Source organism: Asanoa iriomotensis, assembly GCF_016862515.1.
GTDB classification, from domain to species: Bacteria; Actinomycetota; Actinomycetes; order Mycobacteriales; family Micromonosporaceae; genus Asanoa; species Asanoa iriomotensis.
Genome location: NZ_BONC01000003.1, coordinates 54959 through 112629, shown reverse-complemented (window position 1 = coordinate 112629; position 57671 = coordinate 54959). Strand labels below are relative to the sequence as shown.

The following is a 57671-nucleotide window of genomic DNA, read 5'->3' as shown; positions in this document are numbered from 1 at the left end:
TCGATCGCGGGCTGGCCCGCGTCGGGCAGGAACCCGTCGACGATGACGAGGCGGCGCAGCCGTTGCGGTATCGCGGCGGCGACACCGCTGACCACCATGCCCGCGTAGCTGTGTCCGACCAGGACGACGTCGCGGAGATCGTCGAACTCCACCGCCGCCGAGACGTCCCGCACGTGCGTGGACAGGTCGACGCCGGCGGTGAGGTGGGCGCGCTCGGCCAGGCCGGTCAGCGTCGGTGTCACCACCTCGTGGCCGGCGGCCCGCAACCGGTCGGCCACCGGGCGCCAGCACCAGGCACCATGCCAGGCACCGTGCACCAGCACGTAAGTCGTCATCGCGAGGTCGCTTTCTCTCACTGATCGGTTACGGTAAATCTATGACGTGACCGCCCAGCGCGCGGCCCAGGCGGTCGAGCACGAGGTCGCGGATCACGAGGTTGGCACCCGCGTCGACCGGCGTCGTGGTGTTCCAGTGATGGGTCTCCTCCGGCACCGGCACCGTGCGCACGTCGGCGGCGCGTCCCCGCAACACGCCGGCGAACGCCTCGGACTGGGTCGGCGGCACGACCGGGTCCCGCTCGCCGTAGACCAACGTCCAGGCCACGCCAGCCGCCCGGTCGGTCGCGGGGGCCAGCGCCACAGGTGACGCGGCGGCATAGCTCGCCGGTGCCTCCTGCGGTGACGCGCCGATCAGGCCGCCGACGGAGTTCGGTCCGCCCCGCGCCGCCGAGGCGTCGTGCTGGGCGCGCAGGTCGTAGACGCCGTTGACGAGCACCGCCGCCGCGACGCCGGTGTCGGCGCTGAGCACGGCCGTGGCGCTCAGGTGAGCACCGGCCGAGGTCGCCAGCACGCCGAGCCGGTCGCGGTCGACGCCGAGCGCGCGGCCGTGGGCGCGGACGAACGCGAACGCACCGACCACGTCGTCGAGCGCCGCCGGCCAGGACGGCGCGCCCGGCGTCGCGAGGGTGTAGTCGATCGATAGGGTGGCGAGGCCGTGGTCGACCAGCGTGCTGGCCCAGCCGGCGTAGTCGGTGCGCGACCCTACCCGCCACCCTCCACCGTGGACCAACACGACCAGCGGCGGTGCGGTGGCACCGGTCGGCACCACCAGGTCCGCGGGCACGGCGCGGCCGCCGGCTCCCGGAAAGGTGAGGCTCACCCGTCCACCCCGCGCCGCCACGGGATCAGCACCCGTTCGAGCAGGTCGATGACGAGGAAGCTCAGCCAGCCGAGCAGAGCGGTGACGACCAGGCCGGCGTACATCGAGTCGATGTCGAAGACCTGCCAGGAGTTGAGGATCATCCGGCCGAGGCCGGTGTCGGAGCTGGTGAACTCGGCGGCGACGTCGATGACCAGCGCGATGCCCCACGAGGTGCGCAGGGACGCGAAGATCACCGGCAGGGCACCCGGGATCGCGATGGTCCGCAGGTAGCGGTAGCCCTTCACGTCCAGCGTCCGCGCCACGTCCTGGAAGATCACCGGGATGTTGCTGACCCCGGCCACCGTGTTCATCAGCACGACGTAGAACACCGAGATGGCGACCACGAGGTAGATGCTCGTGTCGCCGGTGCCGAAGATGAGCAGGAGCACGGGCAACAGGGCGATCTTCGGCACCGGGTACGTGGCCGCGACGATCGGGTTGACCACGGCCCGCACGATCCACGACCGGGCCGCCGCGACGCCGATGAGCGCGCCGGCGACAGCGCCGATCACGAAGCCGATCAGCGCCCGCTGCCCGGTCGCGCCGATCGCCGTCCACAGCGCGCCGTCGCCGGCCATCGTCCACAGTGTGCGGACGATCGTCGTCGGCGCGGAGAAGAAGCGCGGGTCGAGCGCGCCGGCCTCCGCGAGCACCTGCCAGAGGGCGAGGAGCACGAACGGCATGGCCAGGTTGACGTACTGCGTGCGCCGGTAGCGGCGCGCGACCTCCCGCAGGTCCAGCGGCTTGGCCGGGTAGGCGACCTCGCGCGCCTCGGCGCCCAACGGTGGGGCCGGTGCCTTCACCCGGCTCATGCGTCGCTCCCCTGTTTGGCGTTGTCATGCCCGCCGCCGACCAGCGCATCGTGCAGGTCGGCGGCGAGCTCCGCGAAGGCCGGGTCCCGGCCCAGGTCGAAGGCGTTTCGCGGGCGCCCGAACGGCACCTCGCGGGAGAGCACGATCCGCCCGGGTCGCGAGCTCATCACCAGCACCCGGTCGGCGAGCACGATCGCCTCCTGGATCGAGTGCGTGACGAACACGATCGTCTTGCGGGTCTGCTCCCAGATGCGGATCAGGTCCTGCTGGAGGGCGAGCCGGGTCTGCTCGTCGAGCAGGCCGAACGGCTCGTCCATGAACAGGATCTCGGAACCGACGGCAAGCGCGCGGGCCACGGCGACGCGCTGTTTCATGCCGCCGGAGAGCTCGTGCGGGTACGCGTCCGCGAAGGCGGTCAGTCCCACCATCTCGAGGAGCCGATCCACCTCCCGGCGCTGCTCCGCCCGGCTGACCCCGACGGCCCACATGCCGTACGCGATGTTCCTGCGCACGGACATCCACGGAAACGCGGACGGTTCCTGGAAGACCGTCGCGGACGGCGGCCGTCCCGAACCGCTGTTCGTGGCCCGCACGACGAGCTGGCCCTCGGTGTGCTCCTCGAGCCGGGCCAGGACCCGCAGCAGCGTCGTCTTGCCGCCGCCGGAGGCGCCCAGGATCGCGAGGAACTCGCCATGCCCGACCCGCAGGTCGATGCCCGCGAACGCCTTCACCTCGCGCCGGCCGACGGCGAACGACTTGCCGAGTCCCGTGCCCTCGATCGCGTACCCGCTCATCGTGCGTTCCACAGGTCGTCAGCCTCCGCTGGCCGAGCCGGCGGTCGCGCCGAGCGCCCGCTGGGCCGCCTCGCCGAACGAGGCGTCGATGTACTTCTTGAAGTCGACGTTCGGCGCGGTGACGAGGCCCAGCTCCTTGAAGGCGTCGAGGAACATCTGGATCGAGGCGGTGTCGACGTCGGCGGCGCCGCCGGTGACGTAGTAGCCCTTGAGCGCGTCGGCGCTCTTGACCGTCTGCACGTGCGCCATCAGGCCCTTGGCGACGTCCTGCAGCGCGGTCGGGTCCTTGTCGCCGAAGGCCTTGTTGACCAGGTCCGAGGCCTTCAGGTACGCCATCATGAACCGGCTGGCGGTCTCGGTCTTGCCCGAGAACTGCGGCGAGTAGAGCACGCCGGCGATCTGGTGCTCGGTGCCGCCGGCCATCTCGTAGTTCGTGGCGAACTTCTTGCCCGTGCCCTGCCCGACGACCGCGCCGGTGAGCGGGTCGACGAGGAACGCGCCGTCGATGGACCCGCTGGCGAGCGCGGCGACCTGGTTCGGCAGCGAGAGGATCTCGACCTTGACGGCCTTGTCGTCGACGCCGTTCTTCTTGAGCATCATGTGCAGGTACGCCTGCGCGCCGAGCCCTTGGCCGTTGACGGCCAGCTTCTTGCCGGCCAACCCGGCCACGTCACCGGGCTGGAGGCCGGAGCGGGTGCTCACGTACAGGCCGCTGGTGGTGTTGGTGTCGACGCTGCCGGCGCTGGCGACGAGCTTGACGTCGATGCCGCGGCCGAAGGCGTTGAACAGGCCGGCGGTGTACTGGCCCCAGCCGACGTCGAGCTGTCCGCTCGCGATGGCCGGAATCATGTCGGCGCCGGATTGGAAGGTCTGGAAGTCGACGGTGATGCCCTGGTCCTTGAAGTAGCCGAGGGTGTCGGCGACGAAGAAGGGCGCATCGGCGACCAGGCCCAGCACGCCGACCTTGACGGTGGTGGTGGAGGTCGGCGGTTTGGTCAGGTCGAGCCCGGCGGTGTCGGCGGAGCCGCCACCGGAGTCGTCTCCACTGCCGCACGCGGCCGCGAGCAGGATCGTCGCCACCGCCACGGCACATGTCTTCAGTGCGTTCTTCGCTCTCATCGAACGACCTTTGGTGAGGGGGATGGTGGGGGGTGGAGCTAGTCGTTGTGTGGGACCTCGTTGCGGCCGGTCAGCGGGCGGGACTGGCCGGCGGCGAGGTCGGGAACACCGGCACCGCGGGGTTCGAGCGACTCGATCTTGCGGGTCCAGATGTGGCGTAGCTTGATCACGACGCGGTCGGACCGGCCCAGCCGCTCGTTGGTGCGGTCGGCCACGCGGCCCTGCCCGACCATCGCGGTGTAGTCCTCTTCGGTCACGCTCTCCGGGCCGCGTTCCGCGTTCATCAGCTCGTGGTGGGAGTTCTCCGACCAACCGCGGCCGGCGCCCTTGATGAAGCCCGGCACCTGTGGGACGAGGTGCTTGGGGATCACCGTGTTGCTGATCATGAGGGTGTTCTCGTCGTCGATCGGCACGAACCAGATGTAGTGGTTGAACTGGTGGTCCTCACCGGAGACCAGGTAGATGGTGATCCGGGAGAGGTTGGGGAAGAAGTAGTGCGTCACGCGCACGTCCTTGACCCCGTCGTGGTTCACCCGGGTGGCGGTGATCTCGAGGCCCTCGTCGGTCTCGATGCCGTCGACCTCGGGCACGCCGTTCCAGTGCGGCTCGCTCTTGCTGTGCACGAACGCGGTGTGCACCGGGTCGACACCGTTCTCCAGGGCCTGGAAGTAGTTCATCGGCCACACGCCCGGCGGGCGGATGCTGGAGACCAGGTGGTTGTCGGGGTCGTCGAACTGCGGGAAGCTCCACATCGGCGGTGGGACGTCCTCGTCGCCGAAGTAGCCGAAGATCAGGCCGGCGTAGTCGACCGCCCGGTAGCGGGGAATCCTGATCTTCTTGGCGAAGGCCTCGGTCTCGGCGGGCATCTCGACGCACTGGCCCGTGCCGTCGTACTTCCAGCCGTGGTAGAAGCAGCGGATGCTGTCTTCCTCGACCCAGCCGGTGTGCAGCCAGGTGTAGCGGTGGGCGCATCGGGAGCCGACGATGAACGGCTTGCCGCTGTGTCCACGATAGAGGGTGAACTCCTCACCCAGGATGCGCAGCGGTCGGGCCTTGCCCGGCACGAGATCCGCGGACACGCCGATCGGGTGCCACGACTGCCGGAGCACCTGGCCGGCCGGGGTGCCGGGACCCACGCTCGTCACTGGAACCGAATAGACCATCGCTTATCTCCTTGACCGATGTCGCCGCTGTTCCACCTGTGGCTTGGTTGCTCACGCTAGGGAGCCACTCGGCGATCGGTCAAGAGATTGTCAACATTCCAGTTGACGTTCAGGTTGCCTAAATCGTTCGCTATTGATGTCCTAGCTCAGGGTCATACCTCCTCCTGGCGAAGGCGCCGGATGATCTCGCTCCGGGCGGCGAAAATCAGGGGCGCGAACTCGTCGCCGGCCTCCTGTGTGGGCATCCGGGTCGTCGGCACCGCGACCGCGATGGCCGCCAGCGGCGCCCCGATCAGGTCCGGCACCGCCATCCCGACCGCGCTGATGCCCGACTCGCCCTCGCCGACGTTGACCGCGTGCCCGTCGGCGCGCACCCGCTCCAGCTCGGCCAGCAACGCGTCCCAGTTGCCGATGCTGTTGGCGGTGCGGACCTCCAGGCGCCGGTCGGGGTAGCGACGCTCGAGCTCCGCCTCGGACAGCGCCGCCAGGATGGCCTTGCCCGCCGCCGTGCAGTGGGCCGGGAGCACGACCCCGGTGCGGCTGCCGACGCGGACCGACCGCGGGCTCTCGACGCAGTCGATGAACCGCACCTGGTTGCCCTCCAGGAACACCAGGCTGGCGGTCTCCCGCGTCGACAGGCTCAGCTCCTGCAGCGCGGGCAGCACGATCCGGCGGATGTCGGTGCGCCCGATCGCCGCGAGCGCGATCTCGTAGAGCGCCGGCCCCGGCCGGTAGGTGCCGTTGGGCCGGTCCTGGGTCACGAAGCCCCGGCTCTTGAGCGTCGAGAGCAGCCGGTGTGCGGTCGAGCGGGCCACGCCCAGCTCGTCCGCGGCGCCCGCGACGCGGATCGCGTTGCGCTGGCCGACGAGCTGCAGCAGCAGCAGGGCGTTGTCGACCGAGGACATGACCGGGTCGACTCCGAGACGACTGTTCGACATGAAGGAATTGTTTACCACAACTCTTCTCATCAGCGGAATAGCGCGCTTACATTCGGCGCCATGCAGTCATCCGCGGTCACCAAGTCGACGCCCGTCGTGATCGTGGGCGGGGGACCGGTCGGGATGACCGCGGCCGCCGCCCTCGCGGACGCCGGCCTGCCCGTCGTCCTGGTCGAGGCCACGCCGACGGTGCAGACCGACTGGCGGGCCTCGACGTTCCACCCGCCGACGCTGGAGTTGCTCGCCCAACTCGGCGTCGCCGACCAGATGCGGGCCGAGGGCCTGGCGGTTCCCCGCTACCAGTTCCGCGACCGGGCCGACGGGCTGGTCGCCGAGTTCGACTACGGCCTGCTCGCCGGCGAGACGCCGTTCCCGTTCCGGCTGCAGCTCAACCAGCAGCGCCTGGTGCGGATCCTCGCCGACCGCCTGGCCGCTCGCCCCGACGTGGTCGTCCGGTTCGGGGCGCGCGCGGTCGCCCTCCGGCAGGACGGCGACGGCGTGACCGTCGGCATCGAGACCGACCAGGGCCTGGACGAGGTCCGCGGCTCCTTCGTCATCGGCGCCGACGGAGCGCGCAGCACGGTCCGGAGCCTGCTCGGCGTGCCGTTCGAAGGCTTCACCTACGAGCAGCGCTTCGTCATCGCGAGCACGTCGGCGGACCTGCGGGCGCTGCTGCCCGGGATCGCCGACGTCAACTACGTCGCCGACCCCGAGGAATGGATCTTCCTGCTGCGTACGCCGGAGTCGTGGCGGGCCGTCTATCCGGTGCCGGCCGGCCAGAGCGTGCAGGACGCCACCGACCCGGTCTCGATCCAGGCTCACCTGCAGGGCATCGCCGCCAACCCGGCGGGATACCCGATCGACGACTTCCAGATCTACAACGTGCACCAGCGGGTCGCGGCCACCTTCCGGGCCGGCCGGGTCGTGCTGATCGGCGACGCCGCGCACGTCAACAGCCCGCTCGGCGGGGTCGGCCTCAACAGCGGCATCCACGACGCGATCGACGTCGTCCGCCGGATCGCCCGCCTCCGTCGCGGCCCGGACGGCGTCGACGCCGAACTCGACGAGTTCGACCGCGTCCGCCGCCAGGTCGCCATCGAGTACGTCCAGGCGGACACCAAACGCAACACCGCGCGAATGATGGAACGCGACCCGGCCCGGCGCGCCGCCAACTACGCCGAACTGCGCGCCACCGCGGCCGACCCCGAACTGGCCCGCGCGTGGTGCCGCCGGGCATCGCTGCTGGAGAGCGTCAACCGCTTCGGCATCGGCCGCGCCCCGGCCCTGGCCCAGTGAGGAAGAAACGACATGACGCACGACGCCGCCCCGACCGAGGAAGAGCTGGACGAGTTCTACGCCGACCTCCGCTGGGCCGACCTCTACCCGCTCTGGACGATCACCGACGAGCTGCTCACACCCACCCCGCGGCCGAAGGCCCAGCCGTGGCTGTGGTCCAACAAGGCCCTGCGCGAGCTGGCCGACCGGGCGCTGCGCCTGATCCCGGTGGAGCGCGGCGGCGAGCGGCGGGTGCTGAGCCTGGGCAACCCGGGGCTCGGCGGCACCCCGTACGCCGCCGGCACCCTCTGGGGCGCCGTCCAGTGCCTGCGGCCCGGGGAGCTGGCGCCGGCACACCGCCACTCCCCCGGCGCGATCCGGTTCGTGCTCGAGGGCGACGGGGTCTGGACCACCGTCAACGGCGACGCCTGCGACATGAGCGCCGGTGACCTGGTGCTGACCCCGTCGTGGAACTGGCACGAGCACACCGGTGGCGCCGAGTCGGGCATGCTCTGGTTCGACGGCCTCGACCTGCCGATCGTCGAGGCGCTCGACGCGATCTTCTTCGAGCCCTACCCCGAGCTGCGCCAGCCGGCGCCCGACGCCCACAACGTCTCGCTGGCCACCTACGGCGACCGCGAGCGGTTCGTCACGGGCGCGGTCACCGACGCCCTCCACCCGGACCACTCGCCGTTGCTGGTCTACCCGTGGACCGACACGGATGCCCGCCTCACGCAGCTTGCCGCCGCCGGCGACGAACCGATGGTCAGCCTGGAGTACGTCAACCCGCTCAACGGCGCCAGCGTGCTGCCCACGCTGGCCTGCGCCATGCACCGGATCCGGGCCGCCGGCGAGACTCGTGCGGTGCGCCGTACCGGCAACACGATCTTCGTGGTCTTCTCCGGCAGCGGCGCCAGCGTCATCGACGGCGTCCGGTTCGACTGGTCGGCCGGCGACATCTTCGTCGTGCCGTCGTGGTCGGCCGTCGAGCATCGAGCCGACGACGGTGCCGACCTGTTCACGCTGTCGGACACCCCGGTGCTGCGCGCCCTGGGCCTCTACCGCGAACAGCAATCGCCGGAGCCGCAGCCCATCTCGGGCACCTTCACCCCACGAGGAGTCTGAGATGCGGCTCGCGATCTTCGACGATTACCGCCTCGGCGCGGTCACGGACGCCGGCGTCGTCGACGTCACCGGCGCGCTCCCCTGGGCGGCCGATCCCGACCCGCTGACCGCGGGCTGGTGGCGGCGGCTCTGCCGGGACTTCGACGCCGTACACGACGACCTGCGCCAAGCCGCCGCCGAGGGCGAACCGCGCGACGTCACGCTGCGCGCCCCGGTGCTCAACCCGTCGAAGATCGTCGCCTGCGCGAGCAACTACGCCGCGCACGTCCAGGAGATGCACGACGTGCAGCAGCGCACCCTCGGGCGGGTGGAGAGCTGGATGATGGACTTCGACGTCTTCCTCAAGGCGCCGTCATCGGTGATCGGCCCGAGCGACGACATCCGCCTCCCGCCGGAGGTCGTCGCCGCCGGTCACGAGATCCACCACGAGTCCGAGTTGGTGATCGTCGTCGGCGCCGGTGGCAGCGACATCCCGGAGGACCGGGCGATGGCGCACATCCGCGGCTACACGATCGGGCTCGACATCACCGTCCGCAGCCCCGCCGACCGGTCGCGGCGCAAGAGCCACGACACGTTCAGCCCGCTCGGTCCGTGGCTGACCACCGCCGACGAGATCGCCGACCCGGGCGCTCTGGACATCCGGCTCGCGTGCGACGGCGAGGTCCGTCAAGAGGTCAACACGTCCGCGCTGCTCACCTCGATACCCCGGGTCGTCTCGTACGCGTCGCGGATGATGACCCTGCTCCCCGGTGACGTGATCTTCACCGGCGCGCCGCCCGGCGTCGGCCCGATCAAGTCCGGCGACGTCCTCGACACCTCGATCACCGGCCTCGGCGCGATGCGCCACCAGGTGCGCTGATGACCGCGACCCTGCTGCCGAGCGCGCAGCCCGCCGCGGCCGCCGCGACGACCATGCGCCTGCTGGTGGACCGGATCACCTGGGAGGCGCAGGACGTGGTGTCCGTGCGGCTCCGCGCCGCCGACGGCGCCGACCTGCCGCCCTGGGAGCCGGGCGCCCACCTGGACCTGGTGCTGCCCAGCGGGCTCATCCGGCAGTACTCACTGTGCGGCGACCCCACCGATCGCACCTCTTATCTGGTAGCTGTCCTGCGCGAGCGGAGCGGGCGCGGCGGTTCGGCCGAGGTCCACGACACCGCGCTGGTCGGCCGCGAGGTGGAGGTGCGCGGCCCGCGCAACCATTTCGCGCTCGAACCGGCCCCGGCGTACGTCTTCCTCGCCGGCGGCATCGGCGTCACCCCGCTGGTGGCGATGGCCCGGGCCGCCGCCCGTTCCGGCACACCGTGGCGGCTGCACTACGGCGGCCGCAGCCGGGAGAGCATGGCGTTCGTCGACGAGCTGTCCGGCCTGGGCGGCCAGCTTCTTCTCGCGCCACAGGACGAGGTGGGCCTGCTCGACCTCGAGGCGATCGTCGCCGGCGCGCCACCGGAGGCCGCCATCTACGTATGCGGCCCCGAAGGCATGCTCCGCGCGGCCCAGTCGGCCGGCGACAAGGCCGGGCGTGCGGTCCGCATCGAGCGCTTCGCCGCCGCGAGCAACCCGGGCCTGGCGCAGCGGCCGGCGTCCGCCGGGTTCGAGGTCGACCTCTGCCGCAGCGGCCTGCGCCTGGCGGTGCCGCCGGACCGCAGCATGCTGGAGGTGATCCGGGACGTCCTGCCCGACGTGCCCTACTCCTGCGAGGAGGGCTACTGCGGCACCTGCGAGGTCCGGGTCGTCGACGGCGTGCCGGACCACCGCGACGACATCCTCAGCCCCGCCCAACGCGCCGCCGGCGACCTGGTGATGATCTGCGTCAGCCGCTCCGCGACCAGCGTGCTGTCCCTGGACCTATAGACAGGTCAGCTGTCCATCGCCGCGATCAGGTCTCGGCACGCCTGCTCGGTGGTGCGGCAGGCGTCGGCGCAGATGCCGCAGTGCTCGTGCATCTCGGCGTGCAGCCCGCACTCGGCCGCGCAGGCGGCGCACGCGGTGACGCAGGCGACCAGCATCGCGCGGCTGATCGTGGCGTCGTAACCCGTGTGCCGGGACAGCACGCGCGTGGTGGTAGCGCACACGTCGGCACAGTCGAGGTTCGTCCGGATGCACTTGGTCAGCTCGGCCACGTCGGGCTCGCTGAGGCAGGCGTCGGCGCAGGCCGTACAGGCTTCCGCGCAGTCGTCGATGATGTCGATGGTCGATGCGAGCTGGACGCGGTCCAGGCTGATCGGCTGCGGATAGGTCTCCAACATCGGGAGCGTGCTTGTCGTCATGCCGCCCGCATTCCCCCAAACTGGGGCAATATTCCGCTCACCGGGTGGCGGCGGCCGCCCGCTCCATCAGCAGCGTGCGCTCCTGGCGGGTGGGTGCCAGGGCCGCCGCGCGCTCCAACTCCTCGGCCGCCTCCGCGTGCCGGCCCAGGCGCAGCAGCAGGTCGCCGCGGACCGCGCCGAACAGGTGGTAGCGGTGCAGGCGCGGGTCGGCGGCCAACTCCTCCACCGCGTCCAGGGCCGCCTGCGGACCGTCCACATGCAACAGTGCGACCGCCCGGTTGAGCCGGACCACCGGCGACGGTGCGAGTTGGGACAGCGCGTCGTAGAGCGCCAGGATCGCGGCCCAGTCGGTGTCCGCGAAGCGGGGCGCACGGGCGTGGCAGGCGGCGATCGCGGCCTGCACCGTGTAGGGACCGAGCGGCTTGCGCAACTTGCGCGCCCGGCCCAGCGCACCGAAGCCGTGTGCGATCAGCGTGCGGTCCCAGCGTGACCGGTCCTGGTCCTCCAGCAGCACCTGCTGACCGTCGGGACCGGTGCGGGCGCCGAACCGCGATGCCTGCAACTCCATCAGCGCGACCAGCCCGTACACCTCGGGCTCGGCCGGCATCAGCGCGGCCAGGATCCGGCCGAGCCGCATCGCTTGCTCCGCCAGGTCGCGGCGGATCCACCGGTCGCCGGAGGTGGCCGCGTAGCCCTCGGTGAAGATCAGGTAGACGACCTCCAGCACCGCGTTGAGGCGGGCCGGCAGTTCGTCGGGGTCCGGCAGGCCGAACGGGACCTCCGCCTCGGCCAGCGTGCGCTTGGCCCGGGAGATCCGCTGCCCGATCGTGGCCGACGGCACCAGGAACGCGCGGGCGATCTCGTCCGTGCTCAGACCGCCGACCATCCGAAGCGTCAGCGCCGCCCGGGACTCCTGCGCCAGCACCGGGTGGCAGGCGACGAACACCAGCGACAGCAGATCCTGGTCGGTCGCCGGAGCGGACTCCTCGCCCAGCAGGGCGTACTTCGTCTCGCGTACCCCCTCGCGGCGAATCATGTCGATCGCCCGGCGGCGGGCCGTGGTGAGCAACCACCCCGCGGGCTCGTCCGGAATGCCTTCGCGCGGCCATTGTTCGAGCGCCGCGAGATAGGCGTCCTGTGCGAAGTCCTCGGCGAGCCCCACGTCGTTGACCAGCCGGGTGAGGGAGGCGACCAGCCGCCCGGAATTCATCCGCCAAACCGCCTCGACGGTACGCCGCGCGTCCATGGTCGCCCCTCCCCTCCAGCTAAAGCGTCAGGCCAGGTTCTCGAAGTCGGCCTCGTCGTAGTAAGGCCGGATCTCCAGCACCTCGCGCAGACCCAGCTTCGGGTCGCTCGGGACCTGCTTGACCCACTCGACGGCCTCCTCGATCGAGCTGACCTGCCACACCCAGTAGCCGGCGATGATCTCCTTGGACTCGGTGAACGGCCCGTCGACGACGGACGTGGTGCCGCCCTCGAAGACCACCTGCTTGCCCTCCGCGCTGGGGCGCAGCCCGCCGCCGTCCAGCATGATCCCGGCCTTGACGAGCTTGTCGTTGTACTCGCCCATCGCGGCCAGCATCTCCGCGGTCGGGGCGATCTTGTCCTCGTCCGCGCCGGTCCCCTTGATCATGACCATGACCTTCACGATGTCTCTCCTCTTGTGTGTTGTCGACCTGCTTCTACCCAGGGGTCGAACGGGGCGGCGCGGATTTCGACATCCCACCGGAGAAATTTCTTCTCGCTCCTGGGAGGGAGGCGCCGGCACCGTGCCGGAGCGGATACTGCCAGCGTGCGGGAGCTGGCCGAGCAGGTGCGCCGGGCCGTGCGCCGGGTGACCGACGCGGCCCAGGACCTGCCGCCCCTGGTCGTCGACTCGATCATCGCGCTGCTCTGCTACCTCGCCACGATCGCCTCGCCGGTGGTCGACCGCGAGGACACGACGATGATGTACGTCCTCGCCGCGCTCAGCTCGCTCCCCCTGGCCTGGCGTCGCCGCTGGCCGGTGCCGGTCACCTTCGTCACCGGCGTCTCCACCGCCTTCCTCGCCGTCAACGACCTGATCAAAGAGGTGCCGTTCGGCCAGCTCGTGGCCACCTACACGTTCGCCTCGCTGGCCAGCCCCGGCTGGCGGGCGGTCGGCATCATCGGCACCGTGGCCGGGCTCGCCGTCTCGCTGTCGCCGAAGAACAGCATCCTGCCGGTGAGCGCCTCGGTCATCCTGTTCGGCGGCGCGTACGCCCTGGGCGCCATCGCCCGCTCCCGGCGCGCCCTGATCGCCAACCTGGAGGCCCGCGCCGAGCAGCTCGCCGCCGACTACACCCAGGCGGCCTCGCGCGAGCGGCAGCGGATCGCCCGCGACATGCACGACACCCTTGCCCACTCGGTCAGCCTGATCGTCGTGCAGGCCGAGGCCGGCCCGGTCGTCGTGCGCCGCGACCCCGCCCGCGCGGAGCAGGCGTTCGACGCGATCGCCGACGCCGGGCGGGACGCGCTCACCCAGCTGCGGCGCACCCTCGGCGTGCTGCGCACCGAGCCCGCCTCCCGCGCGCCGCAACCCGACCTCGACTCCATCCCGGCGCTGGTCGAACAGGCCCGGCTGGCCGGCCTGGCGGCCACCCTGCGCGAGACGGGCGAGCGCCGCCCGCTGCCCGCCGACACCGCGGTCGCCGCCTACCGGGTGGTGCAGGAGGCACTGACCAATGTGGTCCGACACGCCAGGGCCGGCCGGGTCGACGTGACGCTCCGCTGGGACGACGAGGACCTGGACCTGGAGGTACGCGACGACGGCCGCGGCCCGAGCCGGCGGGTCGGGCCGACCGCCGGCCACGGCCTGATCGGCATGCGGGAGCGGGTCGCGGCCTGCGGCGGCACGCTGCGCACCGGCGCCGCTAGCGATGGCCCCGGTTTCCGCGTGCACGCTAGGCTGCCGGTCGTGGCGTCGGTGGTTCCCGTGCGGCCCCATGGCTGACCAGATCCGCGTGCTCGTCGCCGACGACCAGGAGCTCGTCCGCGGCGGGTTCGCGCTCATCCTCGACGCCCAGCCCGACATCGCCGTGGTCGGCGAGGCCGCGGACGGCGCGGAGGCGATCGTCGCGGCCGCGCGGCTGCGCCCCGACGTCGTGCTGATGGACGTGCGGATGCCCAACGTCGACGGCATCCAGGCCACCGCCCGCATCTGCGCCGACTCCGACACCCGCGTGCTCGTGCTGACCACGTTCGACCTCGACGAGTACGTCTACGACGCGCTGCGCGCGGGCGCGAGCGGCTTCCTGCTCAAGGACATGCGCCGCGACGACCTGGTCAACGCGGTCCGCGTGGTGGCCGGCGGCGAGGCGCTGCTGGCGCCGACGGTGACCCGGCGCCTGATCGCCGACGTGGTGTCCCGGGCGGCGCCACGACGGGTCGACCACCGATTGGCAGCGCTCACGGGCCGGGAGACCGAGACCCTCAAGGCGGTCGCCCGCGGGCTGTCCAACGCGGAGATCGCCGGCGAGCTGTTCGTCACCGAGCACACGGTCAAGACCCACGTCAGCAACCTGCTCACCAAGCTCGGCCTGCGCGACCGGGTGCAGGCGGTAGTCCTCGCGTACGAGACGGGACTGGTGGTTCCTCGCTCCGGCGAGTGAGCCGGAGTCCACTCCGGACGGCGATCCGGTCAAGGCGCCGCGCGCGTTGGATCGACGCCATGACTACGTCACTGTCTCGCTTCTCCGTGCGCCGCCCGGTCATCGTCGTGGTGATCTGGCTGGCCGTCGTCGGTGCCGGCTTCACGTTCGGCATCGGCGTCTTCGAACGCCTGGTCGGCGACGTCGGCGTCGTGCCCGGCAGCGAGTCCACGCGGGCCGCCGACCTCCGGGACTCGTTGGCGCCCGCCCCCGAGGAGATCACCGCGATCGTGAGCGGCGTCGACGCGAGCGATCCGGCCGTGACCGCCGCGGTCGACCGGATCAGCGCCGACGTCCGGTCGATACCGGGTGTGGCCGAGGTGAGCCCGCCGCTGCCGTCGCCGGCAACCGGGCAGGCGGTGCTGTTCACGGTGACGATGGCGGTCGCGGACGACGCCGACGAGGTCGCGGCGCAGGCCGCCGAGCGGATCCGCGCCGGCGACCTGGGCGGCGGCACGGTCACGGTCACCGGGGGAACGCTGAGCGAGGACGAGTTCAGCGAGCAGGCCGCCAGCGACGTGGCCCGCGCGGAGATCTTCAGCACGCCGGTCATGCTGCTGCTCCTGCTGATCGTCTTCGGCGGCCTGCTCGCGGCCGGGCTGCCGCTGCTGATCGCGGTGGTCGGCGTCGGCGGCACGTTCGGGGTGCTGTTCGCGTTCAGCCAGGTCACGGACGTGTCCGTCTACTCCATCCAGATCGTCACGATGCTCGCGGTCGGCCTGGCCGTCGACTACGCGCTGCTGGTCGTCTACCGGTTCCGCGAGGAGCGGGCGGTCGACCCCGAGGTCGGGCCGGCGGTCCTGCGCACCGCGCGCACCGCCGGGCGCACCGTGCTGTTCTCCGGACTGACGGTGGCGGTCGCGCTGGCCGGGCTGACCGTCTTCCCGGACCCGTTCCTGCGCTCGATGGGCATCGCCGGCACCGCCGTCGTCGTGCTCGACCTGCTGGCCGCGCTGACCCTGCTGCCGGCCCTGCTCGCCCTCTTCGGCAAGCGGATCAAGGGCAAGGCGCCGCGGCCCGCCGGCGTCGGGGTGTTCGCCCGGCTGGCGCGGATCGTCCAGCGCCGGCCCGCGGTGACCGCGCTGACCGTGCTCGCGGCCATGCTGTTCATCGCGCTGCCGGTGCTCGACATGCGGCTCGCGACGGGCGACCCGCGCCTGCTGCCCGCGAGCACGGACACCCGCACCCTCTACGACGAGATGGTCGTCCACTACCCCGACGAGATCCGGCCCGACGAGGTCTCCGCGGTGGTCGCGGCCGCGCCCGACAGCCCGGCGGTCACCGCGCTGCGGGATCGGATCCAGACCATGCCGGGTGTACGCGAGGTCGCGGTGCGCCCGATCGGCGACCACTCGCTGGTCCAGGCGGACGTCGACGAGGACTACCAGAACACCGTCGCCGCCGCGGTGCGTGACCTGCCGACCCCGGTCGAGACCCTGGTCGGCGGCGACGCGGCCCGGCTGATCGACTACCGGGGCATGCTGGCCGACCGGCTCCCGTGGGCGGTCGCGCTGGTCGGGCTCGCCACACTGATCCTGCTGTTCCTGTTCACCGGCTCGATCCTGCTGCCGATCAAGGCGGTGCTGACCAACCTGCTCAGCATCGGCGCCGCCCTGGGCGCGGTGGTCTGGGTGTTCCAATGGGGCAACCTCGGCATGGGGGAACTGGACGGCACCAACCTGACCGTGCCGGTGCTGGTCGCGGCGATCGCGTTCGGCCTCTCGGTCGACTACGAGGTGTTCCTGCTGTCCCGGATGCGGGAACGCTGGCTGGCCGGGGCCCGGCCCGAGGTCGCGGTGGCCGAGGGCCTGCAACTCACCGGCCGGATCGTGACCGCGGCTGCGCTGCTGCTGGCGATCGTCTTCGCCGGGTTCGTGGCCGGCGGGTTCGTGCCGATCCGGTCGATCGGGCTGGGCCTGGTGCTGGCGGTGGTGCTCGACGCGACGATCGTCCGGATGCTGCTGGTGCCGGCGACGATGACACTGCTGGGCCGCTACAACTGGTGGGCGCCCGCCTGGCTCGCCCGCGTCCACGCCCGGTTCGGCGTCACCGAGACCGCACCGGAGCCCGCGGCGGCGCAACCGCTCGCGCTGGTCCGCTAGGGGTGTCTCGCGGATCAGGGTGCCCGCGCACGGGGGCGGGCACCCAGATCCGTGTTTCCCGGGTGTCCCGGGACCGGTGACTCTGCCGCCCGGGTCACGGGGCGGCGGACGCTGCTGTCCACACCGAAACGCCTCCCCGGGAAGGGAAACCATCGTGGACACTCGCAGACTCGCCCGTCTCACCGGCGCCGCCGTGCTCGTGCTCGCGCCGCTGGGCCTGGTCGCCGGCACGCTGACCGAGCCGCACTTCGACCAGGACGCGCCCGCCACCGAGCAGCTCGCCGAGGTCGCCGGCACGGCCGTTCCGGCTGCCGCCGCACGTACCCTCGTCGCGCTGTTGATCCTGCTCATGCCCCTCGCCGTGCTGTTCGCCGCGCGGCTGGCCCGCCGCGGCGCTCCCCGGCTCGCCGCGATCGGCGGCGCCCTGTCGTTCCTGGCCTGGTCGGCGGGCATCGCCAGCATCGGCAGCGTCGAAGCGGCCTACTGGCACGGCTCGCGCCTGGAGGACCGGGCCACCGTGGCCGCGCTGCTCGACGCGGTCAGCGCCGACGGCGTCTACAGCACCATGCTGCTGATGTTCGTGCTCGGCCACCTGCTCGGCATGCTGCTGCTCGGCATCGCGCTGTGGCGGTCCCGGGCGGTGCCGGTGTGGGTGGGCATCCTGTTCGGACTGAGCCCGTTCCTGCACGCGGTCGCGATGGGCATGGGTCCGGCGGTCGACGCGGTCGCCTACGGGTTGCTGCTGGTCGCGACGACCGGCTGCGCCGTGGTGCTGGCCCGCACGCCGGACGCGGAGTGGGACCTGCCCGCGACGGCGCACGTGGCGCCGGTGCCCGAACGGGTGACGGCCTGAGATGCTCGACGATTCCGCTGCGTCGGCGCGCACCGCACAATCGGTGTCGATGGGCCGAGCGTGGATCAGCCGGGCGGCGGTCGCGGTGGCGGTGGCCACCGCGATCGCCGGCGTGCTGCTCGCGGTCCGCGGCCCCGTCTCCGCGCTGGACGCCTGGCTCACGGCGAGCGCCACGCTCTATCTGCCGGTCGCGCTCGTCGGCGCGGCCATGGCCCGGCGCGCACCGGCCAACCCGGTCGGCTGGGTCTTCCTGGCCTCGGCGGTCGCGCTGCCGCTGGGCAACCTGCTGCACCTGATCGGCGGCCTGGCGTTCGAGTTGGTGTACTCGGCGCTGTTCGTGTTCGGCGTCCCGCTCGCGGCCATGTTCGGCGTCCTGCTGTTCCCGGACGGTCGGCTGGGTTCGCGCCGGCGGCGGGTGCTCGCGTGGGCGTACGCGCTGGCTCTGGTCCTGCTCCTCGTCTATGCCGTCGCGTCGCCCACGGTGATCGACACGGATGTGCCCAACCCGCTGTCGCTGGGTTCCTGGGTGTCGGGGCTGCTGATCGTGGTGCTGCTGCTGGGTCCGCTGATCGCGCTGGCCGCCTGGGCGTTGCTGCGCAAGGCCCGCGCCACCGGCGGCGACCAGGGCGCGGCGATGCGGCTGGCGGCCTATGCGGGTTTCGGTTGCTCGGCGACGTTCTTCGCATGCCTGGCCGTCGGGCTGACCACGGGCGACACGCAGCAGATCTCGGTGCTGGAGAACTGCGGCCCGGTCGTGCTCGGCGTGGCGGCGTGGGTAGGCATCGTGCGGTACGGCCTGTTCGACACCCGGGTCGTGGTGAGCCGGACGCTGGTCTACGGGCTGCTGACCGCGGTCGTGCTGCTGGTCTACACGGCGGCGGCGCTGCTGGCCGGGCACGTGCTGGGCGGTGCGGTCGCGACCGCCGTCGCGGTGCTGGCCGCGCTCCCGCTGCGCGACGCGTTGCAGCGCCGGATCAACCATCTGGTGTACGGCCTGCGCGACGAACCGGCCTCGGCGCTGGCCCGGCTGGGCGAACGGCTCGACGCGGCGGGCGCGCCCGCGGACGCGCTCACGGCAGCGGCCGGCACCGTGGCCGACGCCCTGCGTCTGTCCTATGTGGCGGTCCTCGTCGGCGGTTCCGCGGTAGTGGCGCACGGCCGGCGCGGTCCGGAGCCGGTCCGTGAGCTGCCGCTGCCGTTCGCGGGCGAGACCATCGGCACGCTGGTGCTGCAGAGCCGGCACGCCGACTTCACCGGGGCCGACGAGGCGCTGCTGGCCAACCTGGCGCGGCAGGTGGCGGTGGTCGCGCACGCGGTGACGCTGGACGCGGCGCTGCGGGCCTCCCGGGAGCGGCTGGTCACGCTCCGCGAGGAGGAACGCCGCCGCCTGCGCCGGGACCTGCACGACGGCCTGGGCCCGACCCTGGCGGGCATCGCGCTCGGCATCGACACGGTCCGCCGGGCCCTGCCGGCCGGCGCCGACGCGGACCGTCTGGACCTGCTCCGCGGCGAGGCCCAGCGGGCGGTCACGGACATCCGCCGGATCGTGTACGACCTGCGCCCACCGGTCCTCGACGAGCTCGGCCTGGCCGGCGCACTCCGGGAGCAGGCGCTGCGCCTGGGTTGCGCGTCGATCACGGTCCCGGACCTGCCGCCACTGCCGGCCGCGGTGGAGGTGGCGGCGTACCGGATCGCCCTGGAGGCCCTCGCCAACGCGAGCCGGCACGCACCGGGCGCACCGGTCACGGTGACGATGACGTCCGCGGACCGCCTGGTGCTGCGGGTGGCGGACGGTGGCGGCGGCATCCCCGCCGGCTACCGCGCGGGCGTGGGCATCACGTCGATGCGCGAACGGGCGGCCGAGGTGGGTGGCTCACTAGCGCTGGACCGGGCCCCCGGCGGGGGCACGCTGGTGATCGCGGACCTTCCGCTGACGGCAACATGACCCCGATCCGGGTCGTGGTGGCCGACGACCACCCGCTGTTCCGCGAGGGCTTGCGCGCACTGATCGAGGACGCGCCGGGCGTATCGCTGGTCGGTGTGGCAGGCGACGGCGACGAGGCGGTCGCGGTGACGCTCGCGCAGCGCCCGGACGTGGTCGTGATGGACCTGCGGATGCCGGGCTTGAGCGGGGTGGACGCGACCCGGGCGATCCTCCGCACGGCACCGTCGGTGGCGATCCTGGTGGTGACGATGGTCGACGAGGACGACTCAGTCTTCACGGCGATGCGCGCGGGCGCCCGAGGCTACGTCCTGAAGGGCGCGGACCCGTCGGACATCCTGCGCGCGATCCACTCGGTAGCCGCCGGCGAAGCCATCTTCGGCCCAGCCATCGCGGCCCGCCTGACCCGCTTCTTCACGGCACCGGCCCCGGCCACGACCCCGTTCCCGGACCTGACGACCCGAGAACGAGAAATCCTCACCCTGATGGCCACGGGCGCGGCGAACACGACGATCGCCGCCCGTCTGGGCTTAACGGAAAAAACGGTCCGCAACAACGTCTCGAACGTCTTCGCGAAGCTGCGGGTAGCCGACCGCGCGGCCGCGGTGGCCCGCGCCCGCGACGCGGGCCTCGGCCAGCCCTAACGGGCAAGCGGTGAGTCTGGCGCAGCGCGCATACCGGATTGCTTACCGGCGGGGGTTTCCTCCTGGTTGGCGGCTCTATAAGGTCGGTCGGCGTGGAGTTTCGCCTGCTCGGTCCGGTCGAGGTCAGCAACGACGGCGGCCGGGTGGGTGTTGGGCGGCGGCATGAACGTGCCGTTCTGGCGATCTTGCTCCTCGAAGCCGGGCAGAGCGTGTCCGTCGCGCGGCTCGTCGAGCTGATCTGGTCCGGTGAGCCGCCGCGCGAGGCCCGTGCCGTGCTGCAGACCTACATCTCCCGGCTGCGGGGGCTGCTCGGCGAGGGGGCGCCGATCGTGCTGCGCAACGGTGCCTACCGGATCGACGTCGACCCGCAGGCCGTCGACGCGCACCGGTTCACCGCGCTCGTGGGCGAGGCGCGCGAGACCGACGATCCGGACACCCGCGGCAAGCTGCTGCGGGACGCCCTCGCGCTCTGGCGCGGGCCCGCGCTCGCCGACGTCGGTCCCGGCCGGGAGCGGCTCGGCGCCCGGCTGGAAGAAGCCCGCAAGACCGCACTTGACCTGCGGATTCTCGCCGACCTCGAGGCCGGTCGGCACGGCGAGCTGGTCGGTGAGCTGACCGAGTTGGCCGCTGGCGCGCCGCTCGACGAGCGGCTGGCCGCCCACCTGATGACTGCGCTGTTCCGCGACGGGCGCCGCGCCGACGCCCTCGCCGTCTACGGCAGAATCCGCGATCGGGTACGCGACCAGCTCGGCCTCGACCCCGGCGACGAGCTCCGGCAGCTGCACACCGCCGTGCTGCGGGACGATCCCGGGCTGCGGCCCGCACCGCCCGGGAAGGGGCCGGCCCAGCTCCCGGCGGCCGTGCCGGACTTCGTCGGGCGGGCGGCCCTGCTCGACCAGCTCGACGGGTTCGTCGCCGACGGCCGCACCACCGCCGCGATCGACGGCGCCGGCGGGGTCGGCAAGACCGCGCTCGCCGTCCGCTGGGCGCACCGCGTCGCCGACCGCTTCCCCGACGGCCAGCTCTTCGTCAACCTCCGCGGCTACGAGGCCGCCCCGCCCGTGCGGGCCGGCGACGCGCTGGCCCGGTTCCTGCGCGCCCTCGGCGTACCCGGTGATCGCATCCCCGTCGACCCCGACGAGGCCGGCGCCCTGTTCCGCAGTGAGGTCGCCGGGCGCCGGGTGTTGATCCTGCTCGACAACGCGGCGACCGCCGAGCAGGTGCGGCCGCTGCTGCCGGGCTCGGCCACCTGCGTCGTCGTGGTCACCAGCCGGGCGCCGCTGAGCGACCTCACCGCCGGCCACGGCGCCCGCCGGCTCACCGTCGACCTGCTCACCGAGCCCGAGGCCGTGCTGCTGCTGCGCACGATCATCGGCGCCCGGCGGGTCGACGCGGAGCCCGATGCCGCCCGCGAGCTGGTGCGCTCGTGCGGACACCTGCCGCTCGCGGTGCGGATCGCCGCCGCGCGCCTCGACGCGGAACCGTCCACAATGCTCCGTGACTATGTCGGCGCGATCGAGGACGACGAGCTTTCCGGTGTACGGGCGACCTTCCGCGCCTCGTACGACCACCTCAGCCCGCCCGAGCAACGCCTGTTCCGCCTGCTCGGCGCGGTCCCGGGCACGGACGTCGACGCACACGCGGCGGCCGCGCTCGCGGGCGAGGAGGCGCCGCTGGACGCCCTGGTCGCGGCCCACCTCGTCACCGAGCCGAGGGCGGGCCGGTTCGGGCTGCACGACCTGCTCCGCGCGTACGCCCGCGAGCTGACCGACCCCGACGAAGCCGCCGCGGCGGTCACCCGCCTGCACACCCACTACCTGGCCACGGCGGACGCCGCCGGCCGCCGTCTCTACCCGCACATGGTCCGCCTGCCGCTCGACGGCCTGCCACCCGCTGCCGGGTTCGCCACCGACCCCGCCGCGCTGGCCTGGCTGGACGCCGAGCACCGCAACCTGCTCGCCGCGATCGGCCACGCGGCCACCACCGGGCCCCGCCGCGCTGCGTGGCAGCTCACCGACGCGTTGCGCGGCTACTTCTGGCAGACCAGCCACACCGTCGACTGGCTCGCCGCGGTCAACGCGAGCCTCGCCGCCGCCGAGGCGGAGGGTGACCCGCGGGCCCAGGCGGCGATGCACACGAGCATCGCGCTGGCCCGGCAGACCCAGGGCGACCTCGCCGGTGCCGCCGCCGCGTTCGCTACGGCTGCCGACCTGTGCGCCGCGGCCGGGTGGTCGCAGGGGCAGGCCGCGGCGGCCGGCAACCTCGGCGTGGTGCTCAAGAACATGGGCGACTTCGCGGGGTCCGCCCGCAGCAGCGAGCGGGCGCTGGAGCTGCACCGGGCCGACAACTCCGCGGCCGGCGAGGCCAGCACGCTGATCACGCTCGGCGGCCTCTACCACGACCTGGGCGAGCTGCGCCGGGCGGCGGAGTGCTCCGTGATCGCGCTGGCGATGCACGAGGAGATCGGTTCGCCGGTCGGGCAGATGATCGCGTTGAACAACCTCGGCGCCGTCGAGCACCTGCTCGGTGAGGCGACCGCGGCCGACCGGTTCGGCGCCGCGATGTCACTGCAGTCGGAGGTGCACTCGGAAGCCCACCTGCTCGGCGGTCTCGCCACCGTGCAGCGTGACCGGGGCGAGCTGACCGAGGCGCTGGCCAACGCCGAGGCGGCGCTGGTCAAGGCCCGCGAGGCGGCCGACCCGATGGTCGAGGGCGACATCCTCTCGCTGCTCGGCACCGTGCACCACCGGCTGGGCGCCCCGGAGCGGGCGATTGCCGAGCACCGCCGCGGGTTGGCGCTGCTCGGTGCGGGCAGCGAGTATGTGCGCACCCGCACCAACGTCGGCCTGGCCGCCGCGCTCCGCGACATCGGCGACCTGACAGAGGCGGCCGCGATCGCCACCGCCGCGCTGACGGACGCCCGGCGCGCCGGACACCGGATCCTCGCCGGAAACGCGCACCTGGTGCTCGGCAGCGTCGCCCTGCGCGTCAACGACGTCGACCGCGCCGTCGAATGTGGACAGCGGGCGCTCACCACCCACCGCGGCACCGGCCACCGCCTCGGCGAGGCCCGCGCCCTGCGCCTGCTCGGCGACATCGCCCGCGCGAACGGCCTGGGCACGATCGCCCGCGAACAATGGCACGCGTCGCTGTCGATCCTGTCGGAGGTCGGCAGCGGCGAGGTGGACGATGTGCTCAGCCGGTCGCGCTAGACCCCTAGGAGCGTGGCGTCCTCAAGCACCAGCGGCGACCACGTCGCGGCTCCCGTCACGCCGTGCTTCGGGTCGATGCCGATGAACCGGGCGCCGGCGAGTCGGGTGACGGTGTGGCGGGCGACCCAGCGCCGCCCACGTCGCCCACCAACGCAACCTTTGCCATAGCCCCCGCCCGATCGCTTGCCAAAAGCGTAGCCAGGTGGCCGAGTTTGCCCCAGCCCTGATCGGCACGAGGTCAGGACGTCGCCGACGCGGCCTGGCGCACCTCTTCCGCGAAGTGGCAGGCGACCGTGCGTTCGCCCAGTGGTCGCAGTGACGGTGTCTGTTCCGCGCAGCGGGACTGCTGGAACCGGCACCGCGTGTGGAAGCGGCAGCCGCTCGGCGGGTCGCTCGGGCTCGGTGGGTCGCCGGCCAGCATGATGCGGCTCGCCAGGCGGCGCCGGTTCCGGTCGACGACCGGAGAGGCAGACAAGAGCGCCTGGGTGTACGGGTGGGCCGGCTCGTCGTACACCGTGTCGGTGTCGCCGACCTCGGCCAGCCGGCCCAGGTACATCACGGCCGTCCGGTCCGCCACGTGCCGCACCACCGACAGGTCGTGTGCGATGAACAGCAGCGCGATGCCCATCCGCTGCTGCAGGTCGCGCAGCAGGTTGACGACCTGCGCCTGCACCGACATGTCGAGGGCCGACACCGGCTCGTCGCAGACCAGCACCCGCGGTTCGAGGGCGAGCGCGCGGGCGATGCCGATGCGCTGGCGCTGCCCGCCGGAGAACTGGTGCGGGTAGCGGTGCATCAGCTCGGGCGCGAGGTTGACCAGGCCCAACAGCTCGGCGACGCGGTCGCGGCGGGCGGCGGCCCCGGTGACCCGGTTGTGCACGACGAGCGGCTCGCCGATCAGCTCCAGCACGGTCATCCGCGGGTCGAGCGACGTGTACGGGTCCTGGAAGACCATCTGCACGTCGGCCCGGAGCAGCCGGCGGTCCCGGCCCCGGACCTTGGTGACGTCCCGGCCGTTGACGACGATGCTGCCCGAGTCCGGTCGTTCGAGGCCGACGAGCATGCGGGCCAGCGTCGACTTGCCGCAGCCGGATTCGCCGACGATCCCGAGCGACTCGCCCGCGCGCAGTTGCACGCTCACGCCGTCGACGGCGCTCACCCGGGCCCGGCGCAGCCCGCCGCGGCCGGTGTGGAACGTCTTGTGCAGGTCCTGGGCGTCGAGCACCAGGTCACCCGGCGACGGCGACATGGCGAACCTCCTCGGAACGGTGGCAGGCGGCCAGCCGGGTGTCGTTGTCGGAGAGCACGGTCAACGGCGGGCGCGTCGTGCGGCACTCGTCGACGACGTACTCGCAGCGGGGGTGGAACGGGCAGCCGGCCGGCTGGTTGGCCGGGCTGGGCGGGCTGCCGGAGATCGCGTGGAGCCGGCCTTCGCGGCGGTCGGCCCGGGGCACGGACCGCAACAGCGCTTCCGTGTACGGATGGGCGGGCCGGCTCAGCAGGTCGTCGGCGCTGCCGGCCTCGACCACCCGGCCCGCGTACATGACCATGACCCGGTCCGCGACCTCGCTGACCACGCCGAGGTCGTGGGTGATCAGCAGGACGGCCATGTCGAGGTCGCGGCGCAGCGAGTCGAGCAGTTCGAGGATCTGGGCCTGCACGGTGACGTCCAGGGCCGTCGTGGGCTCGTCGGCGATGATCAGCTCCGGGCGCAGCGCGATCGCCATCGCGATGAGGATGCGCTGCCGCATGCCGCCCGAGAACTGGTGCGGGTAGTCGGAGATCCGGCGGGCGGGTGCCGGTATCCCGACCTGGGCGAGCAGGTCGATCGCGGCCGCGCGGGCCTGGCGGCGCGACAGGTCACGGTGTTCGCGGAACAGCTCGCCCAACTGGTCGCCGATGGAGAGCACCGGGTTGAGCGCGGAGAGCGCGTCCTGGAAGACCATGGCCATCCGCGTGCCGCGCAGCTTGCGCCGCTGCTGCTCGGACAGGGCGCGCAGGTCGGTGTCGCCGAGCTTGAGGGTCTCGGCCGAGACGGTCGCGTTGGGTGCCGAGAGCCCCATCATCGCGCGGGCGGCCGCCGACTTGCCGGAACCGGACTCGCCGAGGAGCGCGACGAGCTCGCCGCGGGCGACGTCGAGGTCGACGTCGACGACCGCCGGGACGGTGCCGCGCCGGGTCGCGAACGTGACCGACAGGCCCCGCACCTCCAGCGCTCGTGACGTGGAGTCAGCCGATGCATGCATTGCGTGTTCTCCCCAGCAACGAAACGGACGTTCATGCCCGTACTTCGCCGTACTGGCGTCAATGACGCCCGTTCTTCTTTGGCATCTTGACTTCGACGCCGGATTTTTGCAACCCTCCCATGCATCGCCACGCATGATCGCTCCCACCGGAGCGCCGGGCGACGAAATCTGCGAAACAAGAAGGAGGGCTTCGATGCTGGAAAGCGCGAAGCGTTACACCGGCTACACGGCGTACGACTATCTCGAGCCGGGCAAGGACTTCAAGATCTTCGAGTACGCCGAGCAGATCAGCCGGGTGCCGGCTTACCAGGGCCTCGAGCTCTCCGACAGCCAGCGCGAACGGGTCGTCAAGCTGCTCACCGACGAGATCGTCATCTCGCTGCACGACCACGTACAGGTCTTCCCCCGGGACATGGGCCAGTTGCGCGAGCACATCCGGCAGGGCCGCGAACCCACCGGCTACAAGGGCCTGGCCCGCTCAGGCATGACGGCGGTCTTCGACAACGGCATGGACGGCACGTGCTGCATCTCCAGCGACGCCGGCTGGAAGTACCAGGACGTGCTCTTCGACCTCGGCGTGCGGATGGCCGACATCGCGCACCAGGACTACGTCATCAAGGGCGAGACGCTCAAGGACATCTACCACGCGCACGAGACCGGCCGGATGGCACACGTCTTCGCGCTGGAGGCCGCGACGCCGATCGAGAACGAGGTCGACCGGCTCGACGTGCTCTACGGCTTCGGCGTGCGCCAGATCGGCATCGCCTACTCCGAGTCCAACTACCTCGGCAGCGGCCTCAAGGAGCGCGGCGACGGCGGCCTCACCTACTTCGGCGAGAAGGCCGTCGAGCGGATGAACAAGCTCGGCTTCGCCATCGACATCTCGCACTCCGGCGACCGCACCGCGCTGGAGACCGTCCAGCACTCGACGAAGCCGGTGTTCATCACGCACTGCGGCTCCCGCGAGGTGTGGCCGACCAACCGCATGAAGCCCGACGCCGTCATCAAGGCGTGCGCCGAGCGCGGCGGTGTCCTCGGCCTCGAGGCCGCCCCGCACACCACGCTGTCCGCGGCCCACCCGCGGCACTCCCTCGAGTCGGTCATGGACCACTTCACGCACTGCGTGGACCTGATCGGCATCGACCACGTCACATTCGGGCCGGACACCCTGTTCGGCGACCACGTAGGCCTGCACAAGGCTTTCGCGAGCAACCTGTCCACAAAGGAGGCCCACGGACGCGTGGAGTTCCCCGAGGTGGAGTACGTCGACGGCCTGGAGAACCCGGCCGAGTGTTTCTACAACATCATCGGATGGTTGGTCAGCCACGACTACTCGGACGACGAGATCCGCAAGGTCGTCGGCGGCAACACCATTCGCGTCCTGGAGGAGGTCTGGGTCTAGATGCGCCTTCGTCACCCCCTGATCGCGGTCGCCGCCGTCGCGGCGATGGCCGCGCTGGGCGCCTGCAGCCCTAGCGCACCCGATAGCAGCAACGCCGGCGGGGCGAGCGACGCCACGCTGACCATCGCGACGACCACCGACGTCGTCAACTTCAACCCCCTGATCGGCAACAGCCGCACCGACAACTGGATCACCAGCCTGATGTACCCGCGGCTGCTGTCCATCTCGGCCGACGGTGCCAAGTCGCCGCTGCTGGCCAAGGACTACGGGTTCACCAACCCGACGACCGCGTTCTGGAACCTGCGGGACGACATGAAGTGGAGCGACGGCAAGCCGGTCACGGCCGACGACGTCGCCTTCACCATCAACTCGATCCTGCGCGACAAGCCGGCCGGCAACACGACCTACGGCCAGCTGGTCAATGTGGACTCGGCGTCGGCGCCGTCGCCGACCCGCGTCGAGCTCAAGCTCAAGAAGCCCGACTCGACGGTGGTGACCGAGGTCGGCTTCTGGATGAACGTCGTCCCGAAGCACGTCTTCGAGCCGAGCGGCAACGTGGCGAAGTTCGCCAACGACAAGGACTGGGTCAGCTCCGGTCCGTTCAAGCTCACCAGCGTCGCCAAGGGGCAGAGCTACACCCTGGAGCGGGTCACCCCGTACCCGTTCGCGCCCAACAACACGCCGGTCGTGAGCAAGATCGTCTATCGGGTGTACCCGGACATCAACACCGAGATCCTGGCGCTGAAGAACGGTGAGGTCGACCTCATCGCCAACGCGCTGCCGCCGGCTCAGGTCAAGAACCTGCAGGGCACGCCGGGCATCAAGGTGCAGGAGATCCCGGGCCTCGGGTACGCGCACATGACGTACAACATGAAGCACCCGGCGCTCGCGGACGTCAAGGTGCGGCAGGCGCTCGCGCACGCCGTCAACTACGAGGCGATCCGCTCGGTCGTGCTGCAGGGACAGGGCGTCAGCACCGGGTCGAGCCCGATCCCGCCGGTGCTCAAGGAGTTCGCCGACCCCACGAGCAAGGAGTACGAGTTCGACGTCGAGAAGTCGAAGCAGCTCCTGACCGAGGCCGGCTACGGCCCAGGCAAGCCGCTGACGCTGACGATGATCTACTCGTTGCAGGACGCGGTGACCTCGCAGTGGGCCAACCTGGTCAAGGACGACGCGGCCAAGGCCGGCATCACGATCAACCTGCAGGGCATGGACCGCAACACCTACCTCGCCAAGACCGACGCGGGTGAGTACGACATCTACGCCGGCAACTTCGCGATCATGGACGACCCGACGACCAACATGGCGTTGACCTACCTCCCCGGTGGGGCGATCAACTACACGCTGGTCGACGACCCGGCGCTCAACTCGCTGATCACCCAGGCGCAGGGCACCACCGACAAGGCCGCGCAGAAGCAGTTCGTGCAGCAGGCGGCCAAGCTGGTCCGGGACAACGTCTACGACAACGTCATGTACATGCAGAACCTCTACGTCGCGCACAGCGACAAGTGGAGCGGCTTCGTCGTCAAGCCCAGTGAGCTGCTGTCGGTCGTCGACCCGCAGTCGCTCGCGAACGCCAAGAAGAGCTGACGGAGAACTGAGATGACCCAGGTTGTCCGATTCACGGCGCGCCGGATCGGCAGGGCGCTGCTGACCGTGTGGTTCGCGGTCACGGTCACCTTCCTGCTCCTCCGGCTCCTGCCGGGCGACCCCGCGCTCGCGGTGGCCAGCCCGAACATGACGCCGGCGGCGCGGTTGGAGCTGTTGAGCCAGTACGGCCTGGACGATCCGCTGTTCGTCCAGTACGGCAAGTACCTCTGGCAGCTCCTGCACGGCAACCTGGGCATCTCGTTCGCCCGGCAGGTCCCGGTCACCGAGGTCCTCATGGAGCGCCTTCCGTGGACCCTGCTGCTGACCTTCTCCTCTCTGCTGCTCACGGTCGCGGTCGGCATCCCGCTCGGGGTGCTGGCCGCGACCCGGCCCCGCGGCTTCCTCGACCGGTTCACCCAGGTCGGTGGCGTCATCGGGCAGTCCCTGTTCGTGCCGAGCGTCGGCATCTTCCTGCTGTTCTTCCTCGGCCTCCAGCTACATCTGCTGCCGATCGGCGGCTCCTACTCCCCCGGCGTGTACGGCGCGGCGTGGTACCTCGACGTCGCCAAGCACCTCGTCCTGCCGTGCGTCAGCCTGATGCTGGTCCAACTCGGCTCGTACGTGCTGACGCTGCGCTCCACGCTCATCGACGCGCTCGGCGAGGACTACTGCGTGCTCGCCCGGGCGAAAGGCATGCCCAACCGCAAGGTCGTCTGGAAGCACGCGCTGCGCAACGCGCTGCTGCCGACCACCACGCTGATCGGCCTGCAACTCGGCTATCTCGTCGGCGGCGCGGTGCTGACCGAGACCGTCTTCGCCTACCCCGGCATCGGGCGCGGCATCTACGAAGCGGTCACCCAGCTCGACTTCCCGGTCCTGCAGGGCGCGTTCGTGCTGCTCGCGCTGACCGTCGTGATCGCCAACATGCTGACGGACCTGGCCTACGGCGTGCTCGACCCGAGAGTGAGGACGGCATGACGACAACTGTTGCCGGTCTCGACAGCGTCACCAACGACCAGGTCACCGCGGCCCGGGCGACCTGGGCGGCCTTCCGCCGCAACCCGCTCGGCATGGTGTCCGTCGGCATCCTGGTGGTGCTGGTGGTCGTCGCCATCTGCGCGCCGCTGATCGCCGAATATCCCAGCGGGTACGGCGACGCGGTGCTCCAGGGCCCGTCCGGCGCGCACTGGTTCGGCACCGACAGCCTCGGGCGCGACATCTTCGCCGAGGTGGTCTGGGGAGCCCGGCTCAGCATCGTGATCGCCGCCCTCTCGTCGGCCCTCGCGATCGCCATCGGTGTCGTGGTCGCCGTGCTCGGCGCCTACTTCCCCAAGGCCGACGCGGTCATCGGCACGATCGTCGACCTGTGCCTGTCGCTGCCCGTACTCCCCCTGATGATCCTCGTCGCGGCGCTCGCCGGGCCGAGCCTGATCACGCTCGTCCTGGTCATCGCGTTCTTCTCGTGGCCGGAGGTGACCCGGGTCGTCCGGTCGCAGGCGCTCTCGGTGGTCCGGCTGCCCTACATGGACGCCGCCAAGCTGACCGGCGGCTCCTCGTTCTGGATCATCCGCAAGCACCTGCTGCCCGCGGTCGCGCCGGTCATCGTCGTCTCGGTCGTGCTCACCGCGTCGCGCGCCGTGCTCTCCGCCGCCGGCCTGGCGTTCCTCGGTCTCGGCGACCCCAACAGCTGGTCCTGGGGCCGGATCCTCTACGACGCACAGCAGTCCGGTGCGATGCAGAGCGCCTGGTGGACCACGTTGTTCCCGTCGCTGGCGATGCTCCTGCTCGTCGTCTCGGCCACCCTCATCTCGATCGCGTACAACGACGCGCGCAACCCGCGCGCCCGGGAGGACTAGTCCATGCTGGACACTCAACGGCTGCCGGCCGCCTTCTACGCGGCTCTCCAACAGGACATCCGGGCCGCGTTGGCGGCGGAAGGGCTCGACGCGGTCGTCGCCGACCACCACGACGACGTCGCCTACCTGACCGGGTTCTTCCACCACCCCAACGAGCGGCCCGCGGTGGTGCTGGTGCCGCGGGACGGGCCGACGCTGCTGCTCGTGCCGGAGCTGGAGCGGGAGTACGCGCTCGCCCAGCACGCGGCCGCGGAGCTGGTCGCGTATCCCGAGTTTCCGGGGCTGAAGTCGCCGATCAGCTACCTCGGGGCGGCCGCGGTTGTCCGGGGGCGGATCGGTTACTCCGGCGGCCTCAGCGTCGAACGGCTCGACCAGCTCCGGGCTGCCTTCCCGCACGCCGAGTTGGTGCGGTCCGAAGTCGTCATGCACGCGCGCTACGTCAAGCGGCCCGAGGAGGTCGCTCTGCACGCCGAGGCGGCCCGGATCACCGACCTCATGCTCGTCGCCGGGCGCGCCCTCGTCGAGGAGGCCATCACGGCGGGCGGTGAGCTACCCAGCGAGGCCGAGATCGCCGCGCACATCGGCACCGTCGGCACGTCCACGATGTACGCCGACCACGCCGAGGTCGTCGTGGTCTCGTTCCTCGCCGGCGGGCTGGTCTACTCGGGCGCGAACAGCGCCCGCCCGCACGCCCTGCCTTCCGGGCACCGGCTTCAGCCGGGCGAGACGTTCATGCTCTCGCTCGGCTGCGCGGTCGGCGGCCGGTTCGTCGAAGGAGAAAGAACGTTCATCCTCGGAGAGCCGAGCGAGGAACAGCGCCGCTACTACCAAGCGGTGCGGGAGGCGCAGGCCGTCGGCGGGGCGGCACTCAAGCCCGGCCTGCCGTGCTCGGAGGCCAACCGGATCTGCCTCGACGTGATCCGCGACGCCGGGCTCGCCCAGTTCCTGCGCCACCGGCAGGGGCACGGCATCGGCGTCGGCATGCACGAGGCACCGTGGCTCTCCGACGGAGACGACACCCCGCTCGCGGCCGGCATGGTCGTCTCCAACGAGCCGGGCATCTACATCCCGGGCCACGCCGGCTACCGCATCTCCGACTCGATGCTGATCACCGAGGACGGCGCACGGCCCTTCACCTCGTACCCCCGTGGTCTCGACGACATCGTCATCTCGCTCTGATCTGGAAGGAACTCCCGTGCGGCTGAGAATCAACGACAACGAGCTCGAGGTCGAGGTCTTCGGCGCCGACGACGCACCGGTGCTGATCGCGCACCACGGTGCGCCGGGCCTCGGCTCCCGGGCCGAACCGCGCGCCACGTTCGCGCCGTTCGCCGACACGTTCCGGGTCATCGTCTTCGACGCGCGCGGATCCGGCGTCAGCGAAGGCAACCCGCCGTTCAGCCACGAGCAGTGGGTGGCCGACGTGGACGGTCTGCGGGAATGGGCCGGCGTCGAGTCGTTCGTGATGGCCGGCGGCTCCTACGGCGGTTTCATCTCGATGGAGTACGCGATCCGCCATCCGTCACGGGTGCGCGCGCTGGTGCTGCGCGACACCTCGGCCGACCACGAGAACGACAAGGCCGCGCGGGCCAACGCGCTCTCCTCTGATCGCGTGACCATCGACCTGCCGAAGTTCGACCGGATCAACGACGGCACGGTCTGGGACGACGACGACCTGCGCGACTGCTGGCGGGAGATCCTGCCGTTGTACGACCACGTCTACGACCCCGCCAAGGTGATCGAGAAGGTCGAGGCGACGCCGTACCGCTACCAGACGCACAACTACGCCTTCTCGGTTAACATCCCCAACTACGACATCAAGGCCCAGCTCCACAAGATCACTTGTCCGACGCTGGTGACTGTCGGCCGCGACGACTGGATCACCCCGGTGGCGAGCAGCGAGGTCATCGCATCGATGATCCCCAACGCTAGGCTGGTCGTGTTCGAGAAGTCCGGTCACTCCCCACAGGTCGAGGAGGCGGAGCTGTGGCGGCAAACGGTGCGCTCGTTCTTGCACGAGGTCGGTGCGGATGACCGCTAACGGCCCCCTCGACGAGCTCGACCGCCGGATCGTCGCGGCGCTGCAGAGCGACGGCCGCGCCAGCTGGACGGAGATCGCGGAGCTGTCCGGCAGCTCCGTGGCGACCGTCGCGCGGCGCGGCCAGGCGCTGCTGCGCGACGGCGTCGTCAGCGTCGCCGCCGTGCCCCGCAACAACCATCCCGGGCCGGCGGACCTGTTCGTCCTGCGCATCACCTGCGCACCCGGCACCCAGTTCGAGGTCCTCGACGAGCTGGTCCACCATCGCGACCTGCGTTTCCTCGGGCTGGTCACCGGGCCGTACGACATCCTCGCCGAGCTCAACCTGCGGCGCGAGGACTCGCTGCTCTCCCGCATCGTCGACGAGATCCTCGCGATCGACGGCGTGCAGCGCTGCGACACCGACCTCACGCTGCACGTCTACAAGGTGGCCAGCGACTGGTCCCGGCAGCTGCTCACCGACCAGCCACCGGACACGGTCGCCGAGGCGCACCAGTGCGACCCGGGCCACTTCGACGACGTCGACCACCAGATCGTCGAGCTCATGCGCGAGGACGGCCGGGCCAGCTTCCGCACCGTCGCCACCGCCATAGGCCTCAACGAGAGCACCGTGCGGCGCCGCTTCGAGACCCTGCTCGGCCGGGGCTGTCTCCAGGTCACCACCCTGGTGCCGGCCGCCGCGATGGGCTTCGAGTCCGAGGTGATACTCAACATCACCGTCGCACCGGCGTTCGTGGAGACGGTCGCGCGTACCCTCGCGAGTTATCGGGGTGTCCGCTACGTAGCCGCGATGCTGAGCCACAACGCGCTGATGTGCGAGCTGATACTGCCGACCACCGAAGACCTGTTCGCGTTCACCACCAACACGCTCGGCCGCCTGGAAGGCGTGCAAGGGTGGACGGCAAGCGTGGTCCTGTTGGTCCTGCGCCGCGGCTTCGTCGAAACGCCGTGGTGGCGCGACAAGCTCACCCGCGGCCCCGCCTCCTGAGCGCGCGTCAGGCCTTGAGTGCCTTGGCCCGCGCCTTGACGAACGCGGCTTCCGGGGTCTTCTCCGCCGCCCAGGTCCACGGTGGATCGACCATGTAGGGACCGATCGCGGCGAACACGGCCTTGTTGTCGGCGTGCCGGTCGGCCTTGTAGAGCGCGTAGGCCAGATAGTTGAGGTCGCCGTGCCAGCCGTCCCGGCGGTTGGGCCGGGCGAACCACCGCTGCAGGGCCGCGTCGAGCTCGGCCTGCACCACCGGGTCGCGTCGCCAGTAGCGGGTCACGGCAACCGACTGCTTGACCGACAGCTCGCGGCGCATCATCCACATCGCCCACTCGGCGGACGCCGCCAGCGGCAGCGCCAGCAACGGCGACCCGTCCGGCGCGGTCGCGGCGGCCTGGCGCGCGAACGCGAACATCTCCTCGTGGGAGCCGTGCCACTTGTGGCAGAGGTACATGAACTTCATGTTGTGCGCCTCGACGTGGCCCGGGTCCCGCGCGACCACCTCGGCCCAGCAGCGCTCCACATGGTCACGCGGGGCGTTGAGCGCGGTCGCGAGCAGCAGGCGATGCGCCCAGGGCATGGGGTCGGCGGGCGCGAGGCTCACGGCCCGCTCGTAGATCGGCACGGCGAGCACCAGCAGGCGCTGGAACTCCGCGCCGGCGTCACGGCCGACCGTGGAGGCCCAGCCGCTGCCACGCACCTCCCAGGCCCGGCTGATCAGCGACCGGCCACGGACCAGAAGGGCGTCGGGGTTGTCAGGCTCCGCGCGGGCCCAGGCGTCGACCCAGGTCGCCTCCTCCACGGGCTGGTCCGGGCTTGGCGTGCCGAGCGTCGCCTCGGAGAGCACCCACGCGTAGCGCGACCGCCTGTACTCGTCGCCGGCCGCCGACGCCATCAGGTCGCGGGCGGCCGCCCAGTCACCGCCGCCGACGAGGTCGTCATGGGCCTTGCGCAGCGCTTCGTCGTCCTGCGCCGGATGCGTGTCGACCACGATGCTGGGCGCGGCCTCGGCGCGCTTGAAGATTCCCACGGCGCGGACCTTAGCCGATCATGTCTCGTCCGTGGTGCCGGTGGTTTCGACCCGAGCGATGAGCAGCTTGAGCCGTCCGATCTCCGCGGCCAGCGCGGCGTCGCCGGCCTCGGTGAGCGTGACCCAGGTCCGCCCGCGCTTCCCCTCGTAGCCTTTCTCGACCTCGACCAGCCCGGCGGTCTCCAGCACGCCGAGGTGCTGGGAGAGGTTGCCGGCGGTCAGCGCCAACTGACTGCGCAGATAACCGAACTCGACCCGACGGGCCTCGTGCGCGATGGTGAGGATGCCCAGCCGAACCCGCTGGTGCACGACGTCGTCGAGCCCGGTGACGGGATGCGGGGTCACGCCCTCGTCGTTGTCCACCCGGTTCACCGGGCCCGCCGCAGCCGCTGCGCCCCCGCGAACCCGAGGGCGCCCAACGCCAGCACGCTGCCACTGATGATCAGCGGCGGCGCCTCGGACCAGCCGCCACCCCAGTAGGTGTCCCAGCCGAAGTTGATCGGCACCAGAACCACCGCGAGGTAGCCGAGGGCGAACAGCAGCAGAGCGACGTTCCGCTCGAGCCAGGCCAGCACCAGCAGCGCGACCCCGATCGCACCGAGGGGCGTGAGCAGCCGGAACAGCACCTGGACGGAGGTCGGCGGATGAAGCAGGTCCTGCGGGTCGCGCACGATCCAGCCGCCGGCGCCGACGGCAATCAGGCCGAACACCACGACCGTGGCGGCGACGCCGCTGATCGCGTACGGCAGCACCCGCACACCGACACCTCGGTCGCGGGCCACTGCCACGTATCCGCGGGTGATCACGATGTAGGCGACCACCATCGCGACCAGCCAGTAGATGTCCACGCCCGGGTCGAAGACCTTGCACGTCTCACCACCACCGGCAACGGGCTGGCAGTCCCGCGTGATCGGGCGACTCACCCGGGTAACCGGAATCGCCACGAACGTCACCACGGCCAGCACCAGCAGCGGCAACCAGGTCACCCGCTGCGCGATCCGCACCCGGCGCGCAAGCCCACGCACCTCACCCAACAGCCGCCGAGCATCTCCCCCGGCCGGCACCGCGTCAGAAGTCATACCAACAGGTTTCCATCACAAACCTGTTTGCGCTAGTCCCAATCTCAGACGACCTGGAATCGCGGTCGCGTCACGTCGACGCTCCCTTCCGCCGCCGAGGGCGCACCGCACGCTGTTCGGGGAAGGTCAAGCCGAAGCGAACCGCGGCCAGACGCACGGACGCGGTCACTACCACGCAGGCGAGCCCCGCGATCAAGGTCGGTGTGCCGAACTCGGCGAGCAGGATGAATGTCCCCGCCCCAGCCCCGGCGGCAACTGCGTAGAGAGTGCCGACCTGGAGGAAGGAGATCGGCAGGTTCAGGATGACGTCGCGCAGCATTCCGCCTCCGATGGCTCCGATGACACCGACGACCAGCGCCCCGGCTTCGCCGACGCCGAGAGACAGCGCCTTCGAGGCCCCGATCGCGCCGAACAGGCCCATGACGACCGCGTCGAGCACTGTGATCAGCCAGTCCGCTCGCGCGAACACCGGGTGCAGCATCATGCCGATGATGGCTGCGGCGCCGGCCACCAGCAGGTACCAGTTCTTCCAGACGACGACAGGCCGCTGATTGAGCACAACGTCGCGGAGCAGGCTGCCGCCGAGCGAGACGGCGAGACCGATCACGATGACGCCGAGCACGTCGATGCGGCGATGTCTCTCTCCTGCCGCGAACAGGGCGCCCTGAATGCCGCCGAGTCCGGTGGCGAGGAGCTCGATCCACAGCGCCACCTGAAATGGCGTGCTGGACATGGGGTCACACTCCGGGGGTCCGGGGCCGGCTCACGTGGCGTCTGCGAGCCGGCCCGGAGGTGAAGTGGTCGATGCGTCAGCGAGCGCTGCCGAGAGCGTTCTGTGCGGCGGTCGCGATGACGTCGGAGACGACGCCGGACTGCGTCATGAACAGGGCGTGGCTGGCCGAGACGTTGGTGATCTCCGCTCCGGCGCGCTGGGCCATGTGCTGCAGCATCGCCTGGTCGAAGGACTTGTCCTCCGTCGCGATTACGGCCCAGCTCGGCTTGTCACGCCAGGCGGCGTTCTTCACCGGCGTCGCGAACACGGCCATGTTGATGGGCACCTGCGTGTCGCGGAGGAAGGCGGCGTCCGCGTCGCTGGTGTCCGCTGCGAAGCCGGCCTTGAACTTGTCGTAGTTGAGGAAGCCATATCCGTCCTCGACGACGTCGATGACGAAGTCGGGCGTTGCGGCGAATCCCTCGTATTGCTGCGAGGTGGTCTCACCCGCGTCGGGCACCAGCGCCGACACGTAGACCAGCCCGGCGACCTTCGGGTGAACTCCCGCCTCGGTGATGACCGTGCCGCCCCAAGAGTGGCCAACGAGAATCGTCGGGCCGTCCTGCAGGTCGAGCACCCGCGTGGTCGCCGCGACGTCGTCCTCCAGCGAGGTGAGCGGGTTCTGCACGACCGTGACCCGGTAGCCCCGGGCCGTCAACTTGTCGTACACGCCGCGCCAGCCCGAACCATCAGCGAACGCGCCGTGCACCAGCACGACATTTTTGATCTCTTGACCGGTGGTGCTCATGAGGCTCGTCCTTCCGTTTGCCGCGCCCGGCGTTGCCCCGGAGCGGGTCTCGTGAGTCGGCGGCCACCGTCTCCGGTGTGCAATATACTGCACATCGGATGTGGCAACAAGGCTTCATTGACGGACCCCGTCGCCGGGTATGTAATATGTTGCATGCCAGTTCCCCACGTCTCGGACGCCATCCCTCGGGTGTTGCTGCGGGACAACGCCTTTCACTCCATCCGCGACGCGATCGTCGACGGCACGCTTGTGCCCGGGGAGCGGCTCAACGACGCCGATCTGGCCAGGTGGCTGGGAGTGAGCCGCACTCCGGTGCGCGAGGCGCTGGCCCGGCTCGAAGAGGCTGGCCTGGTCCAGACCAAGCCCGGCCGCTACACGATGGTCAGCCCGTTGGACGTTCGCACCGCGCGCGCAGCGCAATCGGTCACGGCAGCCATGCACGAGTTGGCAGTGCGTGAGGCGATACCCCATCTGTCGCCCGGTGACATCGCGGCCATGCGCGCGGCCAACAGCCGATTCGCAGCCGCGTTGCGATCCGGCGACGTCGACGCGGCGATCAGCTCGGACGACGAGTTCCACGGCATCGCGGTGGCAGCATCAGCGAACTCCGCGATCCACGCTGTGCTGGAGCAGTTCACCCCGCTGCTCCGCCGGCTCGAACGGGTGCGCTTCTCCTCGGTGAGCGGACGCGACTCAGTGGCTCAGCACGATCGCATCATCGACCTGTGCGAGGCCGGGGACGTCCAAGCCGCGGCGAGCGCGGCACGCGACAACTGGATGAGTCTGGACGCACTGTTCAATCCCGAACCGACTGGCTAGCCGTGGTCGAAGGGCCGGGAGCGTTGGCTCCCGGCCCTTCGTGTTCGTGCGGCTGCTCGTTAACCGGCCGCCGCTGGGTTGGTCACGTCGACGGTCAGCACGTTGCCCGTCTGGGCGGTGACCGTGGCCGTCACGCCGTGGCCGGCGACCTTGACGCTGTTCTGCGGGTTGGCGGTGCTGTAGTACGCCGTCGGGTCGCTGTCGTCGAACGTCGGCTTGCCGGCGTTGGCCGGGGCGCAGGCCGCCACGGTCTGCACCGTCTGTGCACCACCCTTGCCGGCCAGCACCTCCTTGTGCAGGCACATCTCCGGCACCATCTGGGTGCCGAAGGTGGCGTCGAACGGCTGGCGACGGTTGCTCGGCGCGGTGCCGTCGGGATAGGTGAACGGCGCCGGTCGGGCGTCCACCGGGAGCGAGAGACCCGTACCCGGGTGTTCCGAGGTGTTGTTGTCCTCGACCGTGTGGTCCACGTACCAGACCAGCATGCCGGGCCGGAACGAGAAGAACTCGACCCTGTTCGGCGCGGTGTACGCGTAGCTGAACTGGTATGGGCCGGTGCGCAGCGTGTCGTCGTAGCCGACCCACTGCCGGTTCTCGAGCAGGTAGTAGCGGTCGGCGGTGGCCGTCACCGTGCCGGTCGCCCGCTGCCACAGGCCCGTCGCCGTCCAGTCACCGGGCTGCTCGACGTTGTCGGAGAACAGCGTCGTGCCGCCGGCCTTGGCCACGATGTCGTCGAGGAACGCACCAGCGAAGTGGACACCGCCGTCCGTCTGGTACCGGAACCGGAAGTGGGTCGCGGCGCCGCCGGCGTCGTACGAGAACCGCAGCGTGGTCCAGCGTCCGTTGGACGAGCCGGTCACCGGCTGCCCGACGCGGGTCCAGCTGTCGCCGCCGTCGGTCGAGTATTCACCGTAGAGATAGTCGTATCCGGACTCGATGTCGTACCACGCCTGGGTGGTGACGGTGACTCGGCTGGCGGCCGGCACGGCACGCGACAGCGACTCGTTGAGGTGGTCGGCACTGCCGGTCCACCAGGCGTACTGGCCCGAAGCCGGCGTGGTGTAGGTCTTGGACGTCGTCGCGGAGGGCAGGTTCACCTTGATCGCCTGAGCGTTGGCGGCGTTGGCGTCCTGAGCGGGGTCGAGCAGGAACGTGCCGCTCTGGCCGAGGGCGACGTCGCGGTAGTCGAGCCAGCCGAGGAAAAGCTTCTCCTCGGGACCCATCAGGCCGGGCGTCGTGCCGATGCCCTCGTTGGCCTCCGCGCCGTGGCCGAGCCAGGAACCCGAGCTCATCAGGGTCCAGAACGCGGTGCCGTTCTCGCCGCCGGCGGTGTCGTAGTAGTCCGGCAGGCCGAGGTCGTGGCCGAACTCGTGGGCGAACACGCCCAGCCCGCCGTTCTCCGGCTCCGTGGTGTAGTCGCCGAGCCAGTAGTTCGACCCGCCGATCCGGGCGCCGCCGGACAGGTTGTGGTGGCCCGCGACGGTGGGGCCGGTCAGGCCGTAGTCGCCGCCGTTCACGTACCAGCGGTGCGACCAGATCGCGTCTTCACCCTGCGCGCCGCCGCCGGCGTCCTCGCCTTCACCGGCGTGGACAGCCTGGAAGTGGTCGATGTAGCCGTCCGACTCGTCGTAGTTGCCGTCGTTGTCGAAGTCGTACCGGTCCCAGACGTCGAACTGAGCCAGGTACGCATTGATCTGGTCGGGCGTCATGGACGCGAGCGCTTTCTGGTACCAAGCGTTGCCGGTGTCCTGGATGAACGCCCACGAGCCACCGTTGTCCTCGATGGCGTTGTCGCCGTAGTAGGACGCGTTGTAAGGGACCTGCACCCAGTCGCTGACGGTGTTCGTCACCGAGTACTTGCCCGAGGAAAGGTCTTCGTAGAAGCGCTTCATGGACTCGCCGGAGCCGTTGAACAGCTCCTCGTAGTGCGCGGTGTTGAAGTCGGCAGCCCAGGTGGTGGAGTTGTCCGCCGAACGGTCCGGCTGGGGGATCTCGTTGTGCAGCGGGCCGGGGACGGTGCCGTAGCGACCCACGGACTGCGTACCGAACTCCGACAGAATGGTGAAGATCTTGTCGGTCTTCTCGAACGCGACCTCGACGACGTTGTTCGTCGCGGCGTCGACCGTGACGTTGCCCTTCGCGTCGATCTTCGCGTCGCCGCGCGCCACTTTGGCGAGCGCGGCCTTCCGCTTCTCGGTCCAGGCCTTCGTCTGCGGGCCGGGACGGTTGTCCGGCCGGTGTGCCGCTACCGAAGCTTGGGTGGTGCCGTCGTTCGCGACCCGTTCAGCGCTGGCCGGGAGCTGCAGTGCAGCGACCGCCAACGCCACACCGGTCACCCCGACGACAGCAGAGCTGGTGAGCTTCCTCATCGAGTGGGTTCCTCCGGGGGTGGACGTACAAAGTGCCCCCGCGCCGCATGCGTCCTCAACCAGCGCGCGGGAGATACCAACACAGCGCCGAACGGCCAGGACGTGTCACAGACCTGTCTCGATCGATCGGGCCGCTGTGAGGTATCAGAGAGGTCGCTTGAACGCGAGAACGGCTCCGCCCGAACCGCGCGGAATCGGGTCGCATACAGCGAACCCCGTCCACCAGACCGTGCAGTGATGTCGATGTGCGTCCTTGCTCATGGTCTGGTGTTACCGTGAGCGGGCTTCAGCGGGACGAATCCCGAGACGGCGGTTGCCATCGCCAGCGCCGTCCTGGAGTTGACTTTTCGCTTGCGCATGGCCGAGTTGACGTGTGCGTCGACCGTTCTGATGGAGAGTCCCAGCGCGTTGGCGATCTCCCGGTTGGTCCGACCAGTGGCGAGCAGGCGGACCACCTCCGACTCTCGTGGCGAGAGGTCGTCGCCGTAGCCTCGCGGACCCCGTCGTGGCCTCCCTCGTTGGCGGTCGTGCTCCGACAGCACACGTTGTGTCCGCTCGGCGTCGCCGTGCGCGCCCAGGTCGGCCAAATCCTGTTTGACCTGCGCCAGCAGGTGCACACCGTCGTCCCGGTGCGCGGTGGTGAGCAGGCAGCCGCCCTGGCGTTTGCGGGCCAGCAGCGCGTCGTACGGCCTGGGCAGGGCCTGCCAGGTGTCCGCGGCCTGACCGTACAGCTCGGCTGCCCGTGTCGCCTCGCCGGAGCCTTCGGCGAGGATGGCCCGGCACAGCAGGAGGGCGGCCTGCCCGGCGGGTGCATGCCGGTCGCCAAGGTTCCGGGCGTAGGTGGTCACCAGCGCGGTCGCTTCGTTCATCCGGCCAGCCAACAAGAGTGCCTGTACGCGGACCGGCGCGAGGTCTGTGGCGTACAGCCAGATCTTCTTCTCAGTGACCAGCCGCAGGGGCCCTTCGGTCCACTCGAGCGCGTCCTCGATCCGGCCAGCCAACAGGTGCAGGCGGGCCAGCCCGACGGCCGGCGTCAGCGACGGATCGATGAGGACGCCACCGCCACGGCCCAACTCGACCGCTGACCGGAACGTCTGCTCCGCGTCGGCCCAGTCGCCAGCAGCGGTTTGCAGCAGACTGGTGATCAGCAGTGAGTCAACCTGGATTGTCGGTTCGTCGTCGAGCCCGGCCAGTGCGGTGGCACGATCGGCCAAGCCGTCCCAGGCGCCGGTGAACCAGTCCAGCCGTAGGTTGATCGACTGGCACTGGTCCTGCAGCCGCTGGTATCCGTGCGTCCGCGCCAGCCGGGAGGCCAGCGTGATGCGATATCGGGCCTCGTCGTAGCGGCCCCACTGCATCGCCGCCTCGGCCAGGTTGGCATTGCCGCGGGCGATCTGGGACAGCTCGTCCGCGGTACCCCCCTCGGTCGGGAACACCGCGGCGGAGGCCCAGCCGGCGTCATCGCCCAGAACCAGCAGGATGGTGGCCCGGTCGGCGTGCACCGCCAGGCGGTTGGGCGCTGGCGTCGAGGGGTCGGCCACGATGGTGGCCGCCCGGTCCAGCCAGCGCCGATAGTCGCCGGCCGAACTGTGGGTGGTGCTCAGCCAGCTGAGCATGATCGTCGCGTGCAGGTCCTCCAACGGCCGCTCGGCCAGGTCCGGGATGGCTTGCTCCAGCACCAGGTAAGCCGCGGCGAACTCGCCGGTGTGCAGCAGCATCCGTCCCAACTGCCAGCCGATCAGGCCGCGCTCGGTGGAGGTGAGGGCGGGATCGTCGCGCACCCGTCGCAGCACCTCGACCAGACCGCGCAGGAGCGCCTGGTCGACCCAGACCATCAGTAGGGGAATCTTGCCGATCAACCGAACCATCGTGGCGGCCGGCAGGTCGACGTGGGTCAGCAACTCATGGAGTATGCCCGCGACTGTCCGCGGGTCGCCGGAGGACATCGCCAGATCGGCGGCGTGCTCGGCGTAGCGGCACCACTCGTCGACCGCACCGGCCTCCCGGAAATGCCGCTGCAACTGGACGGCCGGCGGCCGCGACAGGCCCTCCAGCACCTGGCCGGCGCGAAGGTGCTCGCCGCGGCGTTGCCGGCTCGGGATCGACTCGTACACCGCCCGGCAAGCCAGGGCGTGCCGGAAGCTCAGTCGTCCAACCGCATCCTCCTGCAGCAGCCGACTGTCCAGCGCCTCGACAACCGCCTGTGAGCGCTGGCTCTCCGGCAGGTCACACACCGCCAGCAGGATGGCCTCTTCGACCGGATCGCCAAGCACCGCGGCCGCCCGCAACACCTCCTGCGCGCTCGCGCTCAACCGGTCCACGCGTTCCAACACCGCATCCCGCACACTGGGCGGCACAGCGATGTCCTCCAGTGCCCGCCGCAGCCACTCGCCGTCCTGGGTCACCAAGTCTGCCCGGTCACACAGCAACCGCACCGACTCCTCGATCGCCAGAGGCAAACCTTCGGTGTGCTCGCGCAGGAATGCGGCGAACGCCCCGGAAACCGGTTCATCGTCCAACATGGACGACACCAGCCGTCCGGTTTCCACCACGTCCAACGGGGCCAACTGCACGAGCAGTCGGGCCATTCCCTCGGGCAACCGGCTGGCCAACCACCGCAGCGACGAGTCGGCTGGCACGTCCTCCGGTCGGTATGTCAGTACCAGGCTCGGCTTCGGTCCGCGGCGCGCTGTCAGGAACAACAGGAACTCCAGCGTCGCTTCATCCGCCCAGTGCACGTCCTCCAGCACCAGAACCCGCAAACCTAACCGGTCCAGCACCTCGGCCAGCGCCCGGAACAAGCGGTGTCGCGCCGCCGCCGGTTCCGTCAACGGCTCCGGAGGCGGGGGTAGACCGGCCATCCACTCCGGGAACAACGGCCGCAACGCACCGGCCAACGGGCTCAGCCCCAACCCGTCGACCCGGTCGACCGTGCTGGTCAGCGCCTCCACCACCGGCCCGAGGGTGAACGGCTGCCGGAACGGCGGGCACGTCCCTACGAGTACCCGTCCCGACCGCTGAGGCGACGTGGCGGTGAGCAGTTCCCGCACCAGCCGGCTCTTCCCCATCCCGGCTTCGCCCTCGACCAGTACCGCCGCCGGCGCCCCGGCGAGTGCCTGTGCGATGGCGGACACCTCGCGGTCACGACCCGTGAAACGCGGCGCCCGAACCGCCGACGCGCCCGCCCGTCGCCCGCCGCCCCCACCGCCTCGGGATCTTGTATCCATCTTATTAATCTGAATATATACCGTGTCAGGGTCAAGGCTCTCGAATCGCCTGCGGCCGACGGACTGCCGTCCGACCAGCCCGCGCAAGATCGAGAAGCCGCAGGTCGGACGCCCTGAGCCCACAGAGCCCTTCATCTATGTATGACAAGGAACAGAGGGCGCGCTTCGGAGCCAGTGGTCCTAGTGGCGCACATATCGCAACTTATGCAGCCACATCGGCGCAACGGGTTCGGCGAGCGTTCCATCGACGAAAACCACTAGGTAATTCCGCGAATATGCAGCGGCATCCATCGGCTTGGATACTTCCTTCGCTACCTGCGTCCCAAGGGGGCATCGAGGATGATCGAACCAGTGCCTGTGTCCACTGACGACTCCGCACCCGAGCCGGCAACGCCGGTTGAGGCCGCGAAGCCCGTTGAGGAGCCAGCCGCAGGGCGCCGGACCGGCGGTAATGACCAGGCGTCCATCGGCGACGACTACGACGGCTACGAGCGATTGTGAGCCGGACACGCAGTCCACATTGGGCAGGTTAGGGAGCTCCGGGCAACCGGGCTGCCCTGTGTCGCAGATATCGAGAAAGGACCCTGCATGTTCTCGTACGAGGGGCCACCCAGCGTGGCTCGAGGAAGACTGAGGTCGGCGTTCACCATCGCGGCGACCGCACTCGCCATGGTCGTCGCCGGAGCGGGTCCGGCGGCCGCACGGACGACGGAGGCCGCGGCGCCGGACGGAGGCGGCGTCGCAACTGTGACGCAGGCGTCCGCGAAGATCACCGCCGAGGCGACGAAGCAGCTCACAGCGAACAAGAGCGCGGACTTCTGGATCAAGTTCGCCGCGAAGGCGGACCTGGCGCCGGCCTACAAGATCGCCGACAGCGACAAGCGCGGGAAGTACGTGTACGACACGCTGCGCGCCACCGCGAAGCAGTCGCAGTCCGATGTGATCGCCCAGCTCAACGCCGCAGGCGCCAACTACGAGAGCTTCTGGATCAACAACTCGATCTACGTCGCGGACGGCACACTCGGCCTGGCGCAGAGCGTCGCCGCGTTCAGCACCGTCGCCGGCGTCCACCAGCAGTTCAAGATGGCGGAGACCAAGCCGGTGGCGTCCCAGCCGGCCGGTCCCAAGCTGACGGCCGCCGTGGAGTGGGGGGTCGCCGCGATCAACGCCCCAGAGGTCTGGGACCGCGGGGTCACGGGCGAGGGGATCACCGTCGCGAGCTTTGACACCGGCGTCGACGTAACGCACCCGGCTCTGCGGTCGAAGTACCGCGGCACGAACGCCGACGGCTCGCTCAGCAACGACTACAACTGGTTCGACATCCCCGACACCTGCGACGGCGCCCCTTGCCCGAGCAGTGGTGAGCACGGCACGCACACCACAGGCACGATGGTCGGCCAGGACGGGGCAAACCAGATCGGCGTCGCGCCGGGCGCGAAGTGGATCGCCGCGAACTGCATCGACAACGACGGGTGCGCTTTCGACGACTACCTGGTCGACGCACAGTGGTTCCTCGCTCCGACCCGCATGGACGGTAGCGACGCGGACCCGACGATGCGCCCCGACATCATCAACAACTCGTGGGGCATCCCGCCGGGCGTCAACCTTCCCGAGGACTGGATGAGCGCCGAGACCCAGGCCTGGGACGCCTCGGGCATCTTCGGCGCCTGGGCGGCCGGCAACGAGGGCCCGAACTGCTCGACCGCCCGCTTCCCGGGCGAGTTCACGCACACCTACGCCGCCGGCGCGTACGACATCAACGGCAACATCGCGAGCTTCTCGGCCCGCGGTCCGGGGCGGGACAACGCCGTCAAGCCGAACATCGCGGCTCCGGGCGTGAACGTGCGCTCGTCGGTTCCCGGCGGCTACGCCAACGCCTCGGGCACCTCGATGGCCACGCCACACCTGGCGGGCGCCATCGCGCTGCTATGGAGTGCCTCGCCGGCGATGTACCGCGACATCGAGGGCACCAAGGCGCTGCTCGACCGGACCGCTGTGGACACCGAGAACACGACCTGCGGCGGCACCGCGGGGGACAACAACGTGTGGGGCGAGGGCAAGCTCGACGCCGCGGCGCTCGTCGAGGCCGCGCCGACCACGGGCGTCGGCACTCTCACGGGCACCGTGAAGGACGCCGCGGGTGCCCCGATCGCGGGTGCCCGTGTCGTGGCCGACGGCGACGACTCGGACCGCACCGTCCTCACGGGCGCGGACGGCACCTTCACCGCCAGCCTGCCCGTGGGCGACTACGACGTCTCGGCAAGCGCGTTCGGCTACCAGACCGAGTCGGCGACCGCGACCATCACCGAGGACGCGAGCACCACGGTCAACCTGACGCTCGAGGCGGCGCCGTCGCACAGGGTGTCGGGAACCGTCACGTCCGCCGGCGCGCCGGTCGGGGGTGCGACTGTCACGATCGCGTCGCAGATCGAGCCCGTCACGACGGGTGCCGACGGCACGTTCACGTTCCCGTCGGTCCCGGAAGGCACGTACGAGCTGGCGGTCACGGCGGGAAGCTGCAACGCCCCGTTCTCCCGCCAGGTCGTGGTCGACGGCGACGAGGCGGTGCCCGTCGCGCTCGCCCCCAAGAAGGACGCGTTCGGCTACACCTGCGCGGTCTCCGAGGGCGCGTACCTGCGGGGAACCACCCGGACACCCCTCACCGGTGACGACGCGAGCGTGACGGTGAACCTGCCGTTCAACTTCGGGTTCTACTTCGGCAAGTACGACAGGGCGTTCGTGTCGAGCAACGGGTACCTGAACTTCCTCGCCGCGAACTCTGTCTACTCCAACGGCGCCATCCCCAGCCCGTCCGTGCCCAACGCCGCTGTCTACCCCTTCTGGGACGACCTGGTGATGGACGCGCAGTCGGGCCTGTACACCGGTGCGACCACGGTGGGCGGCAAGCAGGCCTTCACGATCGAGTGGCGCGACGTGTTCCCGCTCAACTCGAGCGCCACCCGCTTCTCGTTCTCGGCGACACTCCTGTCCGACGGCACGATCGTCACGGGCTATGGTCCGGGCGCAGCGGACGATCGCACCAAGGGCAACTCGGCCACCATCGGCATCGAGAACGAGGCCGGCTCCGGCGCGCTTCAGTACTCGGCCAACACCGTCGCGACCCGCGACGGTCTGACGATCACCTACGACCAGCCGGCCCTGGGAACCGTCAGCGGAGTGATCCGCGACTTCAACACCAAGGCGCCGATCCAGGGCGCCACGGTCACCGCCACCAACCGGGCGGATGGGGCGGAGCGCGTCGCTACCACGGGCGCCGATGGCGCGTACTCGCTGAGCCTGCTTCTCGGCAGTTATGACCTTCTGATCGAGGCCGACGACTACGAGAGCGCGACGAGGGCGGCGAACCTGACGGAAGAGGGTCAGGTGCTGACGCGCAGCGTGCAGCTCAACGCCGGTCGGATCGCGGTCAGCAAGGAGTCGATCGCGGCGACGCTCGGAATGGGTGAGTCGGTTACCCGGACCTTCCAGGTGTCGAACACGGGCTCGGCTCCTGTCCAGGTCGACATCGGCGCCGGCGGCGGGTCGTTCGTGCCGCTCGGCTCGACGGCGGCCGGCACCGCGGTGATCAAGGGCGTCGAGGGCCCGGCGACCGTCGCCAGGTCGACGAAGCCCTCGGGCGGGTCGCTCAGTACGTCCAAGGGGCGGCTGTCGACGTCGGGCGCCAAGCTGGGTGCGTCGATCACTCCGAAGGCGGCTGCCATCCCGCTCGCGGAGCAGACCATCACCCACTCGGCGTCGCAGACGATCGCGACCGGGAACTCGGCCTCGTGCAACAACGGAATCCAGACGCAGGACAACAAGTACCTGCGGACGTTCAAGCTGAGCGACTTCGGCATCACCGGGTCGTTCGACGTTTCCCAGGTGCAGTTCGGTGTCGAGACGACGACCTCGGCCCAGCCGCTCGCGGTCAACCTGTACTCGCTCGTGGGAGACCTCCGCTACGCGAACATGACGGAGCTCGGCAGCACGGCCGTCACGGTCGCCGCGGACGCGGACGGCACCATCGTCACGGTCCCGGTCGAGGGATCCGTTCCGGCAGGCGGCACCCTCGTGGTTGAGGTTGACGTGCCGGCCGGCGGCTTCTTCTTCATCGGGTCCAACGACGAGGGCCAGACGGCGCCCAGCTACATCGCGTCGAACGCGTGCAGCATCAGTGAGCCGACCGACACGACCGATATCGACTTCCCCGGCATGCACCTGGTGATGAACGTCTCCGGTGAGTCCGCCGGCGGCGGAGGTGTCGGGTGGCTCGACGTGCAGCCGGGACGAGTGACCCTCCAGCCGGGCGCTCAGGTCCAGGTGTCGTCCCTGATCACCGCGAACGTCGATCAGCCCGGCACCTACGGGGCTTCGATCCAGCTCCGCGCCAACACGCCGTACGACGAGCCGTCCGTCTCGGCCACGCTGAACGTCAAGCGTCCCGCCGGGTGGGGCAAGATCACGGGCACGGTCAAGGGCGCGGGAACGCCACTGGAGGGAGCTGTCGTCCACCTCGACGGGCTCGCCTACGACGCCACACTGATCACGGGCGCCGACGGCACCTACAGCTACTGGATGGCAGCTTCGAACGCTCCGGTCCAACTGACCGTGGCCGCCAACGGCTACGTACCCCAGACCAGAAAGGCCCAGATCATCAACGGCCAGACAACGGTGTACGACTTCAACCTGACACGACTGCCCTGACCTGAAACACACGCTCAAGACGAAGGGCCCGGCCTCTGTGGGGAGGCCGGGCCCTTCTTCGAGCTGGGTCGATGGAGACCACCGTCCGCACCAGGATGCGGTGTCGAGCGTCGCGGCGACGAAACTGCTGTCACGAAGCCGAGCCGGCGAGCTCGGACCCAACGGCAACGTTGGGTCCGACCTGGCATGCCGCGGACCGCGCCCACCGGACCGTGGGGTCTCCGGGGGGTCGCCCCGGAATCAGAATGCCGAATGGCTTCCTAGACCGTGGCCGCGCCAGCGGACATGGTCTAGGAGGCCATTCGGGTGGGGTCGGCGGGACTCGAACCCGCACTGAAACGGTCCTAAGCCGTTTGCCTCATGCCAATTGGGCTACGACCCCGCTCAAGGTAACACCAGTCGCGACTTGTTGGAATAGGTTGACAGGACGTCGCGTTCCAGGATCGTGGGGCGACCAGGATCTGACCTCGACAGCGCCCCACACAGCAACCACCGCACCGTGGGGTCCGGGGGTCGCCCCCGGAATAGGAATATGCGACACAAATGGGCCCTGTTGGATCTTGCTCGGGAGCAAAATCCAACAGGGCCCATTTGTGGAGCCGAGGGGACTCGAACCCCTGACCCCCACACTGCCAGTGTGGTGCGCTACCAGCTGCGCCACGGCCCCAAATCGCACCCGGTGTCCCGGGCACTCGCGCAATATTACACATGCCCCACCGCGGGGTCATCTTGCAGGGTGGGTCAGTTGAGGGCCACGTCCGCCGGGAAGTGGGCCACCGCCGACAGGATGCCGCCCTGGCGGCGCAGGACCATCGGCCACAGGTCGTCCGGGCGGTCGACGAAGGCGTCACCCGGCAGGGCGTCGAAGACGAACCACGAGCCGCTCTGGATCTCCTCCTCGAGCTGGCCCGGTGACCAACCCGAGTATCCCGCGAACACCCGTATGCAGGTCAGCTTCTCCCGCAGCGCTTCCGGGTCGATCGACAGGTCCAGCGTGCCGATCGAGCCCGACACCGGATGGAAGCCGCGCATCCGTGGGCGTTGCGCGCGCATGCGGGCCAGGCAGATCGCCGACTCCGGTTGGACCGGGCCGCCCTCGAAGAGCACCGCCGGGTCGCGGGCCAGCGTGCCCCAGGCGCCCAGGACGTCCGAGACCGCTACCTCCGTCGCCCGGTTGAGAACCACGCCCAACGCCCCGCCAGGCTCGTGTGCGACCAGCAGGACCACCGTGCGGTCGAAGTTCGGGTCCTTGAGCGCCGGCGTGGCCACCAGGAGTCGACCGGTCATCGACTCCATCGACCGGCCCCCGATCGCCTGCCCCTCGCCGTGCACGCGCCTACCCCCCGAACCCGCCGCACGGGGACAGGACATCAGGCGCGACCACCCACGCGCAACACATGTCTGGCACCCTAGCCTGACCTACGGCCATGGTTAAGGCTGACAGCCTCGGCGAGAGGGATGAAAGTGACAGCACCTGCGGAGCTTGCGGTAATCGGCGGTTCGGGTCTCTACGCCTTGCTCGACGACGCCACGGAGCACGACGTCGACACCCCGTACGGCAAGCCGTCCGACCCGATCACGGTGGCGCGCGTCGGCGACCGCAACGTCGCGTTCCTGCCGCGGCACGGTCGCGACCACCGCTTCCCGCCCCACCGCATCCCCTACCGCGCCAACCTGTGGGCCCTCCGCCAACTCGGCGTGCGCCAGATCCTGGCACCCTGCGCCGTCGGCGGCCTGCGCCCCGAGCTGGGCCCGGGCGCCTTCGTGATCCCCGACCAGCTCCTCGATCGCACCTCGGGCCGCACACAGACCTACTACGACGGCGGCGCGGTGCACGTGAACTTCGCCGACCCCTACTGCCCGGTCGGCCGCGAAACGCTGAAGCGGGCCGCGAAGGAGATCAACCCGACCGACAGCGGCACCATGGTCGTCGTCGAAGGCCCCAGATTCTCCACCCGCGCCGAGTCCCGCTGGTTCACCTCGATCGGCGGCGCTGTCGTGAACATGACCGGCTACCCGGAAGCGGTCCTGGCCCGCGAGCTCGCCCTCTGCTACACCACCATCGCCCTGGTCACCGACTTGGACGCCGGCGTCGAGGGCGACCACGGCGTCACCCACGAGGAGGTCTTCCGGGTCTTCGGCGAGAACACCGCCAAGCTGCGCGGCATCCTGATGGACGCGCTGGCCACCATCCCACTCGACCGCGACTGCCCGTGCGGCCACGCGCTCGACGGCCTCAAGCTGCCGATCGAGCTGCCGTGAGCACTAAGAAAAGCCCACCGGCAACAGTGCCCCGGTCAACGCGTCGAGCACCGGCCGGTCACCCAGCGGGTCGGTCAAGGCGACGCTCACCGGTTCGAGCAGCAACTGGTCGGTGCAGACGCCGTCGGTGCGGGTGACGCCGCCGGCGACGACGACAACGTGCGGGCGTTCGACGACCAGCGGCGTGATTTCGCGGTCGCAGGCGCCGACGCCGAGCACGTAGCGCACCTCCAGCCCGTCGACCCCGGTCACGTGCTGCGCCGCGACCATCCCCGGCGGCGCCGCGCGGCTGGGTGTCGCCGCGGCCGACGGGGCCGGCGACGGGTCGGCCACCGCCGCGTGCAGCACCGCGCGGCCCCCGTCGATCTGGAACCGCCACGCCGGCACGGTCGCGACCCCGCGGCTCGTGCGCATCTCGATCGTGGCCAGCGACGCCCCGCGCACGGTCAACCCGACACAGTCACCACCGGCGGGCCCCGAAACAGAGCCGTCAGGCCCGGCGGACGGCGCGACAGGAGAAGGAGCCTCTGAGGAGCAGGGCGGCGGATCACCAAGATCCATTTTCTGGTACGCCTCCGCGGCGCTCAACACCGAGACCGGCAGCGGCCCGTCACGGAACAGCACGGTCCCGCGGGCCGGCCGGTCGCCGGGCAGCGAAACCGCCGACTCCCACCAACCTGCCGCCAGCGCGCGCTTCTCGGGCTCGAGCATCGACCCCTCGACCGTGACCGGCGACTGGAGCGGCACGAAACCCTTCGACCATCCCTCGCCGGAAGGTGACCAGGCATCCGCGACCTCGGCCGCCCATTGCTCGACAGCCTGATGGTCCGGTGCACCAAGCCCGCCGCCGTCGCCGACACTGCCCGGCGAGGCACACGCCGACAGCGCCACGACAAGGACACCACCGACGACGGCGGCGAGACGACCCGCCCGTACGAAACCCATGCCGTTCTGACGGTTATGCACCCAGGCCGGTTCCGCGAGATCACCCGAACAGGTCAGGTTTCTCCCCCGATGTCGGTCTCGTACGCGTCGTAAACCAGGTCCGCCCCGCGTTGCCGGTGCCGGGACAGCGCGCGCAGGATCTCACCGCCGCAACCCCGAAGCTCCTCGATCCGCGCGCCCGGCAGGTCGGCGCGGCGCTGCAACGCCGACATCGACACCGCGATCACGGCGTGCTCCCGAGTCAGCACCTGGACCCGCCGGTGCAGCCGCGGCGCGTGTTCGAGCAGTTCGGCGTAGAGCCCGTCCTCGCCCTCCGTCACCACGATGTGCTCCGCGAACGCGCCGCGCAGCGCGCGCAGCCGGTTGCTCATCCGCTCACGCCAGCCCGGCTCCGCGCTCGGTGACGCGATCGCGTGCTCGAACATCTGGATCTCGCGCAGTAACGCCGCCCGATGCCGGCGCGCCACCTGGAGGGAAACCGCATCGGCAAATGTCGGTTGTGTGCCGCCCACCGCACACCTCCCGGTCTCGAAGACCTTTGCACCGATAGTGACCGCGCCCGCGGCGCGCTGTAAAGAGGAAGGGCGAAACCCGTTCGTACCAGGCAACCCAACGGCACCGGCGGACCCGCTAGCCTGGCTGACCATGACCAGGTACGGCGCGATGTACGGCCCCGACATCACCTTCCTCGGCGTGCCGCCGTGCGACCTCGACGAGCCGGCGGCCTGGGCCGACGCCGACGTGGTTATCCTGGGCGCGCCGTTCGACGGCGGCACCTCGCACCGGCCCGGCACGCGGTTCGGCCCGTCGGCCATGCGCCAGGCCTGCTACCTGCCGCACGACGGCTCGCGTCCGTCGCTCGCGCTGCGCACCGACGGGCTCAAGGACATCAAGGTGTACGACGCCGGCGACGTCGAGTGCTTCTCCGGCGACATCGAGAAGAGCGTCCGGGTGATCGAGGCGGCGGTCGCGACGATCGCGGGCACCGGCGCGATACCGGTCGTGCTCGGCGGCGACCACACGATCGCGCTGCCCGACGTGACCGGCGTGGCCCGCGCGCACGGCTTCGGCCGGGTCTCCGTGGTCCACTTCGACGCGCACGCCGACACCGGCGACACCGAGTTCGGCTCGCTGCTCGGCCACGGCCAGCCCATGCGCCGGCTGATCGAGTCGGGTGCCGCGCGCGGCGACCGGTTCCTGCAGATCGGCCTGCGCGGTTACTGGCCGGGTCCGGAAACGCTGGACTGGATGGCGGCGCAGGGCATGCGGGCGTACGAGATGAGCGAGATCGTCGCCCGTGGCCTGGACGCGTGCCTGACGGAGGCGTTCGCGACGGCGGTCGACGACTGCGACGGCGTGTTCCTCTCGGTCGACGTCGACGTGGTCGACCCAGGCATGGCACCGGGCACCGGCACGCCCGAGCCCGGCGGGCTGACCTCGCGCCAGCTCCTCGACGCCGTCCGCCGCGTCTGCCTCGAGCTCCCGGTGGTCGGCGTCGACGTGGTCGAGGTGTCGCCGCCGTACGACCATGCCGAGGTGACCGCCTTCCTCGCCAACCGGGTCGTGCTGGAGGCGCTGTCCGCCATCGCGTACCGCCGTCGTGGTGTGGTCTGGGATCCGGCCAGGCCGCTGCTCGACCGATGAAATTGGTCACCAGCGATTGTCCTGACCGGCCGGTCGCGGTCTGATCGAGGCATGGTCGAGGTCACCGGCACCGCGCAACGGGCCGCCTGGCAGCGCAAGGAGCTGCCACCGGTAGAGCCGGTCCGGCCTGGCCTGTGGTCGATCCCGGTGCCGATGGCCGGCAGTCCGTTGCGTTATGTGCTGGTGTACGCGCTCGCGCTGCCCGACGGCGTGGCCCTCGTCGACGCCGGCTGGCCGACCGACGACGCCTGGGCCGCCCTGGTCTCCGGCTTGGCCGACTGCGGTTACGCGCTCACCGACGTGCGGGCCGTGCTGATCACGCACTGGCACGCCGACCATCACGGCCTGGCGGGCCGGGTCCGGGAGGCATCCGGCGCGTGGATCGGCATGCACGCGCTCGACGCCGCGGCCGTCGAAGGCCGCGCGGATTCATCGACCATGACCTCATGGGTACGCGCCCGGGGCGGCTCTGACGTCGATGTCGCCGAGATGGCCCGGGACGCACGGCGGTTCCGTGAGCTGGCAACGCCGGACCGGCTGATCGACGACGGCGAGCTGCTGCCGGGCGGCGTCCGTGCGGTGTGGACGCCCGGGCACACGGCCGGGCATCTCTGCTTCTTCGACGAGGAGCGGCGGCTGTTGCTGGCCGGTGACCACGTGCTGCCGCGGATCAGCCCCAACATCACCCTCCACCCAGGACAGGGCGCGGACCCGCTCGGCGACTTCCTCGAATCGCTCACCCGCACGGGTGAACTGCCGGCGGAGGAGGTGCTGCCGGCGCACGAATACCGGTTCGCCGGCCTGCGCGACCGGGTCACGGCCTTGCACGCGCACCACGCGGCGCGGTTGGCCGAGGTGGTCGGCCTGGTCTCGACCGCACCGGACGCCACGACCTGGGACATCGCGGAGCGACTGACCTGGTCGCGCCCGTGGCCAGAGGTGCTGGGGATGATCCGGCGTTCGGCGGTGGGTGAGACGTACGCGCATCTCGCGCACCTGGCCCGGCGCGGCACGGTGCTGCGGGCGGACGGCGAGGTGGACCACTGGCGGCTAGCCTGAGCGGATGAACTGGACCCTGGAAGTCGTCGTCGTGCCGGTCTCCGATGTGGACCGTTCGAAGCAGTTCTACGCGGAGCGGCTGGGTTTCGCGGTCGACCACGACACGGCCGGCCCGGGCTTCCGGATCGTCCAGCTGACCCCGCCGGGCTCGGGTTGCTCGGTGGTGATCGGCTTCGGCGCGGTTCCTGACATGACGCCCGGCTCGCTCAAGGGCCTGCAGCTCGTGGTCAACGACCTCGACGCGGCCCGGGCCGAGTTGGTGTCCCGAGGTGTCGAGGTCAGCGAGATCGTCGTGTACGGCGAGACCGGTCCGCGCGAGCGCCGCGAGGGCGACGACCTCAACAACGTGGGGTTCGTCAACTTCACCGACCCCGACGGCAACGCGTGGGCGGTGCAGCAGATCACGAATCGTTCGTGACGCGGCGCCAGCCGCTGACCCGCACGAGCACGCCGGCCGAGGTGTGCACGAGCGGGTCGCCGCTGGGCGTCGGCAGGCCGCCGGCTTCGAGCAGGTTCTGGTCGAGGTTTTCCAGCTCACCCGTGCGCAGCGGCCAGGGCCCGTGCTGGGCGTCGGCGGCGACGAGCCCGCCACGCCAGACGGTGTAGAGGCGGAACCGGGCGGTCAGGAAGGTCTCGAGCGCGCTCGGCTCCGGGATCGGGCGGCCGACCTGGACAGTGGCGTCGCAACGCCGGTCGGAGTGCTGGTGCCGGCGGCTGCGATAGGTGTGCCGCGGGCCGTCGATGCGCACGTCCATCTGCGACCAGTGGTACGGCAGCGCGTAGGTGAGCCGGGCGACCACCACGGGCGCGAGCCGCGCGGCGTCGAGCGAGAAGAACCAGATGCCGGACCGCCCGTCGGGACCACGCACGTAGGTGCGGACGTTGGTCTCCGGGAAGCGCGACAGCCACGGCACCGCCGGCACGAACGGCGCTCGGACGCCGGCCATCACGAACGGCACGAGCCCGATCCAGGCGGCACCGTCGTGGGTCTCGACCGTCAGGCCCGGCGGCAGCATGCTCTGCACCACCGGCGCCGGGTAGCGCCAGTGCAGGAACGTCAGATCGCGCCAGGTCTGGAACATGACCGGCCGCTCGACCACCGGCGAGACGCTCACGGCTCAACGTTACGACGGGCGGCCGGATGCACCAGACCCGACTCGTACGCGTGGATGACGAGTTGGGCGCGGTCGTGCGCGCCGAGCTTGGTCATCATCCGGTTGACGTGGGTCTTGGCGGTGTGCGGGCTCACCACCAGGCGCGCGGCGATGTCGTCGTTGGACAGGCCGAGGCCGACGAGGGTCAGCACCTCGCGTTCCCGGTCGGTGAGGGCGCGCAGTCGCGGACCGTCGCTCGTGGCCGGCTCCGGCTGGGCCAGGAAGCGGCCGACCAGCGCGCGGGTCGCGACCGGTGAGAGCAGTTGGTCGCCGCGATGCACGAGGCGGATCGCGCGCAGCAGGTCGTCGGTCTCGGCGGTCTTGCCGAGGAACCCGCTCGCGCCCGCCCGCAACGCCTGGAAGACGTGCGCGTCGACGTCGAACGTGGTCAGGATCAGCACGCGGGTGGCGGCCAGGTCCGGGTCGCCGGTGATCTGCGCGGTCGCGGCGAGGCCGTCGACGTCGGGCATGCGGATGTCCATGACGACCACGTCGGCTCCGGTCGAGCGGGCCAGGCTGACGGCTTCGCGACCGGTGGCCGCCTCGCCGACCACGCGCATATCGGGCGCGGCCTCGATGAACAGCACGAAGCCGGCCCGGACCAGCGGTTGGTCGTCGGCGACCAGCACGCGGATGGTCATGCGGCACCGATCGGGAGGGCCGCGCTGACCCGGAAACCGCCGTCGCCGAGCGGCCCGGCTGTGAACCGGCCGCCGACGGCGGTGACCCGCTCGCGCATGCCGATCAGGCCGTGCCCGGTGGCCTGGCTCGCGGGCGGCGCCGCGCCGGGCCGGTTCTCCACGACGATCCTCAGCTCGTCGGGCGCGAACGTGAGCACGACGTCGACCGAGGTCGGGCCGGCGTGCCGGCAGACGTTGGTCAGCGACTCGCGCAACACCCGGTAGGCGGTGCGGCCGGCGGCCACGGGCACGGCGTCGGCCGACCCCTCTAGGCGATCGGTGATGCGCAGGCCGGAGCGGCGGAACTGGACGAACAGGTCGTCGAAGACGGCGTACGGGATCGGCGCGGCGCTCGGCTCGTCGGGCCGGCGCAGGACGGCCACGGTATCGCCCAACTCGCTCAGGGCGGTGCGGCTCGCCTCGCGTACATGCGTGATCGCCTCGCGGGCCCGGCCCGGTTCGGCGTCGAGCAGGTGATCGGCGACCTTGGCCTGCACGTGGATCAGGGCCAGGTAGTGGCCGATGTCGTCGTGCAGGTCCCGGGCGATCCGCAGCCGCTCCTCGGTGACCCGGCGGGCGGCCTCGGCGTCGCGGTCGGCTTCGGCGTGCGCCGCGCGGGCCTCGACCTCGGCGAGGTAGGCCCGGCGGCTCCGAGCGGCGTGCCCGGCGGCGAGGGCGAGCCCGCCGAACGCGGCCAGGGCGAGGTTCTCGGCACCGAGCCAGGCGGTCGGCAGGACCAGTTCGTGGACGCTGAGGAACGCGGCGACGCCGAGCACGCCGATCGGCCACGCCCGGCCGCTGGAGGTCGACTCGGCCACGGTGTAGAGCGCGATCAACGGTGCCGCCAGGACGACGACGCTGGCGCCGCCGTGCATCAGGATGAGGTGCGCCTCGGCGGCGACGGCGGTGACGACCAGGGTCGGGAAGGGGTACGCCCGACGCAGCGCCAGCACGCCGCAGGCCACCGCGGCGATCGTGGCGGTGCTGGCGTCCCATCGGCCCTCGCCCGCCACGGTGGTGACCACGGTGACGACGTAGACGACGGCGGCGACCGCGACGTCGGACCGTGTCCACGGCGCGGCGCCGCGCGGCAAACCAGGCATGCCACCACGGTAGGACTTTCTCGGGCTGACGGCGTCGGGCGGACGACCTAGGCACGTACCGCCGTCGCGGTACGTCGAAGATGCCGCGCGTGGGCGACGCGCGATGCGGTACTGGCTGGCCACAGTGGACGCTGTGACTACACCTGACATCTCCGTCCGCGGGCTCGGCAAACGGTTCGGCGGGGTCGAGGCCGTGCGGGACATGACCTTCGACCTGCCGCCGGGCCGCGTGACCGCGTTCCTCGGGCCCAACGGCGCCGGCAAGACGACGACGTTGCGGATGCTGCTCGGCCTGATCGCGCCGACCTCGGGCGAGGCTCTGATCCGCGGGCAGTCCTACGCGCGGCTCGCGCACCCACGGCGTACCGTCGGCGCACTGCTCGAAGCCACCGGCTTCCATCCGGGTCGCCGCGGCCGCGACCACCTGCGGATCGCCGCCCGCGACGCCGGCCTGCCCGCCGCCCGGGTCGACGAGGTCCTAGACCAGGCCGGCCTCACCGGCGCGGCCGATCGGCGCGTGGGTGGCTACTCCCTCGGCATGCGGCAACGGCTCGGGCTGGCGGCCGCCCTGCTCGGCGACCCGCCCGTGCTGATCCTCGACGAGCCCGCGAACGGGCTCGACCCGGCCGGCATGGCCTGGCTGCGCGAGTTGCTGCGGGGGCTCGCCGGCGAGGGACGCACCGTTCTCGTCTCCAGTCACGTGTTGGCCGAGGTCGCGCAGACGGTCGACCACGTCCTGGTCGCCCACCAGGGACAGCTGATGTTCGACGGACCGGTCACCGACCTGGCCCACGAGACCGGTGGCCTCGAAGCCGCCTTCCTTCGCCTGACCGGAGCGCCCG

At 70.8% G+C, this 57671-nt stretch carries 50 protein-coding genes and 2 tRNA genes (2 of these 52 running past the window's edge); 25 read left to right on the top strand and 27 right to left on the bottom strand.

Annotated features, from left to right (window positions below; all coding sequences use genetic code 11):
• The 7 genes from Air01nite_RS03695 to Air01nite_RS03665 form a co-directional block, all read right to left on the bottom strand.
• Window positions 1–335 carry the 5' portion of an alpha/beta hydrolase gene (locus Air01nite_RS03695; protein WP_203700345.1) on the bottom strand. Its footprint begins 388 nt before the window's first position, so only the first 335 of its 723 coding nucleotides appear in the window; it begins with the start codon at window positions 333–335; its stop codon lies off the left edge, out of view.
• A 28-nt stretch (window positions 336–363) separates the two neighbouring features.
• A complete protein-coding gene (locus tag Air01nite_RS03690) occupies window positions 364–1158 on the bottom strand; it encodes an alpha/beta hydrolase (RefSeq protein WP_203700344.1) in 795 nt (264 codons plus the stop codon).
• On the bottom strand, window positions 1155–2012 hold the full coding sequence (locus Air01nite_RS03685; RefSeq protein ID WP_203700343.1) for an ABC transporter permease: 858 nt from the start codon (window positions 2010–2012) through the stop codon (window positions 1155–1157). Before Air01nite_RS03685 ends, Air01nite_RS03690 begins: the two co-directional genes overlap by 4 nt.
• A complete protein-coding gene (locus Air01nite_RS03680; RefSeq protein WP_203700342.1) occupies window positions 2009–2818 on the bottom strand; it encodes an ABC transporter ATP-binding protein in 810 nt (269 codons plus the stop codon). The genes Air01nite_RS03685 and Air01nite_RS03680 overlap by 4 nt, the downstream gene beginning before the upstream one ends.
• A 6-nt stretch (window positions 2819–2824) precedes the next feature.
• Window positions 2825–3925: an ABC transporter substrate-binding protein gene (locus Air01nite_RS03675; RefSeq protein WP_203700341.1), complete on the bottom strand. Its 1101-nt coding sequence runs from the start codon at window positions 3923–3925 to the stop codon at window positions 2825–2827.
• Between the two features lie 38 nt (window positions 3926–3963).
• On the bottom strand, window positions 3964–5088 hold the full coding sequence (locus Air01nite_RS03670) for a Rieske 2Fe-2S domain-containing protein (protein WP_203700340.1): 1125 nt from the start codon (window positions 5086–5088) through the stop codon (window positions 3964–3966).
• Between the two features lie 152 nt (window positions 5089–5240).
• The gene (locus Air01nite_RS03665; protein ID WP_203700339.1) at window positions 5241–6026 is read right to left on the bottom strand and encodes an IclR family transcriptional regulator; all 786 of its coding nucleotides are present in this window, start codon (window positions 6024–6026) and stop codon (window positions 5241–5243) included.
• Between the two features lie 60 nt (window positions 6027–6086).
• Between Air01nite_RS03665 and Air01nite_RS03660 the strand changes: the two genes are divergently transcribed.
• Genes Air01nite_RS03660 through Air01nite_RS03645 form a run of 4 tightly spaced genes read left to right on the top strand, consistent with a single transcriptional unit; the run spans window position 6087 to window position 10277 of the window.
• A complete protein-coding gene (locus Air01nite_RS03660; RefSeq protein WP_203700338.1) occupies window positions 6087–7322 on the top strand; it encodes an FAD-dependent oxidoreductase in 1236 nt (411 codons plus the stop codon).
• A gap of 12 nt (window positions 7323–7334) precedes the next feature.
• Window positions 7335–8426, top strand: coding sequence for a cupin domain-containing protein (locus Air01nite_RS03655; RefSeq protein WP_203700337.1), 1092 nt, complete (start codon window positions 7335–7337; stop codon window positions 8424–8426).
• 1 nt (window position 8427) lies between these two features.
• Window positions 8428–9285, top strand: a complete 858-nt coding sequence (locus Air01nite_RS03650) for a fumarylacetoacetate hydrolase family protein (RefSeq protein ID WP_203700336.1) — start codon at window positions 8428–8430, stop codon at window positions 9283–9285.
• Window positions 9285–10277 carry a PDR/VanB family oxidoreductase gene (locus tag Air01nite_RS03645; RefSeq protein WP_239090464.1) on the top strand — a complete coding sequence of 331 codons (993 nt, stop codon included), beginning with the start codon at window positions 9285–9287 and terminating at the stop codon, window positions 10275–10277. The genes Air01nite_RS03650 and Air01nite_RS03645 overlap by 1 nt, the downstream gene beginning before the upstream one ends.
• A gap of 5 nt (window positions 10278–10282) precedes the next feature.
• Here the strand turns inward: Air01nite_RS03645 and Air01nite_RS03640 are convergent, their stop codons facing one another.
• Genes Air01nite_RS03640 through Air01nite_RS03630 form a run of 3 tightly spaced genes read right to left on the bottom strand, consistent with a single transcriptional unit; the run spans window position 10283 to window position 12332 of the window.
• Window positions 10283–10693, bottom strand: a complete 411-nt coding sequence (locus Air01nite_RS03640) for a four-helix bundle copper-binding protein (protein WP_203700335.1) — start codon at window positions 10691–10693, stop codon at window positions 10283–10285.
• Window positions 10694–10730: 37 nt separating this feature from the next.
• The gene (locus Air01nite_RS03635; RefSeq protein WP_203700334.1) at window positions 10731–11939 is read right to left on the bottom strand and encodes an RNA polymerase sigma factor; all 1209 of its coding nucleotides are present in this window, start codon (window positions 11937–11939) and stop codon (window positions 10731–10733) included.
• A gap of 27 nt (window positions 11940–11966) precedes the next feature.
• Complete coding sequence (locus Air01nite_RS03630) at window positions 11967–12332, bottom strand: YciI family protein (RefSeq protein ID WP_239090483.1); 366 nt, start codon at window positions 12330–12332, stop codon at window positions 11967–11969.
• Window positions 12333–12485: 153 nt separating this feature from the next.
• Between Air01nite_RS03630 and Air01nite_RS03625 the strand changes: the two genes are divergently transcribed.
• The 7 genes from Air01nite_RS03625 (at window position 12486) to Air01nite_RS03595 (ending at window position 23114) form a co-directional block, all read left to right on the top strand.
• Complete coding sequence (locus Air01nite_RS03625; RefSeq protein WP_239090463.1) at window positions 12486–13664, top strand: sensor histidine kinase; 1179 nt, start codon at window positions 12486–12488, stop codon at window positions 13662–13664.
• Window positions 13657–14322, top strand: a complete 666-nt coding sequence (locus Air01nite_RS03620) for a response regulator (protein WP_203700332.1) — start codon at window positions 13657–13659, stop codon at window positions 14320–14322. The genes Air01nite_RS03625 and Air01nite_RS03620 overlap by 8 nt, the downstream gene beginning before the upstream one ends.
• A 59-nt stretch (window positions 14323–14381) precedes the next feature.
• Window positions 14382–16463 carry an MMPL family transporter gene (locus Air01nite_RS03615; RefSeq protein ID WP_203700331.1) on the top strand — a complete coding sequence of 694 codons (2082 nt, stop codon included), beginning with the start codon at window positions 14382–14384 and terminating at the stop codon, window positions 16461–16463.
• A 154-nt stretch (window positions 16464–16617) separates the two neighbouring features.
• A complete protein-coding gene (locus Air01nite_RS03610; protein ID WP_203700330.1) occupies window positions 16618–17316 on the top strand; it encodes a hypothetical protein in 699 nt (232 codons plus the stop codon).
• Window positions 17317–17365: 49 nt separating this feature from the next.
• Window positions 17366–19261 (top strand): sensor histidine kinase, encoded by a 1896-nt coding sequence (locus Air01nite_RS03605; protein ID WP_203700329.1) that lies wholly within the window; start codon window positions 17366–17368, stop codon window positions 19259–19261.
• Window positions 19258–19902 carry a response regulator gene (locus Air01nite_RS03600; RefSeq protein ID WP_203700328.1) on the top strand — a complete coding sequence of 215 codons (645 nt, stop codon included), beginning with the start codon at window positions 19258–19260 and terminating at the stop codon, window positions 19900–19902. Before Air01nite_RS03605 ends, Air01nite_RS03600 begins: the two co-directional genes overlap by 4 nt.
• Window positions 19903–19994: 92 nt before the next feature.
• Entirely contained in the window at window positions 19995–23114 is a 3120-nt protein-coding gene (locus Air01nite_RS03595) for an AfsR/SARP family transcriptional regulator (RefSeq protein WP_203700327.1), read from the top strand.
• A 238-nt stretch (window positions 23115–23352) separates the two neighbouring features.
• Here Air01nite_RS03595 and Air01nite_RS03590 read toward each other — a convergent pair whose 3' ends face one another.
• Both Air01nite_RS03590 and Air01nite_RS03585 read right to left on the bottom strand, forming a co-directional pair.
• The gene (locus tag Air01nite_RS03590) at window positions 23353–24363 is read right to left on the bottom strand and encodes an ABC transporter ATP-binding protein (protein ID WP_203700326.1); all 1011 of its coding nucleotides are present in this window, start codon (window positions 24361–24363) and stop codon (window positions 23353–23355) included.
• A complete protein-coding gene (locus tag Air01nite_RS03585; RefSeq protein WP_203700325.1) occupies window positions 24344–25360 on the bottom strand; it encodes an ABC transporter ATP-binding protein in 1017 nt (338 codons plus the stop codon). The genes Air01nite_RS03590 and Air01nite_RS03585 overlap by 20 nt, the downstream gene beginning before the upstream one ends.
• A gap of 193 nt (window positions 25361–25553) precedes the next feature.
• Between Air01nite_RS03585 and Air01nite_RS03580 the strand changes: the two genes are divergently transcribed.
• Genes Air01nite_RS03580 through Air01nite_RS03550 form a run of 7 tightly spaced genes read left to right on the top strand, consistent with a single transcriptional unit; the run spans window position 25554 to window position 33234 of the window.
• Entirely contained in the window at window positions 25554–26762 is a 1209-nt protein-coding gene (locus tag Air01nite_RS03580) for a dipeptidase (protein WP_203700324.1), read from the top strand.
• Window positions 26763–28352, top strand: coding sequence for an ABC transporter substrate-binding protein (locus tag Air01nite_RS03575; RefSeq protein ID WP_203700323.1), 1590 nt, complete (start codon window positions 26763–26765; stop codon window positions 28350–28352).
• A 12-nt stretch (window positions 28353–28364) separates the two neighbouring features.
• On the top strand, window positions 28365–29330 hold the full coding sequence (locus Air01nite_RS03570; RefSeq protein ID WP_203700322.1) for an ABC transporter permease: 966 nt from the start codon (window positions 28365–28367) through the stop codon (window positions 29328–29330).
• Window positions 29327–30208 carry an ABC transporter permease gene (locus Air01nite_RS03565; protein ID WP_203700321.1) on the top strand — a complete coding sequence of 294 codons (882 nt, stop codon included), beginning with the start codon at window positions 29327–29329 and terminating at the stop codon, window positions 30206–30208. The genes Air01nite_RS03570 and Air01nite_RS03565 overlap by 4 nt, the downstream gene beginning before the upstream one ends.
• A gap of 3 nt (window positions 30209–30211) precedes the next feature.
• Window positions 30212–31387 (top strand): M24 family metallopeptidase, encoded by a 1176-nt coding sequence (locus Air01nite_RS03560; protein WP_203700320.1) that lies wholly within the window; start codon window positions 30212–30214, stop codon window positions 31385–31387.
• A 16-nt stretch (window positions 31388–31403) separates the two neighbouring features.
• Complete coding sequence (locus tag Air01nite_RS03555) at window positions 31404–32249, top strand: alpha/beta fold hydrolase (RefSeq protein ID WP_239090462.1); 846 nt, start codon at window positions 31404–31406, stop codon at window positions 32247–32249.
• Entirely contained in the window at window positions 32239–33234 is a 996-nt protein-coding gene (locus tag Air01nite_RS03550) for an Lrp/AsnC family transcriptional regulator (protein WP_203700319.1), read from the top strand. The genes Air01nite_RS03555 and Air01nite_RS03550 overlap by 11 nt, the downstream gene beginning before the upstream one ends.
• A 7-nt stretch (window positions 33235–33241) precedes the next feature.
• Here Air01nite_RS03550 and Air01nite_RS03545 read toward each other — a convergent pair whose 3' ends face one another.
• The 5 genes from Air01nite_RS03545 to Air01nite_RS03525 form a co-directional block, all read right to left on the bottom strand.
• Window positions 33242–34264 carry a DUF4034 domain-containing protein gene (locus tag Air01nite_RS03545; protein WP_203700318.1) on the bottom strand — a complete coding sequence of 341 codons (1023 nt, stop codon included), beginning with the start codon at window positions 34262–34264 and terminating at the stop codon, window positions 33242–33244.
• Between the two features lie 18 nt (window positions 34265–34282).
• The gene (locus Air01nite_RS03540; protein WP_373310300.1) at window positions 34283–34636 is read right to left on the bottom strand and encodes a transcriptional regulator; all 354 of its coding nucleotides are present in this window, start codon (window positions 34634–34636) and stop codon (window positions 34283–34285) included.
• Entirely contained in the window at window positions 34633–35343 is a 711-nt protein-coding gene (locus tag Air01nite_RS03535) for a hypothetical protein (RefSeq protein WP_203700316.1), read from the bottom strand. Before Air01nite_RS03535 ends, Air01nite_RS03540 begins: the two co-directional genes overlap by 4 nt.
• A gap of 70 nt (window positions 35344–35413) precedes the next feature.
• Window positions 35414–36076, bottom strand: a complete 663-nt coding sequence (locus Air01nite_RS03530) for a trimeric intracellular cation channel family protein (protein ID WP_203700315.1) — start codon at window positions 36074–36076, stop codon at window positions 35414–35416.
• Between the two features lie 76 nt (window positions 36077–36152).
• A complete protein-coding gene (locus Air01nite_RS03525; RefSeq protein ID WP_203700314.1) occupies window positions 36153–36863 on the bottom strand; it encodes an alpha/beta fold hydrolase in 711 nt (236 codons plus the stop codon).
• 189 nt (window positions 36864–37052) lie between these two features.
• Between Air01nite_RS03525 and Air01nite_RS03520 the strand changes: the two genes are divergently transcribed.
• A complete protein-coding gene (locus Air01nite_RS03520; RefSeq protein ID WP_239090461.1) occupies window positions 37053–37682 on the top strand; it encodes a GntR family transcriptional regulator in 630 nt (209 codons plus the stop codon).
• Between the two features lie 59 nt (window positions 37683–37741).
• Here Air01nite_RS03520 and Air01nite_RS03515 read toward each other — a convergent pair whose 3' ends face one another.
• Both Air01nite_RS03515 and Air01nite_RS03510 read right to left on the bottom strand, forming a co-directional pair.
• Entirely contained in the window at window positions 37742–40051 is a 2310-nt protein-coding gene (locus tag Air01nite_RS03515; RefSeq protein WP_239090460.1) for an immune inhibitor A domain-containing protein, read from the bottom strand.
• 257 nt (window positions 40052–40308) lie between these two features.
• Complete coding sequence (locus Air01nite_RS03510) at window positions 40309–43413, bottom strand: helix-turn-helix transcriptional regulator (protein ID WP_203700312.1); 3105 nt, start codon at window positions 43411–43413, stop codon at window positions 40309–40311.
• Window positions 43414–43866: 453 nt separating this feature from the next.
• Here Air01nite_RS03510 and Air01nite_RS03505 point away from each other — a divergent pair, with 453 nt between their 5' ends.
• Entirely contained in the window at window positions 43867–47982 is a 4116-nt protein-coding gene (locus tag Air01nite_RS03505; RefSeq protein ID WP_203700311.1) for a carboxypeptidase regulatory-like domain-containing protein, read from the top strand.
• A 307-nt stretch (window positions 47983–48289) separates the two neighbouring features.
• Here Air01nite_RS03505 and Air01nite_RS03500 read toward each other — a convergent pair.
• The 3 genes from Air01nite_RS03500 to Air01nite_RS03490 form a co-directional block, all read right to left on the bottom strand.
• A tRNA-Leu gene (locus Air01nite_RS03500) sits at window positions 48290–48364 on the bottom strand.
• Window positions 48365–48576: 212 nt separating this feature from the next.
• Window positions 48577–48649: transfer RNA gene (locus Air01nite_RS03495), tRNA-Ala, on the bottom strand.
• Between the two features lie 74 nt (window positions 48650–48723).
• Window positions 48724–49314, bottom strand: coding sequence for a YqgE/AlgH family protein (locus Air01nite_RS03490; protein WP_239090459.1), 591 nt, complete (start codon window positions 49312–49314; stop codon window positions 48724–48726).
• Between the two features lie 132 nt (window positions 49315–49446).
• On the opposite strand from Air01nite_RS03490, the gene Air01nite_RS03485 reads away from it, so the two are divergent.
• Window positions 49447–50244 (top strand): S-methyl-5'-thioadenosine phosphorylase, encoded by a 798-nt coding sequence (locus Air01nite_RS03485; protein WP_203700310.1) that lies wholly within the window; start codon window positions 49447–49449, stop codon window positions 50242–50244.
• Between the two features lie 3 nt (window positions 50245–50247).
• Here Air01nite_RS03485 and Air01nite_RS03480 read toward each other — a convergent pair whose 3' ends face one another.
• Both Air01nite_RS03480 and Air01nite_RS03475 read right to left on the bottom strand, forming a co-directional pair.
• On the bottom strand, window positions 50248–51189 hold the full coding sequence (locus Air01nite_RS03480) for a hypothetical protein (protein ID WP_203700309.1): 942 nt from the start codon (window positions 51187–51189) through the stop codon (window positions 50248–50250).
• Window positions 51190–51242: 53 nt separating this feature from the next.
• Window positions 51243–51656 carry a hypothetical protein gene (locus Air01nite_RS03475; RefSeq protein WP_203700308.1) on the bottom strand — a complete coding sequence of 138 codons (414 nt, stop codon included), beginning with the start codon at window positions 51654–51656 and terminating at the stop codon, window positions 51243–51245.
• A 178-nt stretch (window positions 51657–51834) separates the two neighbouring features.
• Here Air01nite_RS03475 and speB point away from each other — a divergent pair, with 178 nt between their 5' ends.
• Genes speB through Air01nite_RS03460 form a run of 3 tightly spaced genes read left to right on the top strand, consistent with a single transcriptional unit; the run spans window position 51835 to window position 54310 of the window.
• Window positions 51835–52833 (top strand): agmatinase, encoded by a 999-nt coding sequence (gene speB, locus Air01nite_RS03470; protein ID WP_203700307.1) that lies wholly within the window; start codon window positions 51835–51837, stop codon window positions 52831–52833.
• Window positions 52834–52884: 51 nt separating this feature from the next.
• The gene (locus Air01nite_RS03465) at window positions 52885–53892 is read left to right on the top strand and encodes an MBL fold metallo-hydrolase (protein WP_203700306.1); all 1008 of its coding nucleotides are present in this window, start codon (window positions 52885–52887) and stop codon (window positions 53890–53892) included.
• 4 nt (window positions 53893–53896) lie between these two features.
• Window positions 53897–54310, top strand: coding sequence for a VOC family protein (locus Air01nite_RS03460; protein ID WP_203700305.1), 414 nt, complete (start codon window positions 53897–53899; stop codon window positions 54308–54310).
• Here the strand turns inward: Air01nite_RS03460 and Air01nite_RS03455 are convergent.
• Genes Air01nite_RS03455 through Air01nite_RS03445 form a run of 3 tightly spaced genes read right to left on the bottom strand, consistent with a single transcriptional unit; the run spans window position 54294 to window position 56829 of the window.
• On the bottom strand, window positions 54294–55007 hold the full coding sequence (locus Air01nite_RS03455) for a YqjF family protein (protein WP_203700304.1): 714 nt from the start codon (window positions 55005–55007) through the stop codon (window positions 54294–54296). The two genes, Air01nite_RS03460 and Air01nite_RS03455, sit on opposite strands and share 17 nt — an antisense overlap.
• Window positions 55004–55687 carry a response regulator transcription factor gene (locus Air01nite_RS03450; protein ID WP_203700303.1) on the bottom strand — a complete coding sequence of 228 codons (684 nt, stop codon included), beginning with the start codon at window positions 55685–55687 and terminating at the stop codon, window positions 55004–55006. Before Air01nite_RS03450 ends, Air01nite_RS03455 begins: the two co-directional genes overlap by 4 nt.
• Entirely contained in the window at window positions 55684–56829 is a 1146-nt protein-coding gene (locus Air01nite_RS03445) for a sensor histidine kinase (RefSeq protein ID WP_203700302.1), read from the bottom strand. The genes Air01nite_RS03450 and Air01nite_RS03445 overlap by 4 nt, the downstream gene beginning before the upstream one ends.
• Window positions 56830–56962: 133 nt before the next feature.
• On the opposite strand from Air01nite_RS03445, the gene Air01nite_RS03440 reads away from it, so the two are divergent.
• On the top strand, window positions 56963–57671 hold the 5' portion of the coding sequence (locus Air01nite_RS03440) for an ABC transporter ATP-binding protein (RefSeq protein WP_239090458.1). Its footprint extends 5 nt past the window's final position; only the first 709 of its 714 coding nucleotides appear in the window; it begins with the start codon at window positions 56963–56965; its stop codon lies beyond the right edge, outside the window.

Coding starts and splice junctions, on each gene's coding strand:
- Air01nite_RS03685 (WP_203700343.1), bottom strand. CDS start 2,012: ATGAGCCGGGTGAAGGCACCGGCCCCACCGTTGGGCGCCGAGGCGCGC.
- Air01nite_RS03675 (WP_203700341.1), bottom strand. CDS start 3,925: ATGAGAGCGAAGAACGCACTGAAGACATGTGCCGTGGCGGTGGCGACG.
- Air01nite_RS03670 (WP_203700340.1), bottom strand. CDS start 5,088: ATGGTCTATTCGGTTCCAGTGACGAGCGTGGGTCCCGGCACCCCGGCC.
- Air01nite_RS03665 (WP_203700339.1), bottom strand. CDS start 6,026: ATGTCGAACAGTCGTCTCGGAGTCGACCCGGTCATGTCCTCGGTCGAC.
- Air01nite_RS03660 (WP_203700338.1), top strand. CDS start 6,087: ATGCAGTCATCCGCGGTCACCAAGTCGACGCCCGTCGTGATCGTGGGC.
- Air01nite_RS03655 (WP_203700337.1), top strand. CDS start 7,335: ATGACGCACGACGCCGCCCCGACCGAGGAAGAGCTGGACGAGTTCTAC.
- Air01nite_RS03650 (WP_203700336.1), top strand. CDS start 8,428: ATGCGGCTCGCGATCTTCGACGATTACCGCCTCGGCGCGGTCACGGAC.
- Air01nite_RS03645 (WP_239090464.1), top strand. CDS start 9,285: ATGACCGCGACCCTGCTGCCGAGCGCGCAGCCCGCCGCGGCCGCCGCG.
- Air01nite_RS03640 (WP_203700335.1), bottom strand. CDS start 10,693: ATGACGACAAGCACGCTCCCGATGTTGGAGACCTATCCGCAGCCGATC.
- Air01nite_RS03635 (WP_203700334.1), bottom strand. CDS start 11,939: ATGGACGCGCGGCGTACCGTCGAGGCGGTTTGGCGGATGAATTCCGGG.
- Air01nite_RS03630 (WP_239090483.1), bottom strand. CDS start 12,332: ATGGTCATGATCAAGGGGACCGGCGCGGACGAGGACAAGATCGCCCCG.
- Air01nite_RS03620 (WP_203700332.1), top strand. CDS start 13,657: ATGGCTGACCAGATCCGCGTGCTCGTCGCCGACGACCAGGAGCTCGTC.
- Air01nite_RS03615 (WP_203700331.1), top strand. CDS start 14,382: ATGACTACGTCACTGTCTCGCTTCTCCGTGCGCCGCCCGGTCATCGTC.
- Air01nite_RS03605 (WP_203700329.1), top strand. CDS start 17,366: ATGGGCCGAGCGTGGATCAGCCGGGCGGCGGTCGCGGTGGCGGTGGCC.
- Air01nite_RS03600 (WP_203700328.1), top strand. CDS start 19,258: ATGACCCCGATCCGGGTCGTGGTGGCCGACGACCACCCGCTGTTCCGC.
- Air01nite_RS03590 (WP_203700326.1), bottom strand. CDS start 24,363: ATGTCGCCGTCGCCGGGTGACCTGGTGCTCGACGCCCAGGACCTGCAC.
- Air01nite_RS03585 (WP_203700325.1), bottom strand. CDS start 25,360: ATGCATGCATCGGCTGACTCCACGTCACGAGCGCTGGAGGTGCGGGGC.
- Air01nite_RS03580 (WP_203700324.1), top strand. CDS start 25,554: ATGCTGGAAAGCGCGAAGCGTTACACCGGCTACACGGCGTACGACTAT.
- Air01nite_RS03575 (WP_203700323.1), top strand. CDS start 26,763: ATGCGCCTTCGTCACCCCCTGATCGCGGTCGCCGCCGTCGCGGCGATG.
- Air01nite_RS03570 (WP_203700322.1), top strand. CDS start 28,365: ATGACCCAGGTTGTCCGATTCACGGCGCGCCGGATCGGCAGGGCGCTG.
- Air01nite_RS03565 (WP_203700321.1), top strand. CDS start 29,327: ATGACGACAACTGTTGCCGGTCTCGACAGCGTCACCAACGACCAGGTC.
- Air01nite_RS03560 (WP_203700320.1), top strand. CDS start 30,212: ATGCTGGACACTCAACGGCTGCCGGCCGCCTTCTACGCGGCTCTCCAA.
- Air01nite_RS03550 (WP_203700319.1), top strand. CDS start 32,239: ATGACCGCTAACGGCCCCCTCGACGAGCTCGACCGCCGGATCGTCGCG.
- Air01nite_RS03535 (WP_203700316.1), bottom strand. CDS start 35,343: ATGACTTCTGACGCGGTGCCGGCCGGGGGAGATGCTCGGCGGCTGTTG.
- Air01nite_RS03530 (WP_203700315.1), bottom strand. CDS start 36,076: ATGTCCAGCACGCCATTTCAGGTGGCGCTGTGGATCGAGCTCCTCGCC.
- Air01nite_RS03525 (WP_203700314.1), bottom strand. CDS start 36,863: ATGAGCACCACCGGTCAAGAGATCAAAAATGTCGTGCTGGTGCACGGC.
- Air01nite_RS03515 (WP_239090460.1), bottom strand. CDS start 40,051: ATGAGGAAGCTCACCAGCTCTGCTGTCGTCGGGGTGACCGGTGTGGCG.
- Air01nite_RS03510 (WP_203700312.1), bottom strand. CDS start 43,413: ATGAAGGGCTCTGTGGGCTCAGGGCGTCCGACCTGCGGCTTCTCGATC.
- Air01nite_RS03505 (WP_203700311.1), top strand. CDS start 43,867: ATGTTCTCGTACGAGGGGCCACCCAGCGTGGCTCGAGGAAGACTGAGG.
- Air01nite_RS03480 (WP_203700309.1), bottom strand. CDS start 51,189: ATGGGTTTCGTACGGGCGGGTCGTCTCGCCGCCGTCGTCGGTGGTGTC.
- speB (WP_203700307.1), top strand. CDS start 51,835: ATGACCAGGTACGGCGCGATGTACGGCCCCGACATCACCTTCCTCGGC.
- Air01nite_RS03465 (WP_203700306.1), top strand. CDS start 52,885: ATGGTCGAGGTCACCGGCACCGCGCAACGGGCCGCCTGGCAGCGCAAG.
- Air01nite_RS03460 (WP_203700305.1), top strand. CDS start 53,897: ATGAACTGGACCCTGGAAGTCGTCGTCGTGCCGGTCTCCGATGTGGAC.
- Air01nite_RS03450 (WP_203700303.1), bottom strand. CDS start 55,687: ATGACCATCCGCGTGCTGGTCGCCGACGACCAACCGCTGGTCCGGGCC.
- Air01nite_RS03445 (WP_203700302.1), bottom strand. CDS start 56,829: ATGCCTGGTTTGCCGCGCGGCGCCGCGCCGTGGACACGGTCCGACGTC.